General features: G+C 45.8%; 48 protein-coding genes (2 of these 48 cut by a window edge). 21 read left to right on the top strand and 27 right to left on the bottom strand.

Going from position 1 to position 57,671, the window contains the following annotated elements:
• Both ACZ5ZC_RS05535 and ACZ5ZC_RS05530 read left to right on the top strand, forming a co-directional pair.
• Nucleotides 1-11, top strand: partial view of a YjiH family protein gene (locus ACZ5ZC_RS05535; protein WP_041853121.1) — the end only. Its footprint begins 1,354 nt before the window's first position; 11 of the gene's 1,365 nt are visible here — the last part of the coding sequence; its start codon lies beyond the left edge, outside the window; it ends in the stop codon at nt 9-11.
• A gap of 447 nt (nt 12-458) precedes the next feature.
• Nucleotides 459-2,330, top strand: a complete 1,872-nt coding sequence (locus ACZ5ZC_RS05530) for a methyl-accepting chemotaxis protein (RefSeq protein ID WP_048625268.1) — start codon at nt 459-461, stop codon at nt 2,328-2,330.
• A 151-nt stretch (nt 2,331-2,481) separates the two neighbouring features.
• Here ACZ5ZC_RS05530 and ACZ5ZC_RS05525 read toward each other — a convergent pair whose 3' ends face one another.
• From ACZ5ZC_RS05525 to ACZ5ZC_RS05515, 3 genes are all read right to left on the bottom strand, one after another.
• Nucleotides 2,482-2,823, bottom strand: coding sequence for a VPA0510 family protein (locus tag ACZ5ZC_RS05525; protein ID WP_081441257.1), 342 nt, complete (start codon nt 2,821-2,823; stop codon nt 2,482-2,484).
• Between the two features lie 232 nt (nt 2,824-3,055).
• Nucleotides 3,056-4,213 (bottom strand): amino acid permease, encoded by a 1,158-nt coding sequence (locus tag ACZ5ZC_RS05520; RefSeq protein WP_006742085.1) that lies wholly within the window; start codon nt 4,211-4,213, stop codon nt 3,056-3,058.
• Nucleotides 4,214-4,925: 712 nt separating this feature from the next.
• Nucleotides 4,926-5,237: a hypothetical protein gene (locus ACZ5ZC_RS05515; RefSeq protein WP_006742087.1), complete on the bottom strand. Its 312-nt coding sequence runs from the start codon at nt 5,235-5,237 to the stop codon at nt 4,926-4,928.
• Nucleotides 5,238-5,378: 141 nt separating this feature from the next.
• Here ACZ5ZC_RS05515 and ACZ5ZC_RS05510 point away from each other — a divergent pair, with 141 nt between their 5' ends.
• On the top strand, nt 5,379-5,714 hold the full coding sequence (locus ACZ5ZC_RS05510) for a helix-turn-helix domain-containing protein (protein WP_005391220.1): 336 nt from the start codon (nt 5,379-5,381) through the stop codon (nt 5,712-5,714).
• Between the two features lie 215 nt (nt 5,715-5,929).
• On the opposite strand, the gene ACZ5ZC_RS05505 is transcribed toward ACZ5ZC_RS05510, so the two are convergent.
• The 7 genes from ACZ5ZC_RS05505 to ACZ5ZC_RS05475 all read right to left on the bottom strand — a co-directional run bounded on the left by ACZ5ZC_RS05505 (nt 5,930) and on the right by ACZ5ZC_RS05475 (nt 13,412).
• The gene (locus tag ACZ5ZC_RS05505; RefSeq protein WP_464931477.1) at nt 5,930-6,676 is read right to left on the bottom strand and encodes a PHP domain-containing protein; all 747 of its coding nucleotides are present in this window, start codon (nt 6,674-6,676) and stop codon (nt 5,930-5,932) included.
• Nucleotides 6,677-6,701: 25 nt separating this feature from the next.
• Nucleotides 6,702-7,436, bottom strand: a complete 735-nt coding sequence (locus tag ACZ5ZC_RS05500) for a nucleoside/nucleotide kinase family protein (RefSeq protein ID WP_395213555.1) — start codon at nt 7,434-7,436, stop codon at nt 6,702-6,704.
• Between the two features lie 9 nt (nt 7,437-7,445).
• Complete coding sequence (locus tag ACZ5ZC_RS05495; protein ID WP_005435522.1) at nt 7,446-7,964, bottom strand: MltR family transcriptional regulator; 519 nt, start codon at nt 7,962-7,964, stop codon at nt 7,446-7,448.
• Between the two features lie 59 nt (nt 7,965-8,023).
• Nucleotides 8,024-9,295 (bottom strand): zinc-binding dehydrogenase, encoded by a 1,272-nt coding sequence (locus ACZ5ZC_RS05490; protein WP_464931476.1) that lies wholly within the window; start codon nt 9,293-9,295, stop codon nt 8,024-8,026.
• A gap of 47 nt (nt 9,296-9,342) precedes the next feature.
• Complete coding sequence (locus ACZ5ZC_RS05485) at nt 9,343-10,767, bottom strand: PTS mannitol transporter subunit IICB (protein ID WP_464931475.1); 1,425 nt, start codon at nt 10,765-10,767, stop codon at nt 9,343-9,345.
• Nucleotides 10,768-10,779: 12 nt separating this feature from the next.
• On the bottom strand, nt 10,780-11,223 hold the full coding sequence (locus tag ACZ5ZC_RS05480; protein WP_005391226.1) for a PTS sugar transporter subunit IIA: 444 nt from the start codon (nt 11,221-11,223) through the stop codon (nt 10,780-10,782).
• A gap of 431 nt (nt 11,224-11,654) precedes the next feature.
• Entirely contained in the window at nt 11,655-13,412 is a 1,758-nt protein-coding gene (locus tag ACZ5ZC_RS05475; RefSeq protein WP_464931474.1) for an SgrR family transcriptional regulator, read from the bottom strand.
• 394 nt (nt 13,413-13,806) lie between these two features.
• On the opposite strand from ACZ5ZC_RS05475, the gene ACZ5ZC_RS05470 reads away from it, so the two are divergent.
• Nucleotides 13,807-14,148, top strand: a complete 342-nt coding sequence (locus ACZ5ZC_RS05470) for an ArsR/SmtB family transcription factor (protein ID WP_054867543.1) — start codon at nt 13,807-13,809, stop codon at nt 14,146-14,148.
• An 84-nt stretch (nt 14,149-14,232) separates the two neighbouring features.
• A complete protein-coding gene (gene arsB, locus ACZ5ZC_RS05465) occupies nt 14,233-15,288 on the top strand; it encodes an ACR3 family arsenite efflux transporter (protein WP_464931473.1) in 1,056 nt (351 codons plus the stop codon).
• Nucleotides 15,289-15,331: 43 nt separating this feature from the next.
• Here arsB and ACZ5ZC_RS05460 read toward each other — a convergent pair whose 3' ends face one another.
• Both ACZ5ZC_RS05460 and ACZ5ZC_RS05455 read right to left on the bottom strand, forming a co-directional pair.
• Nucleotides 15,332-16,111 (bottom strand): helix-turn-helix transcriptional regulator, encoded by a 780-nt coding sequence (locus ACZ5ZC_RS05460; RefSeq protein WP_464931472.1) that lies wholly within the window; start codon nt 16,109-16,111, stop codon nt 15,332-15,334.
• A gap of 21 nt (nt 16,112-16,132) precedes the next feature.
• Nucleotides 16,133-16,666: a YbhB/YbcL family Raf kinase inhibitor-like protein gene (locus ACZ5ZC_RS05455; protein ID WP_005391235.1), complete on the bottom strand. Its 534-nt coding sequence runs from the start codon at nt 16,664-16,666 to the stop codon at nt 16,133-16,135.
• Between the two features lie 188 nt (nt 16,667-16,854).
• On the opposite strand from ACZ5ZC_RS05455, the gene ACZ5ZC_RS05450 reads away from it, so the two are divergent.
• Nucleotides 16,855-17,646 carry a PhzF family phenazine biosynthesis protein gene (locus ACZ5ZC_RS05450; protein ID WP_464931471.1) on the top strand — a complete coding sequence of 264 codons (792 nt, stop codon included), beginning with the start codon at nt 16,855-16,857 and terminating at the stop codon, nt 17,644-17,646.
• Nucleotides 17,647-17,739: 93 nt separating this feature from the next.
• Here ACZ5ZC_RS05450 and ACZ5ZC_RS05445 read toward each other — a convergent pair whose 3' ends face one another.
• A complete protein-coding gene (locus tag ACZ5ZC_RS05445; RefSeq protein ID WP_464931470.1) occupies nt 17,740-18,768 on the bottom strand; it encodes a lactonase family protein in 1,029 nt (342 codons plus the stop codon).
• Nucleotides 18,769-19,174: 406 nt separating this feature from the next.
• Between ACZ5ZC_RS05445 and ACZ5ZC_RS05440 the strand changes: the two genes are divergently transcribed.
• The 3 genes from ACZ5ZC_RS05440 to ACZ5ZC_RS05430 are packed head-to-tail and all read left to right on the top strand — an operon-like array spanning nt 19,175 to nt 22,150.
• Nucleotides 19,175-20,122, top strand: coding sequence for an HlyD family secretion protein (locus ACZ5ZC_RS05440; protein WP_029825615.1), 948 nt, complete (start codon nt 19,175-19,177; stop codon nt 20,120-20,122).
• A 4-nt stretch (nt 20,123-20,126) separates the two neighbouring features.
• On the top strand, nt 20,127-21,053 hold the full coding sequence (locus ACZ5ZC_RS05435; RefSeq protein ID WP_005487744.1) for an ABC transporter ATP-binding protein: 927 nt from the start codon (nt 20,127-20,129) through the stop codon (nt 21,051-21,053).
• Nucleotides 21,053-22,150 (top strand): ABC transporter permease, encoded by a 1,098-nt coding sequence (locus tag ACZ5ZC_RS05430; RefSeq protein WP_005498311.1) that lies wholly within the window; start codon nt 21,053-21,055, stop codon nt 22,148-22,150. The genes ACZ5ZC_RS05435 and ACZ5ZC_RS05430 overlap by 1 nt, the downstream gene beginning before the upstream one ends.
• A 109-nt stretch (nt 22,151-22,259) precedes the next feature.
• On the opposite strand, the gene ACZ5ZC_RS05425 is transcribed toward ACZ5ZC_RS05430, so the two are convergent.
• The 3 genes from ACZ5ZC_RS05425 to fdhF form a co-directional block, all read right to left on the bottom strand.
• Nucleotides 22,260-22,631, bottom strand: a complete 372-nt coding sequence (locus tag ACZ5ZC_RS05425) for a hypothetical protein (protein ID WP_005487881.1) — start codon at nt 22,629-22,631, stop codon at nt 22,260-22,262.
• Between the two features lie 176 nt (nt 22,632-22,807).
• Complete coding sequence (locus ACZ5ZC_RS05420) at nt 22,808-23,755, bottom strand: endonuclease/exonuclease/phosphatase family protein (protein ID WP_464931469.1); 948 nt, start codon at nt 23,753-23,755, stop codon at nt 22,808-22,810.
• A gap of 72 nt (nt 23,756-23,827) precedes the next feature.
• Nucleotides 23,828-28,096, bottom strand: coding sequence for a formate dehydrogenase subunit alpha (fdhF, locus tag ACZ5ZC_RS05415; protein ID WP_464931468.1), 4,269 nt, complete (start codon nt 28,094-28,096; stop codon nt 23,828-23,830).
• Nucleotides 28,097-28,340: 244 nt separating this feature from the next.
• Here fdhF and ACZ5ZC_RS05410 point away from each other — a divergent pair, with 244 nt between their 5' ends.
• The 5 genes from ACZ5ZC_RS05410 (at nt 28,341) to copI (ending at nt 36,007) form a co-directional block, all read left to right on the top strand.
• Nucleotides 28,341-28,760, top strand: a complete 420-nt coding sequence (locus ACZ5ZC_RS05410) for a hypothetical protein (protein ID WP_182035795.1) — start codon at nt 28,341-28,343, stop codon at nt 28,758-28,760.
• Between the two features lie 218 nt (nt 28,761-28,978).
• Entirely contained in the window at nt 28,979-30,400 is a 1,422-nt protein-coding gene (locus tag ACZ5ZC_RS05405; protein ID WP_053313547.1) for a TolC family protein, read from the top strand.
• A gap of 102 nt (nt 30,401-30,502) precedes the next feature.
• Complete coding sequence (locus ACZ5ZC_RS05400; RefSeq protein WP_104973859.1) at nt 30,503-32,218, top strand: efflux RND transporter periplasmic adaptor subunit; 1,716 nt, start codon at nt 30,503-30,505, stop codon at nt 32,216-32,218.
• Nucleotides 32,219-32,220: 2 nt separating this feature from the next.
• Nucleotides 32,221-35,361 (top strand): efflux RND transporter permease subunit, encoded by a 3,141-nt coding sequence (locus tag ACZ5ZC_RS05395; protein ID WP_464931467.1) that lies wholly within the window; start codon nt 32,221-32,223, stop codon nt 35,359-35,361.
• Nucleotides 35,362-35,425: 64 nt separating this feature from the next.
• Nucleotides 35,426-36,007: a copper-resistant cuproprotein CopI gene (gene copI / locus ACZ5ZC_RS05390; RefSeq protein WP_464931466.1), complete on the top strand. Its 582-nt coding sequence runs from the start codon at nt 35,426-35,428 to the stop codon at nt 36,005-36,007.
• A gap of 98 nt (nt 36,008-36,105) precedes the next feature.
• Here the strand turns inward: copI and ACZ5ZC_RS05385 are convergent, their stop codons facing one another.
• Nucleotides 36,106-37,455: a ferredoxin reductase family protein gene (locus tag ACZ5ZC_RS05385; protein ID WP_464931465.1), complete on the bottom strand. Its 1,350-nt coding sequence runs from the start codon at nt 37,453-37,455 to the stop codon at nt 36,106-36,108.
• 239 nt (nt 37,456-37,694) lie between these two features.
• On the opposite strand from ACZ5ZC_RS05385, the gene blaCARB reads away from it, so the two are divergent.
• Together blaCARB and ACZ5ZC_RS05375 are read left to right on the top strand one after the other, a co-directional pair.
• Nucleotides 37,695-38,546 (top strand): CARB family carbenicillin-hydrolyzing class A beta-lactamase, encoded by an 852-nt coding sequence (gene blaCARB / locus ACZ5ZC_RS05380; protein WP_054867535.1) that lies wholly within the window; start codon nt 37,695-37,697, stop codon nt 38,544-38,546.
• Between the two features lie 292 nt (nt 38,547-38,838).
• The gene (locus tag ACZ5ZC_RS05375; protein WP_006742172.1) at nt 38,839-39,888 is read left to right on the top strand and encodes a sensor domain-containing diguanylate cyclase; all 1,050 of its coding nucleotides are present in this window, start codon (nt 38,839-38,841) and stop codon (nt 39,886-39,888) included.
• A 118-nt stretch (nt 39,889-40,006) separates the two neighbouring features.
• Here ACZ5ZC_RS05375 and ACZ5ZC_RS05370 read toward each other — a convergent pair whose 3' ends face one another.
• Complete coding sequence (locus tag ACZ5ZC_RS05370; protein ID WP_005375418.1) at nt 40,007-40,159, bottom strand: hypothetical protein; 153 nt, start codon at nt 40,157-40,159, stop codon at nt 40,007-40,009.
• Between the two features lie 245 nt (nt 40,160-40,404).
• On the opposite strand from ACZ5ZC_RS05370, the gene speG reads away from it, so the two are divergent.
• A complete protein-coding gene (gene speG, locus ACZ5ZC_RS05365) occupies nt 40,405-40,944 on the top strand; it encodes a spermidine N1-acetyltransferase (RefSeq protein ID WP_464931812.1) in 540 nt (179 codons plus the stop codon).
• Between the two features lie 48 nt (nt 40,945-40,992).
• On the opposite strand, the gene ACZ5ZC_RS05360 is transcribed toward speG, so the two are convergent.
• From ACZ5ZC_RS05360 to ACZ5ZC_RS05330, 7 genes are all read right to left on the bottom strand, one after another.
• On the bottom strand, nt 40,993-41,790 hold the full coding sequence (locus tag ACZ5ZC_RS05360; RefSeq protein ID WP_046873738.1) for a hypothetical protein: 798 nt from the start codon (nt 41,788-41,790) through the stop codon (nt 40,993-40,995).
• A gap of 175 nt (nt 41,791-41,965) precedes the next feature.
• Complete coding sequence (locus tag ACZ5ZC_RS05355) at nt 41,966-43,072, bottom strand: OmpP1/FadL family transporter (RefSeq protein WP_054867533.1); 1,107 nt, start codon at nt 43,070-43,072, stop codon at nt 41,966-41,968.
• Between the two features lie 120 nt (nt 43,073-43,192).
• Nucleotides 43,193-46,333 carry an efflux RND transporter permease subunit VmeQ gene (vmeQ, locus tag ACZ5ZC_RS05350; protein WP_432595940.1) on the bottom strand — a complete coding sequence of 1,047 codons (3,141 nt, stop codon included), beginning with the start codon at nt 46,331-46,333 and terminating at the stop codon, nt 43,193-43,195.
• Nucleotides 46,334-46,343: 10 nt separating this feature from the next.
• Nucleotides 46,344-47,486, bottom strand: coding sequence for an efflux RND transporter periplasmic adaptor subunit VmeP (gene vmeP, locus ACZ5ZC_RS05345; RefSeq protein ID WP_054867532.1), 1,143 nt, complete (start codon nt 47,484-47,486; stop codon nt 46,344-46,346).
• A gap of 90 nt (nt 47,487-47,576) precedes the next feature.
• On the bottom strand, nt 47,577-48,368 hold the full coding sequence (locus ACZ5ZC_RS05340) for a hypothetical protein (RefSeq protein WP_021450687.1): 792 nt from the start codon (nt 48,366-48,368) through the stop codon (nt 47,577-47,579).
• A 531-nt stretch (nt 48,369-48,899) separates the two neighbouring features.
• Nucleotides 48,900-51,059: a prolyl oligopeptidase family serine peptidase gene (locus ACZ5ZC_RS05335; protein ID WP_464931464.1), complete on the bottom strand. Its 2,160-nt coding sequence runs from the start codon at nt 51,057-51,059 to the stop codon at nt 48,900-48,902.
• A gap of 206 nt (nt 51,060-51,265) precedes the next feature.
• Nucleotides 51,266-52,837, bottom strand: coding sequence for an ATP-binding cassette domain-containing protein (locus ACZ5ZC_RS05330; RefSeq protein WP_464931463.1), 1,572 nt, complete (start codon nt 52,835-52,837; stop codon nt 51,266-51,268).
• Nucleotides 52,838-53,229: 392 nt separating this feature from the next.
• Between ACZ5ZC_RS05330 and ACZ5ZC_RS05325 the strand changes: the two genes are divergently transcribed.
• The 3 genes from ACZ5ZC_RS05325 to ACZ5ZC_RS05315 all read left to right on the top strand — a co-directional run bounded on the left by ACZ5ZC_RS05325 (nt 53,230) and on the right by ACZ5ZC_RS05315 (nt 56,395).
• Nucleotides 53,230-53,655: a universal stress protein gene (locus ACZ5ZC_RS05325; RefSeq protein WP_005392539.1), complete on the top strand. Its 426-nt coding sequence runs from the start codon at nt 53,230-53,232 to the stop codon at nt 53,653-53,655.
• A gap of 167 nt (nt 53,656-53,822) precedes the next feature.
• Nucleotides 53,823-54,440 (top strand): NAD(P)H-dependent oxidoreductase, encoded by a 618-nt coding sequence (locus ACZ5ZC_RS05320; RefSeq protein ID WP_005392538.1) that lies wholly within the window; start codon nt 53,823-53,825, stop codon nt 54,438-54,440.
• Entirely contained in the window at nt 54,437-56,395 is a 1,959-nt protein-coding gene (locus ACZ5ZC_RS05315) for a monovalent cation:proton antiporter-2 (CPA2) family protein (RefSeq protein WP_104972817.1), read from the top strand. Before ACZ5ZC_RS05320 ends, ACZ5ZC_RS05315 begins: the two co-directional genes overlap by 4 nt.
• A gap of 99 nt (nt 56,396-56,494) precedes the next feature.
• Here the strand turns inward: ACZ5ZC_RS05315 and ACZ5ZC_RS05310 are convergent, their stop codons facing one another.
• Complete coding sequence (locus tag ACZ5ZC_RS05310; RefSeq protein WP_054867530.1) at nt 56,495-56,788, bottom strand: hypothetical protein; 294 nt, start codon at nt 56,786-56,788, stop codon at nt 56,495-56,497.
• Between the two features lie 245 nt (nt 56,789-57,033).
• On the opposite strand from ACZ5ZC_RS05310, the gene ACZ5ZC_RS05305 reads away from it, so the two are divergent.
• Entirely contained in the window at nt 57,034-57,327 is a 294-nt protein-coding gene (locus ACZ5ZC_RS05305; protein WP_005375388.1) for an ArsR/SmtB family transcription factor, read from the top strand.
• 108 nt (nt 57,328-57,435) lie between these two features.
• On the opposite strand, the gene ACZ5ZC_RS05300 is transcribed toward ACZ5ZC_RS05305, so the two are convergent.
• On the bottom strand, nt 57,436-57,671 hold the 3' end of the coding sequence (locus ACZ5ZC_RS05300; RefSeq protein WP_301657613.1) for an alpha-amylase family protein. The gene runs 1,114 nt beyond the window's last position; the window shows 236 of its 1,350 coding nt (coding positions 1,115-1,350); the start codon falls outside the window, past its right edge; the stop codon is at nt 57,436-57,438.

Here is a 57,671-nt window from a genome sequence, read left to right as displayed (position 1 = left end):
TGATTTTCTAAAATCAAAGCATCAATCAACAAAGGCTCCGCATTGTCGGGGCCTTTTTTATGTCTAAAACTCTATCTACAGCTCTATTCAGATCACTTAATTAGCAAACGCTCATAACTTACAACGAACAGCTCCAATCACGCCCCCTTTCACGACAGTTAAGTCGCTCTCATCTCACCAATAACGCCAACCTGAAACACTATGCTTTACGCAATTCTTTTCATTATGACGCTTTCATTAACAGAGCGCACAAATCTGATCAAACTCACGGTTTTTGTCGTAACTTACCGTTTTGTTTAAATTTGGTTAAAAAAGACAACAAATAGACTCATGTTTTTGACAAAGATGTCGATAAAAAAGATAACCAAACACAATAGGTTTCTCTTGATGCCGAATTCGCCCGTTTAAAAAGAGGTGAAAGCATAGTGAAGCCAACCGGGAGAATCAGAGGAAAGCTCATGAAATTTAGACATAAGGTTGTCACAGCCTCGTCATTTTTGCTGCTAATTACCGTGTCACTACTGTCGACGCAACAAGTTATGACGATCCGCTCCCAAACGCAGGAGCACATTGACTCGAGTGTGAACGAGATATTGACCAGTGTTGGCAATACCGTGCAATCTGAAATGAATGCTAAAAAGGATCTCGCTCGTTCTATTACTGAAGTTATCGAACTTAATCCAAGTTCACACAACTACGTTCAGAACATTCTTGAGCGACCAACACCAAAAGCCAGCTTTCTTGCGATTGGCTTTGGTTATGAAAGCAATGGCTTCGTGATTGAAAATGACGACGGCTGGGAAGCAGGACCAGACTACGATCCGCGTCAACGTCCTTGGTTCATCGCAGCTAAAAACAAAGGCGATTTGGTCGTAACAGACCCATACGTCGATGCGTCTTCAAAAAACGTCATCATCTCTGTTGGTACACCAGTAAAAGAAAACGGCCAGTTCTTAGCTGGTATGTTTTATGACCTCGAACTAACTACCCTTTCTGACCTCGTCAACCAAGTGAATCTGTTTGACGCTGGTTACTTATTTTTGGTCACCGCTGATGGAACAACCATTGCTCACCCTCAAAGCAAATACAACGGTGAAAAAGTTGGTAGCTACCTACCACAGGTCGATCTTACACAATCAACGCAACACATTGAGATCGATGGCGATCGTTATATGATTAACTTGACTCACATCCCGGGCGAGAACTGGTACGTGGGTTCAGTTATTGATGAAGCTATCGCCTACTCTGCCGTAGGAGAGCTTCGCAACAGCGCTATTATTTATTCAATCATTGCCGTGATTGCTTCTGTTATTGCACTGACTCTGCTCATTCGCACACTCATGCGTCCGCTGGACACTTTAAACAACGCGATTAAAGGTGTTGCGTCTGGGAAAGGCGATCTTACACAGCGCCTTGAAACTGATACTGACCAAGAATTCTCAGAGCTTGCTACAAACTTCAATACGTTCATGGAAAACTTGCAACAGCAAATTATTGAGTCGAAGAGTATTTCTGATCAAATTTTGAATGGCACTCAAATCACCGCTGAGGGTGCAAAAGATTCGGCTGGTGCTATTCAAACTCAGCTACAAGAGCTAGAACAATTAGCCACCGCGATGCACGAAATGTCTGTTACCGCGACTGAAGTTGCCAATAATGCGCAAGGCGCAGCGAGTGCAGCCAAAGAAGCTGATCAAGCAACGGTTGAGGGCTCTTCTGTGGTCGGTGAATCGACACAAACGATCAATATGCTTTCCGATAGCATTGACCTTGCTGTCGAAGAAGTGCAAGTGCTTGAATCTGCAACCGCCAACATCGAAACGATTCTAAAAGTCATCAACGATATTGCGGACCAAACGAACTTACTCGCGTTGAATGCCGCAATTGAGGCTGCACGTGCGGGAGAATCTGGCCGAGGCTTCGCCGTCGTTGCTGATGAAGTTCGTACACTGGCGCAACGAACCCAAGAATCAACAACAGAAATTCGTACTATGATTGAGCAGCTGCAATCTGGCGCATCATCTGTGGCAAATGCTATGCATCAAAGCAAGGGTAGCGCTGTAGAAGCCGTAGAAAAAGCAGACTTGGCAAACAACGCGTTACAACGTATTCGTGATGCAATTCAGCGTATTTCTGATATGAACTTACAAATCGCCTCAGCGGCGGAAGAGCAAAGCTTAGTTGCGGAAGAGATCAACAACAATACGGTGAATATTAAAGACCTATCGACTCAAGTCGCCGAATCTGCGAATCGAACTAACGATGCTATGCAAGCACAGCAAGAAGATGTGCATAAACAAGATCAAATATTAAACCGATTTACAGTCTAGTCTTCACCTAAAAAAACAGCGAGCCAATGCTCGCTGTTTTTGTTTTTAGACCTCTATCGCAGTGGTATCTAGACTTAGAACGCCTAGTTTTTAGTGTTGTTGCCACTCGGCTCAAAACTGTTATCACGCTTGCTATGCTGCCTTTCCCACTCTAATTGAATTCAACATGGATATAGCGGTCATTGGAGCGACGATAATAACGATCATCCACTTTTAAATAGGTGAAATCTCCAATCTTTATGTAGGTACTATTACGAGGAATTCGGTCGTGGTAGTAGTAACTGCGTCTTGGTCGTCGAGACTCCACATAAATAACGTCACGATGTTTATACTTATGTTTATGCTTGTGCTTGCGTTTATGATGATGGTGATGCTCATGATGGTGATCATATCGATGACCATGCCTATGTTTCGGGTCAGCCATCACTTCTGTACTGAACACACCTAAAGACAATATAACGCCAACCATGGCAAAAGATAATTGCTTTGACACAACAGAGCCTCTTATTCATATCAACATCGATATAATAGAAGGGTGAATCACTGTACATGTCAGCCTTTCGCTAAGGAGTTTTACTACAAGGTCAAAGCTTATCGTGATTATCAGAGAAACGTCAAACATCACAAATGCTGATGACTTTGAGTGGCCTGGATTCGGCTATGAATACAAAAAAGCCGCCCGTTATACAACGAGCGGCTCAGTTTTTAAATCAGCTAGCGTGATTTTATACTGCTTGGGCAAACAGCAAGAAACAGCCGAACAGGAAGATCATGCTCATTCCCATTACGCCACCACCAGCTTCATAAATATTGTCATCTTCTACTGGCACTCGACGCACTTTCATTGTCATTGATAATGGGACAAAGACCGCGAGAAACACAAGAATAATCCCCGCGTAGCTAAGAATAGCCAAGAAGTGTTCTGGCGCAAATACAGCACCTAGTAGTGGTAGCACAAAAGTAGTAACAAAAATCACCGGCTTGCTTGCTTTCAGTAGGTCTGCATTTTGATCGTATAGCGCCATTGCCACACCTAAGAACGATGTTAACAGTGCTAACCCAGTGAACATGGATAGGATAAACTCCAAACCCTCGTATTGCTGACCTAATACCGAGATCAACTCCGTTACGTTGGAGTATTGAACAAGCTCATGAGGTGGTAGGTTACCGACAACTGCTAACAACCATAATAAGTAACAAACAAGCGGAATAGTTGAACCCACGATAATCATATTACGCAGTTGTGTTTTGCTCGCTTCTTTGTTGTAAGTTACGAGCGATGGGATCACGACCATAAAACCGAAACTGGTGAAAAGCACCGAGCTTGTCTTAATTAGCGCCATCTTATCGTCACTCACGACTTCATCAAGTCCCTCAAACGAGACGCTTGGTGCAAGCGCAAAAAGTGTCAGAATCAGCGCCACGATCATGCCTAGGAACAAACCGCGATTAAGCTTATCTACAACCCCTGTGCCTGCCGAAACAATGATACCGACTAAAAGAGTAAAACCGACTTGGCTTGCGATCGTAGATGTTGGCAGCCCAATTGAGGCTGTTACTTTTTGTACGAGATCACCCGCACCAATGATATAAGCCATCAATAGACAAACTAACAGGGCGTAAAGCAAGCTGTTGGTTACCAACTGGCCACCTTTACCTAGCGTTTCGCGAGCAATTGCATTCATGCTCGCGCCGCCGCCTACTTTGCAACTGGCCTCAAGAAGGAGCAGCGCAGCGTAAGTCGTCCCAGCCCAGATAAATAACATAAGAAGAGTGCCCCAGAGGAGGCCAAATTGAGCAAGCACCATTGGTATAGCAAGCATACCAGCGCCAAGAGCAGTACCTGCAACGATCAGGGAGCTGCCGACAAGTTTTAGGTTCACGGTTAATACCTCTAAATTCAATCCGTTTATTTCTCGCCAGTTGTGCTACATCCAAAGCACACCCAACAAAACGCTCTACTCAGCCAAAATTTGGTTACAAGAACTCTATGTTACAAGAGCCCTGTATGGCTAAGAAAGCATGCAGCAAAAGGTGGTTAATTCAATTGCACATGAACACTTGAGAGTCGTTTTGGGCGATGTCATCGTTGATGAAATGCGCACAACTTTGGGTTCGAAGCAAAATTGTTCATCTTAATTCATCAACGCCATTCGTTATGAATGGATTTGGTTCGAAAAGATTGTAAGGCATAAGCAGGACGATTGAAAAGCAAAAGGTCAATCTTATAGCGATATATTTTAACAACTCTCCTCATTCACCTAAGATGTGTTGTTATTTTCATCACTAATCAGTCTTTTATCGCCTAATGAGAGTAAGAACGTGCTCAACCGCTCAATTTTGGATGGGTGTACAAATTAATTTACAGTTCAAGTAAAGGTGTTAGATTCCAGGGGCGTAGCCTAGATCGGACAATATCGCTATTATTCGCTGCGTGCCGACACTGTTCGGTTCACATACCTCTAAACACTGATTTACGGTTCGAAACTATAGGTAAATGAGTGTCCGAATGCTGGGTGTGGTTCCCCAGCATTTGCATCCTTTCTTTTTGGTGTTATCCAAACTGTCTAAATCTAAGCTAGCTTGCCCATTCTATTAATACGCTTTATCTAACGCTCCGATGATATAAGTTAATGCTGAAACGCCCATATCCGCGACCTGCTTCTCAGTCACACTCATATTTTCATACGCAATCTGCAACTCTACCTCACCTATCGATTCTTTATGAAGATAAAGCTCTTTGTAGTTCATCAACCTCTGTTGAGACTGTCGAGTCAGAGCGACAACATTTTCTTTAGTGACACGATGCTGCTCATTAAGCTCGCTAAATAATTGATCTAAAATGCGTTGCATTTTGCGAATTGAAGATTTTGTCTCGATTGATTTGTATGATTGATACTTTTCCATTGAGTTTATAACTGACTAAAATATGTACATTTTTATTAGATAGCTATTCTTATACTGATTGCAAAACAGGTAAATATGAGATGGTTAAACTGGTCCACTTCTTGCTTTATTTAGGTCAAAACTGTCCTTTCAGGAGAGCACATGCAGGTCGATCCTATTATTGAAGCACTGATTGCGAGAAGAAAAGCGAGTGGCCTCTCCCGTGAACAAATGGCAAACATCGCAGGGATGAGCGTGAAAACGTATCAACGGATAGAGCGTGGAGAATCCGACCTGAAACTTTCCCAATATCGCTCCATACTGCGCTCTCTGCATTTGACCGATCTCGACATCGCATTGGATATAAGAGACGTTCAACACGTAACAGCAGATGATCTAATGGCCGTTGCACGCTTGCTGTCTCCTGAAGCTCAGTCCCTACTTGTTCGCCTGTTATCGCTCGTTATTGAACAGCGGAACACAAAAAGCGGCTCATAATCTTATGACTGATTAAGAGCAATAAAATTCCCGCTCGTCCTATAATATTCTCGAATTATGGCCTTCGTTCCCTTTTTCATTGATTCTTCTTTTCACGCTTTAAATCACAGTCGCGTTGTTTGTTCTACGCCTCCCCAAAACGAATAAAACCCGCAGCTTGGCGGGTTTTAGGGCTGTATAAGAAAATACTTCATTTAATGTGTTTGGGATTTTACTTAGTAAAAATCCTTAAACTCTGGAATCCTCGCCTTACCTCTCAGCAATAAGAAGTTCAAGAATCGGCTCGTCGACGTAGTGAGTATCTTCTCTTCTTCCACACCGTGTTTTTCCAGCAAAGCAATCGCCAAATCTAACTTAGAGATCTCTTCACAGAAGTGCGCATCAGATCCGGTACTGAAGTAAACGCCAATCTCTTTGCCCAGCTCGACAATGCGATCACAACGAGAATCACTGCCCTTACGGCTTTTGCCTATCAAAGATGTATTGTTAACTTCAACCGCAACATTGTTCTCTTTCGCGCAGCGCAGCACCTGTTCCATATCGAATGGGTAATTTGGGTTACCTAAGTGACCGAGAACATCCACCCTGCCGCTTTTAATAGCACTTATCAGAGCGGCAGTATGCTCAGCTTCGGTCGCGGGCTTGAATACGGGTTCATGGAAACTCGCAATCACCCAGTCAAGATGTTGGTCAGAGGAAGGTGGTAAGTCTATCTCCCCTTTCACATTCAGCGTGTTAGCTTCTACACCGCGGAGAATACCTACATCGTGTAAAAAGCGGGGCAAAATTCTTTGATTATTGAAATGCCAGTAGTGAGGGGCTCCTGGCATTTCGGGAGCATGATCGGTGGTACAAAGAAGTTTTAGCCCCTTATTCTTGGCTGCCAATGCGTTCTCTAAAATGGTGCTGTAGGCATGTCCACTGGCAATAGTATGGGTGTGGCTATCAACGACGATATCCATGGTGACCTCCTAAATTGTGGACGAATTATCGAATTTCGAACGAACCGTTTTGATTGAGAAACAGCGTGAGATCCGCTGGAATTGAGTGATTTAAAACCTTATCTACATTTACGGCATCTGAGTTCAAATAAAACTCCAATGCAGCTTCTGGCTCTGTACCACCACGAATCTTACGGTTTACTAAGCGTTCTTGCAGAAACTCAGGCTGTGTATCGACGAAGACGGTAAAATCTGCCAAACGATGCAGTTCATTCCACACTGGTTCATTAAGCAGTAACCAATTCCCCTCAACGACAACCACATTCCGATTTACCAAAATGGCGTCGTCGACTGGATCATGCAAATTGCGGTCGTAGTATGGCCATTTTGTATCTTTCATTTTGAGCTGTTTGAGCTTGTCGATAAGCTCCGTCAGATTAAATGTTTGATAGGACCCCTTAATACTGCGCAGAGGCACGAGCTCGCCATCTCGTTCAATCGTATTGTTGTCGAGGATCTCATTTGGATAGTGGAAACCATCAAACGGCAGCACTTGTAAAGGCTCTTGGTTTTCATCTTGTTCAGAGAGATGTTCCCAGAACGCAGCAAGGGTTGACTTACCGCTACCCGGAGGGGCACACAAGAACACCACAATGCGTTCCTGCTTCTCATGATAAAGACGGGTAAATTTTTCGATAAGAGGTTGATGGATTCGCTTTACGTCGGCATCAGGAAAGGTAGCTTCGGTTTCAAAACCACTGACGTTTAAATTCACTTTCATGGTGAACCCTTATTGATTGATCTCCCCTTCGATTCTTTCTATCAACATTTCACACGACAGCTTCAACACTGTTTTGATGAGAGATTCGTATCTCATTTGCGAAAAGGACTCAAACGAAGAGAACTTAAGCTGATTGATCGACTCAAGATAAAAGCTGTCTTGCTGAGAAGAGAGTACCGCTTGGTTTTTGATGAAATCGTAAATCACGTCATCCGCGAATTCGACTTTCTCAGGTTGGCTAACCACGTACTCCAAGACCTGATCGTACAATCCGATATCGGCGTAAGTTTCTAAAGAGATTTTGCCCATCGCAAACATCAGCTTAGATACCACATCGGTCGTCACCAACGGACCATCTTCTTTCAATAGAGGATCCACAGCATACTCCTTCACTAGATCGTCTTGGACGAACACGCTCGGAAGTAATGCTTTTAACTTGAGGTTAATTATTTTGTTAGAAACCTGAAGAAACGCAGTGGCATTTTCGCACTCGTCCAGTTTCTCCAGTAATTCGTCTTCACGTGACAACGTATTATGACCTCTCCATTATGTGGCAGCGCAAAGGCTACCACACAAATTCGTTGCAACTAAACCGTTAAGCTCACGTCATAAAACTCAAGTAACGCTTTTTCTGCATGCGCGTTCCACACATAGTTGTTCGCGCACAAAATCGCATCGAGTTCCGCAAAGAACGGGTCTTGATCTGCCAGCGATAAAAAGTCATCAATCGCCGTCAATGGCAGGTCAATATGTGGGTAAATCAACTTCTTACCGCCCGGAATATCCAACTGATTCAGAATCGTATGGGGTGCAGCTTGTAAGCCACCAACATGGGTTATCATGAAAGATGGGTTGATCTTGCCTTGTGAGGAAAGCTCAATAGATTCCACCATGTCACCCTTTGAACCACCGGACGTCCCTACAATATGGGTTGATTCGTAATGCACGTTGTAGAAGTTAAACGGCACTTTGAAGTTCTTATCCGTTGGGCCAGCAAAGAAGTTGAGGCAGCCATCATTGCCAAGTAGCTCATCGGCTTGTTCTAGCACTTGAGCAACCGCCGCGTAGACCATTACATCGTCATAACCATTGCCACCGTTGAGTGCTTTGAGATACGCGACCGGATCGTCGATTTTAGCGGTATTCACGTAGTGCAGTTCTACGCCCTGCTCTTTGGCTTTTGCAATGGGAATGAGGCTTTCAGCTCGGTCTAAACGCGCGGCGTCGATGTCCGTCACCACGATCAGTTTTGGCTTTACAGGGCCGTTGATCGCATAGTCAATCGCACCAATGCCCATTGGGCCAGCACACGCCAAAAGCGCTAACGCACCACCTTCTTTAATGCCCATATCGTGCTCGTACACGTATTGCGTGGTGTGGTAGCTCGCATGGTACGCACCGATAATGCAAGACATTGGCTCAGCCAGCGACGCATCAGCAAAGTAATCGCCGTGGTAAGGCAGCACGCAGCCTAGGTCGATAGCGATTTTAGGAATAATGGAATACGTCGCGTTACCGCCAAATGTCTCATAGCTGTAGCCCGCCGAGTAGCCTGTTGGCAAGCCCATGGCAGGTTGCAAAACAAAGTAGTCACCAGCTTTGAATTGATCTTTTAGATTCTCACCGACTTCAACAATCACACCTGCGTATTCATGACCTGTCATTACTGGCACTTCGTCAATGTTTTCAGGAACGCGTTTGTGTTTGCTACCTAACAATGCTGCTTTGTAAGTGGATAGACAAATGCTGTTTGAAATGTTTTTAACCAGAAGTTCGTCGGCTGAAATGTTTGGTAAATCAAAGGTTCTTAGTTGAACGTTTTCCTCACCACAGATAACCGCTGCCGTTGTTTGTACCATGATTTCTCTCCTAATTGGGGCGATCCCTGCCGCCCCAAACTGCATTGTTAGGCTGGTTGCTCAGTCGCGACCGTTTGTTGCTTAATCTTGTCCATCAGCTCGTCAAGCGCTGGGTCGTTGAGGAAGTTCTTGATCGTTACGACTGGTAAACCTGTCGCGTTGACTGCACGGCTTTCTAAGCTCTCGTGTGTCACGACGATATCGGCTTCACTCGGGACTTTCTCGATGGCGAAGTTCTTCACTTCAATGTCTATCCCAGCTTGTACTAGCTTGCGTTTGAAGGTCGATGCGCCCATTGCACTAGAGCCCATACCCGCATCACATGCGAATGCGACAAATGAAATTGGTTTGCTTAGTTCTTGCGTCGTCGCAGCTGCAACTGGCTTAACTGCGCCTTCCGCTTTCATCTCTTTCATGTCAGAAACTGACTTCTCAAACTCGCTTTCTTTTTCTTCTGATTTGCTCACCTTCAGAATCGCACTTGCTACCAAGAAAGAGACAATCGTTGCACTTGTCACACCGGCGATGGTCGCAATGAAGCTACCTTTCGGAGTAAGAGCAAGGTAAGAGAAGATAGAGCCTGGACTTGGACCCGCGACCAAACCTGCATCGAATAGGTTGAAGGTTGCGATGCCTGTTGCCGCACCAGCAATCATTGCCACAATCATGATTGGTTTCATGAGTACGTATGGGAAGTACAGCTCATGAATACCACCAAAGAAGTGAATGATGATGGCACTTGGCGCAGAGCGTTTAGATAAACCCTGACCAAACTTTGCGTAAGCCAGCAGCATACCAAGACCTGGGCCTGGGTTAGATGCCACCATAAAGAAGATAGATTTACCTGTTTCAGCTGCCGCCTGCAGACCTAGTGGGTAATAAATGCCTTGGTCGATAGCATTGTTTAGGAACAGCACTTTCGCAGGCTCGTTGATAATCGCAAGCAGAGGAAGGAATCCCGTTGCCACCAAGGCTTCGATGCCTGATTTCACAAACAAGTTTGCCGCTGTTACCGCAGGACCAACAATCTCGTAGGCGAACAGACACAGAATCATGCCCACAATACCTAGTGAGAAGTTGTTCACGACCATCTCAAAACCAGAAGGTATGCGGTGTTGAATACGTTTATCCACTTGCACCACAATCCAAGCGCTCAGTGGACCCATGATCATTGCGCCAACAAACATCGGTATATCAGCCCCGACAATCACGCCCATCGTACCGATAGCCCCCGCTACCGCGCCGCGTTTTTCACCAACAATCTGACCACCGGTGTAACCAATCAAAAGTGGCAGCAAGTAAGTGATCATTGGCCCCACGAGTTCGCCAAAGGCTTCGTTTGGCATCCAACCCGTGGGAATAAAGAGTGCAGTAATAAAGCCCCAAGCGATAAAGGCTCCGATATTTGGCAGCACCATGGCGGTCAAATGACCTCCGAAGGCTTGCACATTAGCTCGCATGTTTGCTTTCACGTTATGTTCCTTTTAGTATGCTTTTATTATGTCTAGCACTTGTTCTTTGGAAGAGGCTTGTGCCAGTTTTGCAATGTTCTCTTCATCCACAAACATCTCGCTCAACGCTTGAATCACCTCAATGTGGGTATCAGAGTCTTTCGCAGCTAAGGTAATAAGAATATTGGCCGGACCGAGATCCGATCCAAAATCAACAGGTGACGGGAAAATATGGATGCCTAAGCCTGTTTTTAAAACACCAGTTTCAGGTCGGGCATGAGGCATTGCCAATCCAGGGCATAACACATAGTAAGGACCGTTTTCTTCCGTTGAACGGATGATTGCATCAGCATAATGCTGGGAGACGTAACCTTTATTTTCTAGGTATTGAGTGGTCTTTTTAACCGCATCTTGCCATTGGTAAGCGCGATCATTAATTACATCTACTAGTTCGTGGTCGATTAACTCGTACAACATATTTAACCCTATCAACAGTTCGTCATCTGATGGGTTAATTATCAATAACAGAGTCCCAACCGCGCAACCGAGCTACTTTTGCGCTTCGAGTCACACTTTAAAGCCTGTCAATTTGTTTAAATGGACAGAGCTCAAAAATCCCACACGTAAAAAATCTACAAATTTTATTTGAGCAACAAGTCAATAGACGAATTTTGAATACAATCACCTTCTCGAAAATATTCTTAAAGTTACATTATTTAAATCAGATCACATTAGACCTATTGACTCGATATAATTCGTGATTAATTTCAAAGTTCATTTCGGGCTGTTTCTTGATCACTCGCGCTCAAACGTAGATAAGCATCACACTTGTTGGCTAGAAAAAATAAAAACGTCACTGGCTTTCACCAAATTGCAGACACAAAAAACCGCCATTCAGGCGGTTTTGATCAGTCCGCAGACCAAACGGATCGTATGTCTGGCCATCCCCAGTTTGTGAGTGCGACATCTTCCAAGACCCCTTGAAAACGTAGCGTCTGAGTATGGTGAAACATCGGTGCAATCCAATATTCGCTAATCAATGTGGACGCAATCGGCTCTAACGCGCTCAGATAATCTTCAAGCGGTGAGAATGCGCGGACATTTTCCATTTGAGCATCCAACCACGCCGCATTTTGCGCCCCTAAGGTGTGGTAAAGCACGGCATTGCTAAAGAAGTTGCTAAACGCAGACGCATGACGGTTATCGTCCAAGTTAATATTGGTGACAACCAGAGTCTCATCTAGCGTGCCGTTTTTGGCTTTCTCGCTCAGTTCACGGTAGGAGTACATAACGATCTCCACTCGGCTGCCCGCACGCTCTAAACGCGAAGAAATCGCTCGTGCGCACCGGCGTAGCGCCGTGTAATTGTACCCTGCGATGGTGATCAGCTTTGGCAACTTGACCGCATCTCCAAAGGGGCGCAACACTGGCTTCCAGTTAGGCAATAAGTTATAAGCAGGTATGCTCCCAAATATAATGTTTTCACTACGCATCACGTCAGCTAGCAGTTCAGGTTGAATCAATTCACTGATGTATCGGCGCTGGGCCTGAGACAAAGCGTGCTTTGCATGATGGTTAAACAGTGCGAACAAACAACCGTCTTCCGTTCGACTGCGTTTACTCGCTGGTGATACTTCACTGTTTGGCGTCGACATATAGTGGCTGCACATGTCATCAGCAGAATCAGGTTCTGGTTGCAATGTGTTTGCGGCAAGCGATGGATTTTCCATCTGTTCATCGTTGACGATCCATATCGTCACAAAATCCGTTAATACTCGACACGCGTAATAGCCATCAAACGCTTGCAGTTTCAAACGGTTTTCACTGTGCTCAACGACGGAAAATGGGCCACTCCCCACCACCAACTTGTTGCTAGCAACGTTCACCTGACTCACGGGCTGAATGCCATATTTCACGCCAGAAATAAGTCCAGCAAAACCCAAGTCAGGTCGATTAAGCTTAAAAACAACCTTCAACGGATTAAGTGCCGTAATGTTGGCAACATGCTCCAGCTCTTTTTCGTAGTATTCCAAAGAGCTTAATTTGGCGAACAAACTGACAACCGTTTCAGCATCAATTGGGTTGCCATTATGAAAAGTCAGACCCGGACGAAGATAAAATGTCCATTCGTACAAGCTGTCATCATAACGCCAATGATGAGCCAACTCTGGCTGCACCTGTCCGTTGTAATCGCTCGAAACCAAACAACAATAAATTTGGCGAAGCAAAAAACGTTCACTACTTCGCTGCAGTTGATGCGGAACAACACGCTCGAACATGCGTTTGTAGGTCAGTTGAATGTTGAGCTGACCTTCTTGAACCGATGCACCTGACGTTGTTTTTAATAAACGTCCAAACGCAATTTCATCTTCATCTAATATCGCGAGCGCTTTCTCATACTTACCTCGCTTAATACGCGCGAGAGCTAAGCTTTCTTTTAAAGCCTCTAACTCGATATTGAGTACGAGGGTCGAACGCTGATTTCTTCCTGCTTTCGGATACCAACTCAACCACATTTTATCCTGCATTTGCGACAACAGGCTGCGCGCATGCCGAGGAGAGGTAAACAATAAATCGGCGATTTCTTGCAGCGTGGTTTTTGCTTCATTACCAACACCAAAAGAGAGCAAGCGTTGGTAATAACGAAATAAGTTGAGATCAGACACCGCACGCACCTTAACTCTAGGAGGCCATTCAATAGGCGTATTTTACTGAACTTGGCGGCAATAAAATAAGAAAACTTCCAAACACTTTGTTCCCCTTTTACTAACATTTCGTGCTTATATTGTAGGAAAACCCCACCAATTCGGTTTTATCAGGAATAAAGCGAAGAAATCTACTCTCTTTTTCGCCTCCCCTTTTTTCACCATACTGATTTAGCGAGCAGGAAATATAGAGAATTGCTCATGACCTAACCCCCAAGCAGAACTTAGCTCCTGATACCACACCCCCAATTCGTCGTATCTTTAAGTTCTGCTTTTTTACTGCCAACAGTTGCGCCTTAGAAAAAGCACACGTACACTTAATCGCAATTCGACGATTAACTATAAAGGTCTACTCATGAGCAACCAATGCAACGAAACGTGCCAAATTGCTTTTGAAACCACGCAACAACAACTCGATAAAGAACAAGCACTCGCCGCTCAAGCGAAAGCGCTGTCTCATCCTGCTCGCTTACGCATTCTGCATATTCTTCACACTTTAGACACCATGGGTGGCTGCTTAAATAGCGATTTAGTCTCTGAGTTATGTTTAGCGCAATCGACTGTATCAGAACACTTACGCATTCTAAAACAGGCCGGGTTTATCAGTGCAGAACCTAACCCGCCAAAGGTTTGTTACCGCATTCAACGTGAAAAACTGAACGCGTTTAACGCTCAATTTTCCGGTTTATTTAGCTAAGACACGTTGCGCGCTTTCCATGCGCGCAAAGATAAACTATAACCTTATATATCGCCTTTCGACGATAAACGAATAGAGACCACTATGACGACTGAAGTTTTAAATAGTGCCAGCGAAAAAATGAGCTTTCTTGACCGCTACTTAACGGTTTGGATCTTTGTCGCAATGGCCATCGGCGTGGGGATAGGCGCAGCCTACCCGCAAGTAGCAGAATGGAACGAAGCAATGTCCGTTGGTAGTACGAACGTACCACTCGCCATTGGTTTGATTTTGATGATGTACCCACCACTCGCCAAGGTGAACTACGGTCTATTAGGAACGGTAACGAGAGATAAAAAAGCCATCACGCTGTCTCTGGTTATGAACTGGATCATCGGCCCAATCCTGATGTTCGTTCTTGCTTTAACCTTTCTTGGTGATCATCCAGGTTACATGGTCGGTATTATTTTGATTGGCCTTGCACGCTGCATCGCTATGGTTTTAGTGTGGAATGATATTGGCGGCGGCAACAAAGAATATGGCGCGGCCTTGGTGGCATTAAATAGCGCATTTCAAATTCTGACTTACAGCGTTATGGCTTGGCTATTCATCACCGAACTTCCACCGTTCTTTGGCTACGAAGGTTTTGTGGTTGATATTTCCATGGGTGACATTGCAGAAAGCGTATTGATTTACTTAGGAATTCCTTTCCTCGCTGGTTTTCTCAGTCGTAAATGGTTAGTCGCTGCAAAGGGTGAGAAGTGGTACAACGATGTGTTTATTCCTCGAATTTCACCCATTACTTTGATCGCTTTGCTCGCCACCATAGTGCTGATGTTCAGCCTCAAAGGAGAGATGATTTTACAACTGCCAATGGATGTGTTCCGCGTGGCAGTCCCACTAGCGATCTACTTCGTATTGATGTTTTTTACCAGCTTCTTTATCGGGAAGAGAATGGGCATCCCCTACGATAAAAATGCCTCCATCGCTTTTACGGCGACGGGCAACAACTTCGAGCTGGCGATCGCGGTTTCCATTGCTGTATTTGGCCTGAACTCCGATCAAGCATTCGCTGGCGTGATTGGTCCGCTAATAGAGGTTCCTGTTCTGATTGCTTTGGTTAACGTCGCACTGAGGATGAAAACCAAATACCAGAGCTAAAATTGGAAACATAAAAGATCGAGCCAAACAGCAATATTAAGTACTAACTGACGACAGTTTTTATGTACTCACTGGGCGTTAAACCAAACTTCCCTTTAAATCGTTGGCTAAAACGGCCTTCCGATTGATAGCCACACAACTGCGCGAGTAACGCAACGTTGTATGAACCATTTTGCATCAGGTAGAGTGCGTGATTTAAGCGCACTTCTGCCAGCACTTCGCGATACTGAGTGCCCTCTTGCTTGAGTTTGCGTATCAACGTTGCTCGGCTCATAGCAAAGCGCTCAGCAACAAATTCCAAAGGGTGGTCATCGCCCGGAGAGCGTGACAGATAGCGGCTGAGTTTCTGACTGAACGAGGTATTGGAACTCGAGAAAAGCCGATGCAATAGTCCTCGCTCTGCTAACTGCTGATACAACCCCATCATCCAATAACGTTGCGTCGCTTCACTTAAACTTTCCCGTTCAAAAGAAAACAAGGCATTTAATGTCGCTTGCAGTGCTTTGTCTGTCTCCACCGCTGGGACGTAATTTCCCAATGCATTACTCATACTCAGCTCTAACATTTCATCGCTAGGTACGCAGTGAAAACTGAACATTCGTGAGAGAAAACGCCCTTGTTGAGGAAGGTTTTCAAAATTCAGCGAAGCGTTTGTTTCACAAAGCATGATGTTAGGATGAAGAATATCAAACGCTTCGTCTTTCCAAAACAGACGCTTACTCCCTTTAATGATCTGGATAATACTCGGGGAGTGAATCCTGACGTTACGCAGCTTTTGCTGCTGCTCCGCACGAAACAGCGTCACTTGATATTGATGCCCCATCTTCTCCCCTTAAGCATTTAATTATCGCGTGTAAGTCGCGGTTAACTTCGCGTTGTCCAATGCAACACTATTCAACGTAAATCCTACAACCGCCGCTGGCGTGTTCTCATCCAAGTTCAACTTATCACTCGGCAGCGCCCAAACGGTAAACTGGTAGCGGTGCATACCATCTTTTTCTGGCGGACATGCGCCGCCAAAACCAGTAGTACCGTAATCGATACGAGACTCCTTACCGCCGAGCTTACTGATATCAACGCCACGAGGCAGCTCGTTAACTGAGGCTGGAATATCAAACGCTATCCAATGCCAAAAACCACTGCCTGTTGGTGCATCAGGATCGTACGCGGTAATCGCAAAACTTTTTGTACCCTTTGGAACGTCTTTCCACATCAGTTGTGGAGACTGGTTCGCACCATCACATCCCCAACCTGAATATTCAAATGTCTTCGCCATTGGATGACCTTCTTGAATATCTTTGCTCGTTAGTTCAAAAGCATGGGCAGAGCCGATAACCAAAACGCTAAGGGCCAAAACAGACTTGTGAATCGCTTTCATGTGTTTCTTCCTTTCAATGAGTTCAATTCAAGTCTATTCATCAACCCAAGCCAAGATACATCAATAAGTATCACAAAATATAAAACCATCGTCTATTTTGATACTTTAAGATTCAAACATAAATTTCTTATTCTCTGAGTTGCATCTGGTTTATGCTAACCAACCGCTCAGAGAACAAGGAAGACAAAATGGAACTGGATATCTACGTCGTTGACGCATTTACAGACACGCAATTTAAAGGCAACTCAGCCGCAGTCGTACCCTTGCAAGAATGGTTAGAACCAGAGCGAATGCAAAACATTGCAGCGGAAAACAACCTCTCTGAAACCGCGTTTGTTAAAGCGATTGGTACGAATCAATATGAAGTACGCTGGTTTTCGCCACTCACAGAAATCGACTTTTGTGGACACGCAACGCTCGCCGCTTCCATGGTGTTGTTCGATCAACTCGGCGTTACAGGAAGTATTGAGTTTCACACATTAAAAGTGGGCACCTTAACCGTAATTAAGAACGCACTTGGCAAGATTGAAATGACATTTCCGACAAGAGCGCCACAACCCGTCAACGCCATTCCTACGCAATTAATTGAGGGATTAAACTGCGAAGTAACACACGTACTGCTTAGCCCGCAAGCTTACTTCGTCATCGTGGAAGATGAGCAAACCGTTTTCGATGTTCAATATCGATCCGACCAACTGAAACAACTCGCCCCTTACGATGTCGTCGTCACATCAAAAGGCAGTCAATACGACTTTGTATCTCGCTACTTTTGGCCAGCGAACGGCGGAGATGAAGACCCTGTCACAGGATCAGTCCACGCAGGCTTAGCACCATATTGGGCGCAAGAGCTCGGCAAAGCATCTTTAGTGGCGTATCAAGCATCAGCGCGTGGTGGCGTTCTGTACTGCGAAGTCAAAGAAAATTGCGTCAATGTATCTGGTGATGGTGTGTTGTATATGAAAGGCAAAATTTACGTCTAACTGCGCGTTGAGGATTGGCGTTAACTGTTTTTATCCTTGAGAGCCTAGCCGCCCGCTAGGCTTTTCTATTTCCTGTTGTTTCAGCGTTAATCGTTACAAAGGTTGTTCGACAATACACACTGGAGAGCCTATCTCACAGTCATAACCCGTTGGGGTAATTTCACCGGTTTGAGGGTTGCGACAAAAGCTCACCACATTGTGGGAATGTTGATTGGCAACCAGCAACCACTTTTGATCATGAGACAACACAAAATCTCGTGGAAAAGCCCCTTCACAGTGAATGGCTGCTCGCCTTTTGGGCGTATCGCCAGACACATCAAACACACTGATTTTGTTCTGAGCTCGGCAAGAGACATACAAGAACGTTTCATCTTGCGAAAGACGAATCGCCGCCGCCGCTTGCTGATTCTCTTCCCCTCCTAATAATTCTGTTTGATTCAAGATAAGCCATTTATCTTGATGCTTAACTAGAACAATCAAGGTTTCTGACAGTTCGCAAACCACATACGCTGTCGACTCTTGTTGGTTAAACACCACATGGCGCGGTCCCGAACCTGCGGGCAAATGAATCACTTGCGACAGTGAAAAATCCGGCGGCTGGGCATCGTAATCATAAATAAGGACGCTATCGCTGCCTAAGTCTACGACAACCAATTGATCACTGTGCTTTAAAAACGTGACTTGATGAGCATGAGGAGAAGTTTGGCGTTCTAAATTCGGCCCGCATCCATCAACGTATAAATCCGCCAATAAACCTAGCGGTTTACCATCGCGATCCAATTGAAATACGCTAACATTTCCAGATCCATAATTAGCAACCGCCAAAAACGGTTCTTTGATATCCAAATGACACGGATAATCACCATTAATCGGCAAAGAGACGGATTCACTACCACGAAAAAACGCGAGCTCTGCACCTTCATTTCTATCCATTTCGCTAAACGTATACAGCCCGTGTTCGGTGATCGTGAGATAGGACGGATTACGTTGAACTACAGCATCGTCAAGCCGAGTCAGTTCACCCGTTTCAGTGTTCAGCGATACACGCGCAATGCCCGTGCTCGTACTCGGTGGGTTGGTGTAAGTGCCAATATAAAAATGCACGTGACCAGTTGTTGTCATGGATGGCCTGATATGAGTGATTCGTATTATTCAACACCTTGCCTATTGTCATGGCAGACCGCAATCCATTTTACGAATCAGCCACTTAAAATGTGAAGTGATTTCTAATTCAGAATCAAGTGACAACTTGCAGCCCCAACTAGCCTAGTGTTTATCGCTGGGCATTTAATTTTACTTATCAGGAAAAACCTGACCTCGTTCAAGTTTTTTTCATTCCACCACGCGACAAGCTTGTTCCAACGCTAAGCCTCTCTATTTAAAAAGAATCGCTTGTAGATAAAATGCTAAGCTCTAAAAAGAAATCGTTATGGATGGCAGTTAGCGACGGATTGGCGGGCTCAATCAACACGCTCCTCTCCGCAAGTTATCTATTCATGCATTACTTCTTCAAAGGAAGCACCGCACTATGAAGCGAATCATTTTTGGCACATTGATTATTGCCCTTTTAAGCGCCTGTTCAAAAGATAACACGCACCAAGCGCTTGGCACCTTAGAGCGTGACCGCGTAACGTTTACCGCCACATCTAATGAGATAATTAGAGCCCTTCCCGTCAAAGAAGGCAGCTTGGTCAGTGAAGGGGAAGTGTTGGTTCAGCTCGATACTAAGAATCAACAAGCAGTTCTTGCACACGCCGTTGCCGAGCAAGCCAAAGCGGGAGCGTATTTGCTTAAATTGACCAATGGTGAACGCCCAGAAGACATTGCTGCCGCATCGGCACGCGTAGCCCGAGCGGAAGCGCAGCTCACCGAAGCGCAAAAAAACTATCAACGCAAAGCAGAACTGGTGCGTAAAAAGCTCATCAGCCAATCCGAAAAAGATTCCGCTCTTGCGGCAAGGGACTCTGCGAGAGCGGAATTAGACTCAGCAAAAGAAGAGTTCAGTAAGCTCACCGCAGGTTCTCGCCTAGAAGACATCGAACAAGCTAAAGCCGCTTTAATGGCGGCAAAAGCCGAAGTGGCGTTGCAAGAGCAAAAACTGGCAGAACTCACCATCACGGCTACGCGTGACGGTACGCTCGATAATTTGCCTTACAATCTTGGCGAACGCGTACCAGTGAACGGTGTGGTTGCCGTGATTCAAGCCAACCGCGTGCCGTATGCGCGAGTGTATGTTCCTGCCGATTATCGAATCGGGTTTATTCCTGGGAAAACCGTGACGGTAAATGTCGATGGCCTTGAGAATCCATTACAAGGCACCGTTCGTTGGGTGGCTAGTGAACCTTCATTCACGCCCTACTTTGCACTAACCGAAGAAGAACGTTCACGATTGATGTATCTAGCAGAAGTTGATTTACCTGAGTCTGCCAAAATGTTGCCGTCCGGTGTGCCTGCCCAAGTAGATTTGGTGGAGTAAGCCAATGACCGAGTATGCAATTCAAGCTCAAAATGTGGTCAAAAAGTTCGGCGACTTTACTGCTATCAATAACATCACACTCAACGTGCCCAAAGGCAGCATTTACGGATTTTTGGGGCCAAATGGTTGCGGTAAGTCGACCACCATTCGTGTGCTCACCGGCCTTCTTAGCCCAAGTGAAGGCAGTGTGGATGTGCTTGGGTTAGAAATCCCAAAACAATCCGAACAACTGCGGCTCAAAATTGGCTACATGACACAAAAGTTCTCGTTGTACGATGACCTATCCGTTCAAGAGAACCTTGAATTTATTGGGCAAATTTTTGGTTTAAGCAGCAAGTCGCTGAAAGAGCGGATCGAAGAGCAGCTCACCACTTACGGGTTGGATCAATTGCGCAAACAGCGCGTAAGCGGCATGAGTGGCGGTCAAAAGCAGCGCCTTTCACTCGCCGCGGCGACCATGCACAAACCCGAACTGCTATTTTTGGATGAGCCAACATCCGCTGTTGACCCCGAAAATCGACGCGATTTTTGGGAGCAGTTGTTCGACTTGTGCGATCAAGGTACGACGATTTTGGTCACCACGCATTACATGGACGAAGCGGAACGCTGCCACCGTCTGGCGATCATGGAATCGGGCGAAATTCGTGCCGATGGCGAACCCGAACAGTTGATGGAACAGATGGGCGTTAATATCATTGAGGTGAAAGCCGACAAACTTCGTGAACTTAAAGAAAAGCTGATTCAACGTGACGAAGTTCGCTCTGCGGCGCAGTTGGGGATTCGTTTACGCATCCTTATCCACCAGCATGTCGAGCAGCCGATTGAATGGTTAAAGCAGACGTTTCCCGAACTTCAAAACGCTGAAATGAACCACGCTCGCCCAAGCTTAGAAGATGTTTTTGTCAGCGTGACAGGGAAAGGCCGCCAATGATGAAACCTATCGCTCGCATGAAAGCCGTCATGATCAAAGAGATTCGCCAACTTTCCCGTGACCGAATCACATTTGGCATGGTGGTGATGATCCCGCTTATCCAGCTTTTGCTGTTCGGCTTCGCAATCAATACAGACATTCGCAACATTCCGGTAGGTGTTGTCGATCAAAGTGGCAGTACCGCCGGGCGGATCATTACCCAGTCCGTAAAAGTCACTCAAGTGGTGGATATCAAAGAAACCTATGCCACCGCGCAAGAGGCTGAACAAGCGATTCAAGATGGTATTGTGCGCGCCGTGCTGATTTTGCCAAGCGATCTCACACAACGCATGATGCAAGGTCGAGAGCTTGGCCAATGGATTGTGGATGGGTCAGATACCATGATCAGCTCGGCAATATTGTCGTTGCAAACCATGCCATTGACCGATTTTGATTTCGAGATTCGCCCAGCGCCAAGCAAAACATTCGAAGTCGCACTCTACTACAACCCAAGTCGGCGTTCTGCGGTCAATATCGTACCCGGCTTACTCGGTGTGATTCTCACCATGACGATGATTTTGTTCACCAGTGCCGCGATTGTACGAGAACGTGAACGGGGAAATTTGGAGCTATTGATCACCACGCCCATCCACTCGATAGAGCTAATGGTGGCGAAAATCGTGCCATATATCTTTGTCGGCTTAATTCAGGTTTTCATCATTCTAGGGTTGGGACATTGGATTTTCGGCGTACCGATTAACGGTGCAATCAGCCAAATTCTGTTTGGAACCTTGTTGTTTATCGCCGCCAGCTTAACTTTAGGATTGGTCATATCCACCATCGCCACAACACAGCTTCAAGCCATGCAAATGACAGTGTTCATTCTTCTGCCTTCGATTCTGCTGTCTGGATTTATGTTTCCTTACGAGGGCATGCCAGTCGCAGCACAGTGGATTTCAGAAGCCCTGCCCGCCACTCACTTTATGCGCATGATTCGAGGCATAGTGTTACGAGGGGCGGATCTGATGGACTTATGGCGAGATACCCTTTGGTTGCTCGGGTTTACCGTATTTGGATTGGTCGTCGCGTCACTAAGGTTTAAGAAATCGCTCGATTAAAGTTACCCATTTTTCTCTTTCGCAAAAACAAAAATAGCCTCGACAAAGAGGCTATTTTTGTTTGGAAATTTGAATGTCTAACAGGCAATGCTCAATGGCACGATTCGGTTTAGTAATATTCTCCAAAAGAACAATCGCGTAAGTCAGAAATGCTGTAGTTCTTCAACGAGTTAATTTTGAAGTTAAAAACCACTTCTTTACATACCATCCCGTCTCGGTCGGTATAGGTGATGAACCCTTCACTGTAAGCACGCTTGCCATCAGAGGATTTAACATGCGCAGCAAGCTCTAAATGCCCTTTGTGCGCCTCTACGCGGTTCATCATTTCAAACACATCCATCCACTCTTCGCGATTTGCCATTTGTATCAACATGGATTTGGCCTGTGTTTCCAACTGCTGCGGATACACGTAATAACGGTTGTAACCAAAGTATGCGCACATCAGTAATAGAACGAGTGCAAATGAGGTTGTTCTTGTCATGCAAGCTGCCTCTTGTTGTTATAAAAATCCTGCTTCGTTAGTTCAGTATAGGAAGCAAGCAAAGTTTAGGTCATGGAACTTGCTCAAATAACAGAGAACAGTCAGAGACAGTCAATTCTATGAAAAGCTCAGTACCGGTTTTACTTATGAAACATGACAAACTCTAAGGGCTTGAACTATGGGATATGCACACCGATCTGGGTTGTCACCATGCGGTGATCTGAGCCTTGAGGAAAAGCAGAGGATTCACGAGAGCAGATGATTCGCTGTCCTTGCTCAGATTTTAGCCACAAATGATCAATACCTATCATCATCGGCTCTGGCACGTTTATGCCTTTGATGTTAGTTGGCCAGCTCGTCACTGGCGCGGTTTGAAAACTCGGGAACAGCGCAGAAAAACGAGGGCTAACCGAGGAGAGATTGAAATCCCCCACAACCAACACCTCTGGCTCAGGATAAAGCGCGGTCAGCGTTTCTATGGTTCGCACCAGCGCATTTCTTTGATGCCAAAGCTCGCTGGTTCTTGGTGACGGTGGATGAGCCGCAAACAAAGTGATCGGTGCTTGACCTTTAGGCAACCAAACCGCTCTGATGACTTCTTGTCCATTTGGCGCACGATAAACCGAAACCTCCGTGATCGGGTGTCGGCTAAGAATCATCAAATTTGATGGGTACCCTACGTCACGTTGGCCACCATGATAATGCGGATAGACATCATCCAACATGTGCAAGAGGCTACCAACTCGCGGCGTCAGCTCTTGCATCACCACCAAATCAGCAGGATGCCTCAACAGATAGTTGATGAACTGATTGATGTCTGAGTTTTCGTAAAAAAGATTAAATTGAATGACGCTCAACGAGTGCGAGCAAGACGCCACATGACTGCGCTGCGGCGGAACAAGTAACGAGACAAACAAAATAGCGACAAAGGCAGAAAATGCACTTTGCAACCATCTGCGAGCGATAAAAAACGCCGAGGCTAAAATAACGTAAGTGAACACAATGAGGGCGGGAATCGAGGTAAGATTCTCCGCCCACCAAATATGTTCAATTTGCCTGACCGCCAGCCAAATAAGAGCGGGTAGAAGCAATAGGATCCACTTAAAAACGCTCGACACACGCACTGCTCGTTTCGCTATTACATATCATAAGCTTAAATGCAATTTCTCAACTCGCCAGTGCGTGAAGCGTTGATGTTAGACGTGGTGTACCGCCTCCTCGACAGGCTCTGGTTGAGCGGCCGTTTCACTGATTTCAATCTTAACCGCTGCGACTTTGAATTCAGGAATTTTCGCATGCGGGTCCGTTGCCGTGGTCGTCAAGCGGTTAACTGGCGACTCAACGAAATGGAAAGGAATAAACACGACGCCTTTTTGCATTCGCTTGGTCACAAACGCATCAATTTCGATGCTGCCACGACGAGTCGACACTTTTAGGCGCTGACCATTGTGGATACCAATTACTTCGGCATCTTCAACACTGATCATCGCTCTTGGCCCAGCAAGGTTATCCAACCCTTTCGTTTTGCGTGTCATCGTACCGGTGTGGAATTGTTCTAGCACACGCCCTGTTGTAAGCACCAAAGGATACTCTTCATCAGGCAACTCAGCTGCATAACGGAACGGCACGCCCACCATTTGCCCTTTCCCTCGGGTAAATTGGGTTTGGTGCATGATACGAGTACCGTTTGGATTGTTCTTGTTACTTGGCCATTGAACACCGTTCGGCGTGATCGCGTCCCAACGCAACCCTGCATATTGCGGCGTTACACGCGCGATCTCGCTAGTGATTTCAGAAACGCACTGGTAATGCCAATCGCTGCCCATCGCGTTTGCGATCGCTTGAATAATCCACCAATCTTCTTTCGCCTCACCCGGCGCTTTCACTGCCGCATTAACGCGCTGCACGCGGCGCTCAGTATTGGTGAAGTGACCGGATTTTTCCGCAAATGAACAAGAAGGCAATACCACATCTGCGTACTGCGCTGTCTCGGTGAGGAAGATGTCTTGCACGACCAAGAAGTCGAGTGCTTCCAACCCTTCAATCACGTGCGCTTGGTTTGGATCGCTCAGTACTGGGTTTTCGCCCATGATGTACATCCCGCGAACTTCTCGTTTGCACGCCGCATCGATGATTTCCGTTAGGGTAAGCCCTTGCTCAGAAGGTAAGTTCGGCGCATCCCACTCAATCGCGAATTTCTGACGAACAATCGGGTTATACACTTTTTGGTATCCCGGATAACAGTTCGGCAATGCGCCCATATCACACGCACCTTGTACGTTTGATTGACCGCGCAGTGGGTTAATACCACCACCCTCAATACCGATGTTGCCACACAACAATTGCAGGTTTGCAATCGAACGAACGTTGTCGTGCCCTGTTGTATGCTGGGTAATACCCATTGAGTAATACACCGCCGTGCGTTTTGCCGTACCAATCATTCGTGCCATCGCGAAAATATCGTCCGCTTTTACGCCCGTCACTAACTCAACTTTGTCGAGGTTGTACGCTGGCGACATCACCTCTTGAAGCAAGGTATCAAAGCCGTCGACGCGCTCTTCGATGTATTCTTGATCGTACCAACCATTTTTGATGATTTGCTGCATCACGCCGTTGAGCAACATAACATCCGTGCCCGGACGATGCGCTAAGTACAGCTCTGCATGTTCAGCCATGTCCACTCGTTTCGGGTCTGCCACAATCAAGCGCGCCCCGTGATGACGAATCGCCTGTTTGATGTGCGAAGCGATGATCGGGTGCGCAGATGTGGTGTCAGAACCGATAATAAAGATCACATCGGAATGCTTAATGCTCGGAATGTCGTTGGTCATCGCACCACTCCCCAACGATGCTTCAAGCCCTGTCACACTTGATGCGTGACACAAACGTGCGCAGTGATCAACGTTGTTCGTACCAAGTTCACGACGGATGAATTTTTGAAACGCGTAGTTATCTTCGTTAGTGGTTTTCGCTGAAGAGAATCCGGCCAGTGCGTTGTTACCAAAATCTTGCTTGATGGTCGAAAGCTTCGAAGCCACTAGCTGAATCGCTTCGTCCCAACTTGCTGGCTGCAACCAACCATCTTTACGAATCAGTGGTGTCGTTAAACGCTCTTCGCTGCTAATGAAATCAAAACCGAAACGGCCTTTCACGCACAGCATACCTTGGTTAACTGGCGAATCCGCCCCTTTTACATAGCGGATTTTGTTTTGTTGCTCATCGACAAACATGGTCAACTTACAACCCACACCACAATAGGTACAAATGGTATCGACGGCTTTTAGCTGTTCGGTTCTGCCTTGAGAGCGGTCACGGCTGTCCACCATCGCGCCCGTTGGACATGCCTGAACACACGCCCCACATTGCACGCATGTTGAATCGCCCATGAGCGTCAAACCGCTGCAACTTGCGCCTTTTTCATCGGAGCGGAATCGTGGACGATCATCTGGTCGTAAAGCTGGTCGGCCATTTTTATCCGACACAAAACTCAACACACCATGTACCGCTTGCTCACGGCATGCTTGAATACACTGACCACAACTGATGCAGCGGTTAGCATCAAATTCAATGAACTCAGAACTGCGGTCTACTTCGTATTTGTGACGAAGATCTTTCGCACGTAAATCGAGCCAATCTTGATGACCAATCACGTTAGCAGAGGAAACGTCCACGGAAACATCGAAATGTTGCTCGGCATGATATTCCGTTGAGTAATCTCGCAAGGCACAGTCGGTATTCGCTTGGCAACCACACTCTAAGCAGCGCGCCGCTTCTTTCATGGCCTCTTCGTTATCAAAGCCCAGTTCCACTTCAGCAAAACTCTGCTCACGCTGTGCTGGCGTCAATTCCGGCATGATTGAACGAGCAACTTTTTGGATATTTTCGAAATGAAGTGGGTCAACCTGCGCCAGTTTTTTCTCTTTACGAGAGTTGAACGCTGGTTTCGGCATGTCCGCCATATCGCCATCGAGGAACAGATCAATCGCTTTTGCCGCAACTCGCCCATCTCCCACTGCTTCAACCGCTGTTGCAGGACCACGACGAAAATCACCGATACTGAAGATATTGCCCGTACCCGTGTGCATGGTTTGCGCATCGGATTCAGATGTGTTCCAACGCGTTAGAGGAATGGACAGCTCATCGTTTTCTAAGAAGCTGAGATCCGGCTTTTGCGATACCGCTGCAATCACGGTATCAAATGCTTCAGTAAAGAACTCACCCGTTGGTTTCGGGCTACGACGACCAGACGCATCTGGCTCACCTAACGCCATTCGTTCTAATCGAATTGCCTTCACGCGGCCGTTTTCATCCGCGATGTTTTCCGCCGGATTCGTTAAGAAATGGAACTTCACACCCTCATGTTCAGCTTCGACGATTTCGTAGTCTTCGGCTGGCATTTCGTCGCGAGTTCGACGATAGATCAAAGTGGTATCGGCACCCGCACGACGCGCCGTACGCGCACAGTCGATCGCAGTGTTACCACCACCAATCACGGCAACTTTTTTGCCCGTAACGTAGTTTTGCTCTGTAACGTAATCTTTCAGGTAATCAACACCGAGGTAGCAACCGTCCAACTCGCTACCAGGATAATTCATTTCTACCGCTTGAGACGCCCCTACTGCCAAACAGACAGCATCGTAGTCTTCACTCAATTGAGACAGCGTGAAATCAACACCAAGCTTTTTGTTGGTTTCAACTTGCATACCGTTGCGGCACATCAGTTCGATTTCTTTGTCTAGAATATCTTTGGGTAGGCGATATTCAGGAATGCCGTAGCGTAGCCAACCGCCTGCTTTTGGCATGGACTCAAATATGGTGACGTCATAACCTTCATTCGACAAGTAATAACCTGCCGTTAAGCCACCGGGGCCACTACCAACAACGGCGATCTTGCGATGCTTCGCTGGTTTTTTCTCTGGGACATACGCTTCATGCGCCGCTAAATCTGCGTCTGCGGCATGGCGTTTGAGTTGGCGAATGGCAATCGGCTCATCCACCAAAGAACGGCGACACTCACTTTCGCAGAATGCCGGACACACGCGCCCAATCGACAACGGCATTGGCAGTGTGCGTTTAATAACTTCAATCGCTTTTTGATGATCGTTTTGCGAGATATGGTAGAGATAAGATTGGATGTCTACTCCAGCAGGACACGCCGTTTTACAAGGAGCTTCACAGTCGGCGTAGTGGTCCGTCATGATTCGGTTGAGCGCTTTTCTGCGGTGCTCACTCAGTTGTTCTGATTGTGTGACGACATTGAGACCGCGGTACACTTTGAGATCACAGGCGCGCTTAGTTCCGCCACTTTCCACTTCGACCACACACAAATCACACGGAATTTTCTCGTTACTTTTGTTCATTCCGCACAGTGAAGGGATTTCGACCCCACACACTTTGGCTGCTTCCAGAAGAGTTAGCCCCTCTTCTACAATTCTATATTTTCCATCGATGACAATTTCTATCATACAACCCCCGAAGCAGGCACACTAAACCTTACATTCTATAAGGATAAACCCTACCATGGAAAGTTCGTGTGACAAAAAACTCACTAGCGAGATATTTCTTAGCGATTAATATGTCCAATTGACTTTAAGATGTAGAACTCATTATCTCGAAGTGGGTTCGGTATAATCCTTGACTTTACCCCTAGGGTAACCTTTATTATTTAAGGGTTACTCGATATATAAGCTCATTTTGACTGGAAACCGTATGCGTCTGAAATCATTGCATACAATTTGGCTAACGTTATGTACAACGCTGATACTGCTGGTATCTAGCGTGGTTAACAGCGCGCCTTTAATGAGTATCAAAATGATGTCGAGTGATGCCATGATGTCAGCTCACATGACGGAAATGGCAAGCGAGAACGATCACTGCGGCTCACCGAGTATGAGCATGGAGATGGCCTCATCGTTGAGCTCCGACTCTGTAGAGATGACCATGAGCTGTATTGATGGCTCCGGTATGATCCACAATTGCTGTACAGCATCTTGCTCATTCGTTTTTGTCCCATTACCAGTCACTGACAGCCAGCTCTCCCCATTGGCTTGTCGCGCATCCATTGCCTCAGAAATTACCGCACCAGTGGTACAAGTCACCCATGATTTGTATCGGCCTCCGATAGTTTAATCCATACAAAGCATTCGACCCTGCATCGCTTTGCAGGCAGTTTCTTTGCGCCCAACTGATAGCGTGCTCACCTCAGCTATTCGCTCGTAACTCCATTTGTTACCTGCTATTTAGCGATAAAAAAGTGCGTCATCCGTTTGGCAAATACCAACGCTCTCCCGCGCGGTTCAATCGATCCCGAAACGCAAAAGAGCTTGGTATCAATTTGGATGTAAATTATGGAATTCAACCCAAATCGCTTAGTGGCACCAGTATGCTCACTGGCTCTGGTTGCCCTACCTGCTTTCAATGTGGTGGCACAATCGCCAGCCAATACGAAAGCACAACAAGAAGCGCAAGCTCAATCAATCCAAGCTCAGTCAACCAATGAGCTAGCAAACCTCATTAGCGTTGCGTTGAGTAACGATGGCAACCGTAAGCAGTTCTATGCTCAATCGGAAGCAATGCGTGAAACAGGCGTAGCCAGCGCAACCTTGATGGACCCGAAATTGAAAGTCGGTTTTGGTGGTTTGCCTGTCGATAGCTTCAAATTTGACGAGGATCCGATGACCAATATCTCCGTCGGTTTGATGCAACAGTTCGAACGAGGCTCGACGCTCGACCTTCAACAAAAGAAAGCCAATCAACAAGCCGATGGTTTGTCGTTGCAAGTTCACGCACGGGAGCTTGAAGTGGCAAACAGCATGACTCAGCTTTGGTTGGAGCTGGGCTATCAGCAGAAAGCAGAGCAAATTTTGCTAGAAAACCGTCGGCTCATGACGGAAATGGAAAACTTCATTCAAACCAATTACTCAATCGGCAAAAGCGAAGCGCAAGATTTACTGAATGCACAGCTTCAAGTGAGTAAGTTGGATGAAAAGCTGCAAGCCAACGCACAAATGCAGCGCCGTTTGGTCTCGCAACTCTCAGAATGGTTGGGCTCGGACTGGCTCAATACCTATACCCAAAACGGACGCTCAACACTTCAAGCCAGCAATACACTGACTTGGGCGTCATTAAACCAAAAGTTGTCTGCTAATAACGAAACGACCAAGCACTACCAACAGTTGAGTGAGCACCCGATGGTGAAAATGGCAGACGTAAGTATTTCTGCCAATGAAACTCAAGTGGACATTGCAGAGCAAGCTTACACGCCTCAATTTGGTGTGGAAGTGATGTACGCCTATCGTCAAGCCAACAATATGAAAGGCGAACCTGCATCGGATTTGGTGAGCGCGTATCTAACAATGGACATTCCCCTGTTCACTGGCAATCGCCAAGACCGCAACTTAGCCGCCGCTCAGTATCAAGTGGGTGCTGCTCGCTCACAAAAAGATACGTTACTGACTCAGATGAACGCGAAGGTCAACACATTGCTGGTTGATCGCGCCAACTTGAGTCAGCGTTTAGAGCGTTATCAATCCACCTTACTTCCCCAAGTTCAAGCTCGTATTCACGCGGTAGAAAGGGGTTATCAAAACAACACCGCACAGTTTAACGACGTGATCATGGCAAGCACAGACGAGCTGGCGCTAAAGCTCGAACAGCAACGTCTTATTACCGATTTAAACATCGTAAACAGCAACTTAGCGGCTTTATTGGGTGGTTTCGAATATCAAGTATCCGCACCCAACATCACGACTGAAGCAAGCGCGAACTAAAACAAAACATGAGAGAACCCAAGTTTGGGGACGATGGCGAATGCACACCAATAAACAATCAACATCGCTGTCATGCCTCATGGGGAAAATAAGGAATTAGGAATGAGTTCAAATTCAATCAAGATAGCAACCATCGCTCTGCTTGTTGGCGGGGCACTAGGGTTTGGCGTTAATCAGTACCTATCTGGTGCAAACCACGACATGAGTGGCTCAGGCGCTAACGCTGCAAGCAGCTCAAACGAGCCACTCTATTGGGTTGCTCCAATGGATCCAAATTATAAGCGCGACAAACCGGGCAAATCGCCAATGGGCATGGACTTGATCCCAGTGTACGCTGAAGATCTCGCGGGTGAACAAGACAAACCCGGCACGGTAAAAATTGACCCATCAGTTGAAAACAACTTAGGTGTAAAAACCGCTCAAGTCTCTTTAGAGCAACTTTCACCTCGGATTGAAACTGTCGGCTATATCGCGTTTGACGAAAGTCATTTGTGGCAAACCAACGTTCGCGTGGCCGGCTGGGTTGAAAAGCTTTACATCAATGCCGTGGGTGAAAAGGTCAAAAAAGGCGATGTGCTGTTCACGCTGTACTCGCCTGAGCTAGTCAAAGCACAAGAAGAGCTGCTGAACGCCTACCGAACTGGGCGTAATGGCCTGGTGAAAGGCGCGACAGAACGTTTAGTGACACTGGGTGTTGATCGTTCTCAAATCAGAGCCATCACTCAACGCGGGAAAGCATCGCAAACTATTGAAATTAAAGCTCCGGAAGATGGCGTCATCGCGAGTTTGAACGTTCGCGAAGGTGGTTACCTATCCCCTGCTCAAGCGGTAATCAGCGCGGGCCCACTTGAAAACGTATGGGTGGATGCCGAAGTATTTGAGCGCCAAGCTCACTGGATGAAAGCAGGAAGTAGCGCCACTATGACGCTTGATGCTATTCCAGGCAATGAATGGAAAGGGGTTGTCGACTACGTATACCCTATTCTGGATCCTAAAACTCGTACCTTGCGTGTACGCCTCAAGTTCCCTAACCCGAATGGCGATCTTAAACCTAATATGTTTGCCAACATTGCCCTTCAACCAGTCACTGATAACGCAGTTATGACGATTCCTAAGTCTTCCGTTATTCGATCCGGCGGTATGACCCGAGTCGTGTTGTCTGAAGGCGATGGTAAATACCGCTCAACGCGCATCAAAGTTGGGCGTGAAGCCGACGACAAAATCGAGGTGCTACAAGGTCTGTCTCAAGATGATCGCATCGTAACCTCTGCACACTTTATGTTGGATTCGGAATCGAGCCAAACGGCTGATCTATCCCGTATTTCATCACCTACTGAAGCCAAAGTAGAAACAGTTTGGGCTAAGGGTGAAATCACCGATGTGATGAAAGATCACCGTATGTTGACCATTAATCATCAACCCGTAGCAGAGTGGGATTGGCCGGGTATGGTCATGAACTTTACCCTCGCAGATGACGTTGATGTGGGCACTCTGCAAAAAGGCCAAGCTATCGAGTTTGAAATTCAGAAAACAGAGTCCGGTCAATATGAAGTCGTTGACTACAAAACCGATGACAGCGTTGTCGTGACTGACGTATGGATTACCGGAGATATCAGCATGTTGATGGCGGATTTTGGGATGATAACTCTCAACCACCTCCCAGTTGCAGAATGGAACTGGGAGGCAGGAGAGATGAACTTCTCTGTGGGTGATGAAGTGGATCTATCCGGATTCAAAGAAGGTCAGAAAGTCCGATTTCTAGTTGAAAAACAAGGAGCTGACTACGTATTGAAGCAACTTGAAGCGGTTGAGGGCTAACTATGATTGGAGCAATAATCCGCTGGTCGATCAAAAACCGTTTCATGGTTTTGATCGCAACCTTAGCGCTTGTTTTAACCGGACTTTACAGTGTAAAGAATACACCTGTAGACGCCATTCCGGATCTTTCTGATGTTCAGGTGATCATCAAAACAAGCTACCCAGGCCAAGCACCTCAAGTAGTTGAAGATCAAGTTACTTACCCGCTAACCACCGCCATGCTCGCCGTACCAGGAGCGGAAACCGTTCGTGGTTATTCATTCTTTGGTGACTCATATGTTTATATCATTTTTAACGATGATACCGACATGTATTGGGCACGTTCGCGCGTTTTAGAGTACCTAAGCCAAGTAGCACCTAAATTACCACCGAGTGCAAAACCGACATTAGGACCAGATGCAACGGGTGTGGGCTGGGTCTACAGCTATGTACTGCAAGATAAAGCTGGCAACCATGATCTTGCTGATCTACGCAGTATGCAAGACTGGTTCTTGAAATATGAGCTGCAAACCGTCGATGGCGTCTCTGAAGTCGCAACCGTTGGCGGTATGGTGAAGCAATATCAAGTTCAGATTGACCCAGCTAAGCTACGTGCTTACAACCTGACACTGCAACAAGTGAACATGGCGATCCAAAACGGCAATCAGGAAACGGGCGCCTCTGTTGTTGAAGTAGCAGAAGCGGAACACATGGTTCGCACTACAGGTTACCTAACGAGTATTGAGGATATTGAATCACTCCCGCTCAAAGTGACAGAGAAAGGTACACCGCTCTTATTGGGCGACATTGCTGACATCAACTTAGGTCCGCAAATGCGTCGCGGCATCTCTGAGCTTAACGGCGAAGGTGAAGCGGTTGGTGGCGTTATTGTCATGCGATTCGGCGAAAACGCGAGTGAAGTCATCAGCAAAGTAAAAGACAAACTTGAAGATTTACAGCGTAGCTTACCGGATGGTGTAGAAATCGTGCCTACTTACGATCGCTCCACGCTGATTAACGCTGCCGTAGAAAACTTGTGGAAGAAATTGGCGGAAGAATTCATCGTCGTGGCGATTGTTTGTGCCCTCTTCCTATTTCACATCCGTTCGTCTTTGGTTATCGCGCTGAGCTTGCCCGTCGGTATTTTATCCGCGTTTATCGTCATGCATTCTCAAGGCATTAACGCCAACATCATGTCGCTCGGGGGGATTGCCATCGCCATCGGTGCAATGGTGGATGGTGCCATCGTAATGATAGAAAACGTCCACAAGCATATTGAACGAACGCCTCTCACGGATAAGAACCGCTGGCAAGTGATTGGCAAAGCCGCTGAAGAAGTGGGCGCGCCCCTGTTCTTCTCACTGCTTATCATCACGTTAAGCTTTGTGCCAGTATTTGCACTGGAAGGTCAAGAAGGCAAGATGTTCTCCCCTCTCGCCTTTACTAAAACTTATGCAATGGCCGCAGCGGCAGGTTTGGCAATTACCCTCGTACCTGTGCTCATGGGTTATTTCATCCGTGGCAACGTATTACCAGAGCATAAGAATCCAGTAAATAGAGGCTTAATTGCGCTGTATCGCCCGTTGCTGAATACCAGCCTCAAGTATCCTAAGAGTATGATCGTTATCGCTTTAGGTCTAATGGCGTCAGCTTACTATCCAACCAGTCAACTGGGTAGCGAGTTCATCCCACCATTGGATGAAGGCGACTTGATGTACATGCCGACTACGTATCCGGGAATCTCGATTGGTAAAGCACGTGAACTAGTTCAGCAAACCAACAAGCTGATCAAAACCGTACCGGAAGTCAAAACGGTTTGGGGCAAGATTGGCCGTGCGGAAACGGCCACCGATCCTGCACCACTTACCATGATTGAAACAGTTATTCAGCTAAAACCTCACGATCAATGGCGTGAAGGCGTGACGACAGAATCGTTACGCAAAGAGTTCGATGAACTGATTCAGTTCCCGGGACTCACCAACGCTTGGGTAATGCCAATCAAAACGCGTATCGACATGCTTGCGACGGGCATTAAAACGCCAATTGGGATCAAAATCGCAGGCCCAGACCTGAAAGAGATCGAAAAAATTGGTGCTCAGCTGGAACCTATTCTTAATAGCGTTCATGGCACCTCATCTGTATATGCGGAACGTGTCGCGGGTGGCCGTTACGTAACGATTGATATCAAACGCCGCGCAGCTGCGAGATATGGATTGAGCATCAAAGACGTTCAGCAAGTTATCTCAACCGCGGTCGGTGGTATGAATGTTGGAGAAACCATTGAAGGGCTAGAGCGCTACCCTATCAACGTCCGCTATCCGCAAGATTACCGTGACTCGGTTGTTAAACTGCAAAACCTACCACTGGTAACCCCCAACGGCGCACGCATCGCACTCGCAGACGTGGCAGATATTCGTTATGAAGATGGTCCACCGATGATCAAAACCGAAAACGCGCGTCCAAACGGTTGGGTTTTCGTGGATATCGAAGGTCGTGACCTAGGCTCATACGTCGTGGAAGCACAACAAGTAGTAGCAGATCAACTTGAATTACCTGTGGGTTATTCGCTGGCTTGGTCAGGTCAGTACGAATACATGGAACGCGCCAAAGACCGCTTAAGTGTCGTAGTACCAATCACTATTGCGATCATCATGATGCTACTTTACTTCAGCTTCCGCCGTGTGGGTGAGGTGCTGATCATCATGCTAACGCTGCCTTTAGCAATGGTTGGTGGCTTATGGCTGATGCATTATCTGAACTACAACTTCTCTATTGCCGTGGGGGTTGGGTTTATCGCCCTCGCCGGCGTTGCGGTGGAGATAGGCGTCATCATGCTGGTGTATCTCAACCAAGCGTGGCACCACCGAAAACTGGATGCAGAAGAGAAACAACGACCGCTTCAAGCACGGGATCTTACAGACGCAATTCGCGAAGGCGCTGGCTTGCGTGTGCGGCCTGTCATGATGACCGTATTAACGGTAATCATTGGTCTTATTCCAATCATGTACGGCGAGGGGACAGGCTCTGAAGTGATGCAACGCATCGCTGCACCGATGATTGGTGGCATGGCCTCTGCCCTGCTGTTAACGCTGCTTGTGTTACCTGCCATCTTCAAGCTGTGGAAACAGCGTGAAGTGAAATCAACTCAACACCAAGATAAATAACAACGAGCGCCATTATTCAGAAGAATAATGGCGCGATATCTAATTGATAGTAAAGGAAATCAACATGAAAAAGACTCTTATCACTCTTGCTCTAACCATGGTATCGAGTGGCGTATTTGCTCAAATGGATAACTCAAACATGAACCACGAAAATATGGAGCATGGTCAAATGGATCACGGTTCCATGAACATGGATAAAATGCCGATGGATCATGGAAAAATGAACCACGGTAAAATGGATCATTCTGGTATGAGCGGCATGCCAGGCATGTCAGCGGTTGGTATGCCTGCAAATGGCGCAAAACCAGACAAAGTCGTTCATGTACTCTTAACGGATGATATGAAAATTACATTCAAAAAAGACGTGACAATAGAACCGGATGATGTGGTTCAATTTGTGGTAATGAATACAGGCAAAATCAATCACGAATTTACCATTGGCTCAACAGAAGAACAGCTTAAACACCGTGAAATGATGAAAACCATGTCTGGCGATCACATGCATGACTCCGGCAATGCTGTCACTGTTGAACCAGGCAAAGCGAAACAACTCCTGTGGCACTTCCATGGCGATAAAAATGTAGAGTTCGCGTGTAATATCCCCGGACATGCAGAAGCCGGCATGGTCAAAAAAGTGGAACTGTAGTGAGACCGGATTAACGCATTCATACGGTTCATAGACGTTAAATGTAAATACAAAAGGAGCTAATATCAGCTCCTTTTTATTTCGCCCCAAATACTAGATTATCGCATCACAAACAGCTCTTCATGATAGTGGTGTTCTGTATCAAAACGATATGCCTCTAACTCTTTTTTCAGGGTTCGAGAGAATACCTCCGGCCCACAGAAATAAAGCTCATAACGCGATAAGTCGCCGCATTCCTTCGCAATTCGTTCAACATTAAGTCGAGGTGAAACCGCAGTATCTATCACGTTTAGTTTCACTTGTGCCTGATGCGCGGCATTCCACAGTTCATCCACTAAATGACTATCTAAGCCACGTGTGCAATAAAACAAATGCACTGGCGGATGTATTTTTAACGCTTTCAGTGAAGATAAGATGGCAAAGAACGACGCTATCCCGACACCACCAGCAATCCAAACTTGCGGCTTGTTGACATCAAACTCTAAACGTCCATACGGCCCTTCAACAACAACCTCATCGCCCGCTTTCACGCGCTGGTACAAATTGGTCGTGAAATCGCCTAGCTCTTTGATCAAAAAACGGACCTCTGGATCCTGCTCACCTGAAACAATCGTAAACGGATGTGGATCTTCATTACCAAAACGAACGTAAGCAAACTGTCCTGCTTTGTGCCCTTGCCAAGTTTTTCCTTGACCGTTATTGCTTGGCGCCAAAACCAGCTCCATCACGCGCGCTTGAGGGAAGTAGCGAGTCGACACCACTTTGGCGGGATAGCGATTCGCTCGTCCGACAAAGCCAAACAAGCTATAAACGGCAGCCGCAGAGCCCATCAATGCAAAACCTAAAGCGACAAAATGAATGGGATCGCCCCAGTACGCGTGCTTGATCAGCAAAACGGAGTGAACAGCAACCATCAGATACACCACCGCCATTAAACGATGGGACAACTTAAACGGTTTGTATTTAACAACAGTCCAGAGTGACACTGCCAGCAATGCCAATAGCAAATAAAAGCCCCACTCACCTAAATCCAAGCCTACATCACGCAGTTCTTTAACCCATAACTCCAAACCAACGAAGTTATTGCCCGATGGCCCTGCTCCAGTGTGTTTTAGTGGTTTTTCCAACCAACCAGCAGCAACGAGCCACTTTGGAACTTTATACATAAGCCAATGGATCACACCCAAACTGACACCTGCTATGCCTAGCCACTTGTGCACTCGATATGCCTTGTCCATACCATGAACCCATTTCTCTATTACAGGTAAGCGCAGCGCCAGCACCATCGCAATAGACATCAAAGCTAACGACAAAACACCAGAATATTGAATAAGCGCGGAGCGCCATTGGAAGAATTGGGTCGAGGAAAGCAGTTGCGGTTCACTCATCCACCACAACACAGACACGGCGGCAATTATCATCCATACAAAATTTCGTACAGTTTTCATGAACATCACTCTCAAATTGACGACAACTCTAGTTTAGTTTTTCTAGCGTAATGCAACGTCAATATTCGTAAAGTTGAGTAAACCCACAATATACTTAAGGTCAATAACAAACTTGGAGGTATTGCGCAGAATCCTACAAAAAATCGACATGGATTTAACAGTGGTTAGAGTATTCGCTCGTTATAGTTTGCGTAACATCGCCACAGTGCGAACCAAAACCAAAATGAAGAACACGACGCATGAAAAAGTTATTTTTGTTGGCTGGGCTAATGGTTTGCTCAACCCTAAGTTACGCTTCCCAACTGAATGAAGACATTTCTCTCATCGAACAACAAACCTCAAGCAGAATTGGAGTCTCGGTTTGGGATACGCAAACCGATGAGCGCTGGGATTACCGTGGCGATGAACGCTTCCCACTCATGAGCACATTCAAAACCTTGGCTTGCGCCACAATGCTAAGTGATATGGACAGCGGTAAGCTAAGTAAAAATGCGACCGCGAAAGTCGATGAGCGCAGCATCGTTGTGTGGTCTCCAGTGATGGACAAACTCGCAGGCCAAAACACACGCGTAGAACACGCTTGTGAAGCTGCGATGTTGATGAGTGATAATACTGCTGCCAACTTAGTATTGAATGAAATCGGCGGCCCTAAGGCCGTGACAATGTTTCTGCGAACTATTGGTGATAAAGCGACGCGCCTAGATAGATTAGAACCACGTTTGAACGAAGCGACACCGGGAGACAACCGCGACACAACCACACCTAACGCCATGGTAAACACTCTGCGAACCTTGATTGAAGGAGAAACGTTGTCTTACGAGTCTCGCGTGCAATTAAAAATCTGGATGCAGGACAACAAGGTTTCAGACTCGTTAATGCGTTCAGTATTACCAACAGGTTGGTCTATCGCCGACCGCTCTGGTGCGGGTGGTCACGGTTCGCGTGGTATTAACGCAATCATATGGAAGGAAAACCATCGTCCTGTTTACATTAGTATCTATGTCACAGAAACCGAGCTATCACTGCAAGCCAGAGACCAGGTCATCGCGCAAATCAGTCAGTTGATTTTACAGAAATACAAAGATAATTAATTCACTGCGTACATATTTACTTTCCTAAGTTTACCCTCTTTGCCCTTCTCTTCCCTGAAGGGCTTTCCTATTCTTTGGTTCTACCTCAAAAACACCCCTTATTGAGTAATGACTTACTTATAAATAGGTATAACATTTATTCATTTAGGCGTGAGTTAACGCCCACATTAAGCAATTGAACACACATAGATGGCGATAAATAAACCATAATCTTACGTAGAAACGCATTTTTCTTGAAAATAGCTTCGTGTAACTTATTGTTGGTATTTGCAACATCGCAAGGAGATGTCTATTGAGACTTGAAAGAACTTTTAACCCTGATGACTTATCGATGCAGAACATGGAAAGTCCGATCTGTATGCCGATAGGGTTTGTTCACTTTTTAGCTCAATCGGAAACATTGCAGCAGGTGCTTGATACGGTCGCAGAATGGATAAATCGTATATTCAATTCCGACCGCGCGAGTATCACGCTTTATGAAAATGATGATCATCTAAAGGTCTACTCTTTCTCTGGTAATAAAGCGATTCCGGCTGAATTCTTGGTACCTATTCACCGAGCTTTTGTTGGCCGAGTGTTCAAAAAACAACAACTGATGATCTGTGACGATGTCACTCAATCTGATGAGGTCGATTGTGTGATGCTGGCATCCAATGGCATGGGGACGTGTATGGATGCGCCTTTAATGCACGGTAAAGTCTGTTTGGGCACGCTTAATGTTGCACATCATCAAACGCACACTTATACAAACGAACAAGCGGCACAGCTTCAGTGCATCGCTAACTGGATTGCTTTAAACATTGCTCTTCATATACAAATTATGAAAATGGAGCATCTCGCCACAACGGATGATCTGACTGGCATTCCAAACCGCAGAGAATTCATGCGACAAATCGAAAGCCGCTTGACTGAATACCGCACCCAAGGCATTGACTTCCATGTTGCTATTCTAGATTTAGACAACTTTAAGAGCCTTAATGATCGGTTTGGTCATGATGCTGGCGATAAATCGCTGATCCATGCAGTCAACACCATTCAAAGTCATCTACTTGACTGTGACTTACTTGCCAGAGTTGGCGGTGAAGAGTTTGCCATCGTACTAAGAAGCCGGTCATCGCAAGAAGCCCTAAACACATTAGAAACGATTCGCAATGCGCTAGAAACTACGACGATTCAACACTCAGGTCGTGATATGAGCTTTACCGCTAGTATTGGTGTAACTCAAGTCTGTAGCTTGGATGACTCGTTTGAACCACTCGTAAAACGCGCCGACTTAGCCCTTTACAAAGCTAAAGAAACCGGTAGAAACCGTGTTGAGGTTCATAAAACAGAAGAAAACTAGAAAAGAGAGTGATAAAAAAGGTAGCGACTTGTTGCGCTACCTTTTATAAATTCTAACCCGCCTAAAATAAGTAATACGAACTTTAAGCCAGTTTAGAAATAAGAGTGAGCAAATTTAATTATGCTTTCTTAAGATCTTTAGCTGGGTAAGTTAGCGTTTTCTCGCCTGCTTTTACGTGTGTGTAAAAACCGCCACTGCTTAAACCTGTAACAACCATTTCGCCAAGATCGATACCTTTAGTCGCTACTACTACGTCACCGATTGAAAACATATTGAATACCTTGTTTATTTAGATTAAGACACTAAGTCGTTGCGCGGTATTTAATATGATATTAGGCAAACCACCTAATCGAATTTTTTATCGTAAAGATTAATTTTTATTTGGCGTGAGCTCTAAGTTTCCATATTGAAAAAACCACAATATTTCCCAAAAACAGATGCGCTATTCTTGTTAAATACGTTAAGATTTTCTAGCATCAATTGCGGAGGTTTACTCCGCCTCATTGGAGATAAATGATGAAGAAAGGCCTAAAAATGCGTGCACTAGAACGCTCTGATTTGCGCTTTATTCACGAACTAAATAACAACCGAAATATCATGGCCTACTGGTTCGAAGAGCCTTATGAATCTTATGATGAGCTCGAAGAACTGTACCGAAAACATATACATGATGACGCAGAAAGACGCTTTGTGGTTGAAGATGAAGACGGCATAGTGATTGGATTGGTCGAACTTATTGAGATCAACTACATTCACCGAAGCGCTGAGTTTCAGATAATCATCGCCCCAGAGCATCAAGGACGAGGTTATGCGACAGAGATGATTAATCGTGCATTGGATTACTCCTTCTCGATTCTTAATCTACGTAAAATATACTTATTGGTCGCAGTGGATAATGAAGTCGCTATTCATTTATATAAGAAATGTGGTTTTATTGAAGAAGGCCATTTAGTAGAAGAATACTTTATTAACGGAGCCTATAGCGATGTTAAGCGCATGTATATATTAAAACACAAATATCAGAAAAAGATCGAAGAAAAGAACGCGATTCACTAATTTATTCCATCAAAGTAAAAACGCAGCCATCGTTGCTGCGTTTTCAATTTACTCAAATTGATATTGGTAAGATAGTGCGACGCGCCTATCTGCCTCATCTAAATACGTGTTGTTGTCCATGACAAACGTCATTACGTTAAACGAGTGACGTTTATTCACGAGATAACCAAGGCCGATACCACCAAAGAAGCCTTTGTAGTTCTCTCCTTCACTGTTTTCTGAGCCGTAAGTGCCTGCTGCGAAGCTGATTAACGTCAGCTCTTTGGTAAACGATTTCAGCGCAAATGCACCAACGTAACCGCTGCTGCCTGAAGAGCTCATCATATTGAAGCCATTCTCTGCACTTGGAGTGCCCGTAAAGTTAGGCTCGCTACAGTTGCTGCCTGCTGCACCGTCACAAACAGGAACATCACCAGTGTTGTACGTATAGCCTGCCATTGGGAAAATTTGGAAGCCTGCTGGCTCAATCCCGAAATAACTTAGCGGCATAAAGGTACCAACGCTGTAGTTGGTTTGATCCGCGCCGTTTACGTATTCATTTTTACCGAAGTTGAAGTTCACGATACCGACCGGAAACAACCACGAACCACCAATACGCCACTCGCTCGCATCATCATTGATACGCAGGTTGATTTTGCGCGCTTGGTCAAGCGCAAGTGAGCCCGAGAATGAGATGTTTTGATCATCAAAATCGTAGTTGTTTGCGTACGACGCGCCAAATTTCGTGATGACTTTTGTTGGGTCATCCGCCAACTTGTTTTTATTGTCTTTTACTCGATGCTCGGCACCATGAGCCAGCGTACTGACCAACAACGTCGTACACACTAACGCTAGTTTGTTTTTCATTTTTAGTCCTTTGAGATGTTGAATACCCGCACTTAGCCGCGCAGATACTTTTTAAATCATCACTCACTGGGTGTGACAGAAGCGCCCTAACTACCTTAGATGGCGTGACAGCATCCAGTGCAGGTAGTTAGGGTAGAATGGCCTGTAAGGAAGGCGTTTTAGCGATTAGGAATGATTAGTTTTTCCAGTTGTAGCTCATGCTCATGAAGTACAGAGCAGGCTCATCAAAGCCAGCTTGTAAGCGTGGTGTTTCTGACGATTCCATCAAGACCGCTTCAAACGCGAAACCAATTGAGTTTTCTGAATCCAATGTGTAATCAATGCCTGTACCAATGCGGTACGCCTTGCCAGTAGGAACGGTAATGTCACCGTTTGATTGGCTTTCATACATGCTGGTATCGAATGCAAAACCGGCATTCCACATCATTTTTTCATTCAGTTTGTACTGAGTACCCAATGCGATTTGGTAAGTGTCTTGTGTCTCTACGTTCAGCGTGGTTGTGTATTCGCTCCAGTCTTGCCAGTTCACGTTCCACATCACCGCTACGTCATCATTCACTTCGTGGTAAGCACTGAAGATCAGTTGTTGTGGAGCAATGGAGTTACTATTGTCGAATTCAAATTCGGTTTCAGAAGAATAAGACAGACCAAGACGCGTGCCTGGTGTTGCCTCATAAAGCACACCTACTCGGCCGTTGACTTGAGTATCTTGGTCTTCGTCTAAGTATTTTTTATGCATGTCAGAGCTAGCCAACGTCCCTTCAGCTTCAACTTCATACATACCGTACTGAATGCCAAGCGCCGCACCCACAGACCAGTGATCATTGATGCGGTAAGAAGCGGAAGGTTGAATGGTCAAGGCTTGTGTCGTTGCTGTAGGAATATCTAAATGATTATCCAAAAGACCTTCGTACTCGAGACCAAGGCCGTAGTTGCCATATAAACCAATACCCAGCGTCCATTTGTCGTTCACTTGTTGGCTGTAAAATGCCGACGCCATAGGAACAAAACCAATTACGTTGCCAGCATCGCCAGTCATCGTGTCTAGTTGCGCGTCACCGTAAAGGCCAATCAGGTTACCAGAGAAAGATTTACCAGAAACATTCGCCAGACCAGCCGGGTTTGCAGCCATTACTGAGGCATCTTGCGCACGAGCCGCCATACCAGCGGATGCCAAACCAATATCCGATGCTGTTGTTTCGTAAAGGTATAACCCACCCGCTTGCGCAGCAGCACACGTCAGTAGAGAGCTCGCTACGACGATTTTTGAAAGATTTTTCATGCTAAAACCTATTATTGTTTGGGGAACCCACGCTGCGACGGTGGTTGTATATCAATGAAAGGCATTGGCCAATCGCATACAGCGTGGGGGTGTTGTGGAGTCAGTCGGTTGAAATCAGCGTTATTGCTCGCTCACCTCAAGTTCAGTGAGTTTCTTTCGCTTAAACTTCTCGCGCAGAGATTGCATCATCACGAAAAACACTGGCGTCAGCAACGTGCCTACAAACGTAGAAAGAATCATGCCGCCGAATACCGCAAAGCCCAGTGAGTGACGAGATGCCGCACCAGCACCCGATGCAATCACCAACGGGAATACCCCCCAGATGAAGGCGAATGCGGTCATCTGTACTGCACGGAAACGGATTCGAGCAGCTTCTTTGGCAGCATCAATGATGGATAAGCCCTTTTCTTCTCGCAGAACTTTGGCAAATTCCACGATAAGAATCGCCACTTTGGCGGACATACCGATCAAGATGACCACACCAATCTGCACGTACAAATCGAACGGTTGTCCCACCAGTAATAACGTCCCCATTGCGCCGAGAATCGCGACTGGAACCGCCATCATTACCGCAGCAGGAATGGTCCAACTTTCGTACTGAGCCACCAAGAACAAGTAGGTGAACAGCAAAGACAATGCGAACGCGATTGGTGCCATGTTGCCTGCTTTCATCTCTTGGTAAGTCATGCCTGACCACTCGTACGAGTAACCACTTGGCAAAGATTTTGCAGCCAGTTTTTCAATGGCTTTTACGACATCACCCGAGCTGTAGCCTGGCGCTGGCGCACCGTTCACGGTTGCAGAACTGAACATGTTGTAGTTCGACAAGGTATCAGGGCCGAAGATCGGCTTCACTTTCACTAGCGTTGCCAGTGACACCATTTTTCCAGAGCTTGAACGAACAAACAGATGGTTGATGTCGTCGATGTTGTCACGGTATTGCTCTTCTGCTTGCACTTTCACTTGGTACGAACGACCAAACAAGTTGAAGTCAGAAATGTAGGCACCGCCCAACTGTGCTTGCAGTGTGCTGAAGATTTCATTCAACGGTACGCCCATCGAAATCGCTTTATCGCGGTCAATATCGATGTAACGTTGCGGAATGTTCGCACGGAAAATCGAGAACGCACGCGCCACTTCAGGCAGTTGATTGATTTGGGCAACAAAATCAGCGGTTGTTTTTGCCAACTCTTGTGGAGAACGGCCCAAGTTGTCTTGCAGCACAAGGTTGAAACCATCCACCGCACCCATGCCTTTGATTGCCGGCGTCGCGAAAACGAACGAAGCGGCATCTGGCGTTGAGTTCAGCATTTGGTTAACTTTATTCATCAATGCGCGTTGGTGTAGCTCAGGGTCTTTACGTTTGCTCCAGTTATCCAGTTTGATGATCAACATACCCGAGTTTGGAATCGACGCCATGTTAATTACCGAGAAGCCCGCAACCGAAACCACGTTCTCCACACCTTTCATCTGTTTTAGCTCATCAACGTACTTCTTCATTAATGGTGCAGTACGCTGCAATGCTGCTGCGTCTGGCAAACGCATTTCGACCATGAACACGCCTTTATCTTCGTTCGGTACGAAAGAAGAAGGTACGGTCATGAACGCAAACGCCAGCACCGCAATAAGCGCGCCATACACAGCGATACTCAGCACAATGCGGCGGCTCAAGAAGCCAACTAAACCTTGGTATTTGCGCGTTATTGCTTCAAAACCTCGGTTAAACGCACGCAAAGGTGCAATAGGTTGCGAGTGAGTTGATTTCAACATCAACGCACAAAGCGCTGGCGTTAACGTTAATGCGTTGATCGCAGAGATCAGCACCGACACACAGATGGTGACCGCGAACTGGTTGAACATTCGACCAGAAATACCCGGCAATAGCGCAACCGGTACGAATACCGCCAACAAAATAAGCGTTGTTGCCAATACTGGCCCCGTCACTTCTTTCATGGCTTGGATCGTGGCCGGAATCGGGTCTAAATGCTCTTCATGGATAACCCGCTCCACGTTCTCTACCACGATGATCGCATCGTCCACCACGATACCGATGGCGAGGATCAAGCCAAACAACGAGATGGTGTTAATGGTCATGCCCATCACGCCCATGATTGCGAACGTCGCAATGATGGAAACCGGAATCGCTAAGGTTGGAATGATGGTCGCTCGCCAGTTCTGCAAGAAAACGTACACAACGAAGGTGACAAGAAGTACCGCAATCACCAGCGTCTCGTACACTTCATCAATCGATGTCTCTACGTATTCGGTAGAGTCATACGCGATGTCGTAGACCAAATCATCTGGGAACGATTTCTCATACTCTTTCATGGCCTCTTTCACGCGTTCCATCACGTCTAGCGCGTTCGCTGTCGGCAACTGATACAAGGCCAGAACGGCGGCTGGTTCGTTATTCATACGACCATCAGCTTCGTAACCTTGTGCGCCAACTTCCACACGAGCCACATCTTTCAAGCGAATCAAAGAACCTTTCTTGCTCGCGCGGATGATGATGTTCTCGAACTCTTCTGCAGAAGTAAGGCGGCCTTTGGTTTGCAAAACATATTGATATTGCTGGTCACCCGGAGCTGGCATACCACCGATCTTACCCGCCGCCACTTGGATGTTTTGCGTTTTAATTGCGCCAATAACATCGCTAGCAGAAAGCTTCAAGGTGGCCAGTTTATTTGGGTTCAACCAAATACGCATTGAGTAGTCTTTCTTACCCAGCAGCGTAATGTCACTCATACCTTCGATACGTTTTAGACGCTCAACAATATTGAGATCCGCGTAGTTAGAAAGGTAGATACTATCGTGAGACTGTTTCGGAGAACGCAGTGTAATAACGCCCAGCATGTCGGAAGATTTCTTCTTAACCGTCACACCGATTTGGTTTACTTCTTGTGGTAGAGATGACGTTGCCTGTGCCACCAAGTTGTTCACACGAACCTGCGCCATATCGCCATCTGCGCCCACTCGGAAGTAAATACGCAGTGTGTATGAGCCATCGTTACCAATCACAGAAGACATGTAAATCATGTCTTCAACGCCGTTGACTTTGGCTTCTATCGGTTGTGCTACCGTCTTTTTAACCACGTCCGCGTTTGCACCCGGATACATGGTGCTCACCGTAATTACCGTTGGAGAGATTTGAGGATACTCAGAAATTGGCAAGACTTTCAGGGCGATCATACCCATCAATGTCATCGCCAGTGAGATCACCAAAGCAAACTTCGGCCGATGAATGAAAAATTTACTTAACATCAGTACTCACTCAGCCTTGTTCACTCTGTAGTTCAACGTCTTTCACCGTTGCACCCGGACGCACTTTTTGTAGACCATTGACGATGACTTTTTCGTTAGCCGCCAAGCCAGTCAGCACAGCACGTTTCACACCGTAGGTCTGACCAAGTTCAACGTTACGACGTGACACCACGTGATCATCACCAACCACCATGACGTAGTCACCCGCTTGGTCTTGCTGAACAGCCGCCGATGGGATAAGCAAACCATCAATGGTTTTGTTGCGCAGCTTGATGGTCAAGTTGCCATATTCACCCGGCATAAGCGCGTAAGTTGGGTTATCAAATTGTGCTTCTGCTCGAATTGAGCCTGTTTCTAAATCGATCTTGTTGCCAACGGCGTAGATCTTGCCATCAAGCGGATACAATGAACCGTCTGAAAGCGTCAGTGTTAAATCAACATCCAGTTTGTCATCGTTACGATGAGCCAGATCAATCGCGCTTCTTACGCGGCGGTAGAGCTTCTCATCCACATCAAAGCCAAAGCGAATTGGGTCGATTTGAGTGATCGAAACAAGAGGAACGAGTTGAATTTTCGAAATACGGTCACCCACTCGGAAGTTGCTGAAACCCACGCGGCCAGAGAAAGGAGCACGCACAGAGCTAAATTCAAGATCGAGCCTTGCTGAAACCAGCGTCGCTTTCGCCTCTTCTACCGAAGCAATCGCTGCGGCGTGCGCAGCAATGGCGTCATCGTATTGCTGCTCACTGATGCTTTTATCTTTGATGAGTTTCTTCACTCGTTCTGCATCACGCGTAGTTTGAACGAGTTGTGCTTTTGCTTTTTGCAACGACGCTTTTGCATACGCCAGTGCCGCTTTGTAAGGACGGTCGTCGATTTCAAACAGCAATTGGCCTTTTTCGACCATATCGCCATCTTTAAAATGAATCGCGGTTAATTCGCCACCGACTCGAGGCATAATATCAACGTCATTTACCGCTTCAGTTCGACCGATAAAAGTATGATAAGGAGTGATTTTTGTTTCGGTTAGGGTAACGGTTTCAACAGAGGGTGCTTGGGCAGTTTTCGTTGCGATATCGCCAGTTTTGCATCCTGATAGTAATGCAGAAGATATAGCAATAGATACCAACGCAAATTTATATTTGGCTTTCATGATAAACCTACTTTATGTAGAAAGTGCCCTAGCCTAAATATTTAAATATATGGATAAACACACTTTCTATTCTGGAAATAAACGAGGGAGTTAGAATTGGTAGTTAAATTCGATACGGTGATCACCATCACCGAAATTGACGTGCTCATTCCAGTTTGCAAAGTAACGAATATTTGCGCGAGGATTAATTTGATAAGACAACGCAAACTCATGAGTTAAGATATTATCTTCACCCGCGTAATAAGTATCTTTATATTGACTAGACCCTGACAATGTATGCATATACATTGGGTTGTAGTTAATCCAGATTTTGTCGGTTAATTCAATTTTTGAGTACATACCGACAACGGTGAAAGTACCTGGAATTTCATAACCTTTGTCATCACCACTAAAACCATTAGCAATAGTGACACCCGCACCAGCTAAAGGAAATAACTGCAACATACCAAACTTAGGTAGGCCTTGAATAAAGCTATAAGATGCATCTAATTTATCGTTATCAACGTCGTAGTTTACATCCAATTGACGGCCTAGACCTTTTGCGACTTCTACTTGGAAATTACGTAGTCGGAACGAGTCAATGCTGTCATCAACATTGGCATACATTGGATCGTCATTGTCGCGAATGCCAAATAGCTCACCACCAATGCCTTTCATTTCGATGATGTTCATCGCCATGGTGCCAGGCTGGCTAGATTGGTAAGTTTGACCGATTTTGATGTTTGCGCCTTTGTCAGTAATACCAAAGCCCGCTTGGGTGTAAACCGCAAGTGGGTCAGACATATCTTGTAGTTCTTCGTCATTATTTGTCTGAGCATAAGCAGAAGACGCGAGTTGAAGGGCTGCTGCCATGATAACAACAGACGGTTTCACTAAATTCATAAAACTGTATCCATTTTAATGATTATAAAAATTATTCACGTCATGAGGTCATCATAAATAGCAAGCAACACAACTCGCTTTGGATAATATAAATTATCAAAGCAAATTTAATAATGACGAAACATTAGACGTTTTAATTAAAATAAAATAAAGCGTCGTAAAAGTTCAATCACTGCTACTTATATCTTATATAACTTGAAATTTGGTAAGCTTTACGAAGAAGGGAATATTAAAACTTATGAAAATTCAATTATCATTAGAACAAATGATTAATTAAATTTACCATATAAATAAGGAGTGCAATGGTGTTAGGTGATCGCGATCAAGTTTTATTTTTATCGTATATTACTCTTCAGGTAAAGAAGATAGATGTAATAAATTGCAAATACCTTAATTTAATTAGCCTTGCGGTCAATTTAGAATAGTTACTCCACAATAAATTAAAAGGAAATCACACTCTGTGATTCCCTTTTATTTTCGAGTGCAAAAGCACCAATGCATTTCGTTAACTAAAAACACAAACGATTCGCACTATTGCAGTTTCTCTATCCCCATATTGAACAGTGCAAAGCTATAAATATCTGCATTTGTCTCAATTATTTTACGAGTTGGTGTGCCAGCACCATGCCCTGCATTGGTTTCGATGCGAATCAAGGTCGGATTTGAACCCGCCTGTTTTGACTGCAACTCAGCAGCAAATTTGTAAGAGTGAGCAGGAACAACACGATCATCATGATCACCCGTTGTAATCAATGTTGCTGGGTATTCCACCCCCGCTTTTACATTGTGCACTGGCGAATAACCTTTCAGATATTGGAACATCTCTTTACTTTGCTCTGCCGTACCGTAGTCATACGCCCAACCAGCACCTGCGGTAAAAGTATGATAACGCAGCATGTCCAGTACACCGACTGCTGGCAGCGCCACTTTAAACAGCTCTGGACGTTGCGTCATAACTGCCCCCACTAACAAGCCACCATTCGATCCACCGTTAATGGCTAACTTGTTTGATGACGTTACCTTTTCATCGATTAGGAATTCAGCCGCCGCAATAAAGTCATCAAACACATTTTGCTTTTGCATTTGAATGCCAGCGTTGTGCCACTCTTTACCATACTCCCCACCGCCACGAATGTTCGCTACCGCGTAAACACCACCAAGCTCCAACCAAGCCGCACGTGTCGGGTTAAAAGATGGTGTGAGGCTGATGTTGAAACCACCATAACCATATAGGATGGTTGGTGCACTGCCGTCCATCGGTGTCCCTTTTTTATAGGTGATGATCATCGGCACTTTTGTTCCGTCTTTTGAGGTGTAAAACACCTGGCGAGAGTCATACAAAGCTGGATCAAATGGCGCTTTAGATTTGTAGTACACCTCGCTATCACCATCTTTGATGTTCAGACGATACGTAGTGCTTGGCATCTTGTAGTTGGTGAAAGAATAGTAGACTTCGGTTTCATCTTTTTTACCCGAGAAACCGTATGCGCTGCCAATATCAGGCAATTTGATTTCTCGGATGAGTTTGCCGTTCATGTCGTATTGCTTCACCATCGAGATCGCATCAACAATATAACTCGCAAACAAATTGCCACCCGCGGTAGAAACGCGTAACACATTCTTTGTTTCAGGGATCAAATCTTTCCAGTTTTTGGACTGCGGCTGACTCGCATCCACCGTCACGACGCGTTTGTTCGGCGCGTTAAGGTTCGTAACCAAGTACAGCTTCGTGCCTTGGTTGTCTATTACCCAAGTATCAGAACTGGTGTTATCTAAAATGGTTTTAAGTGGGCTGTTTGGCTTACTCAGATCTTTAAAGAACAGTTTGTTACCCGATGTCGATACGCTGGCTGAGATAAACAAGTAGCGTTCATCATCCGACGTATAGCCGCCAACATAACGGTATTTCTCTTCCTCAAACCCGCCGAAAATCAGCTGGTCTTCACTTTGTTTCGTCCCAAGCTTATGAAAGTAGAGCTTGTGTTGATCTGTCTTCGCGGAGAGTTCACTCCCCTGTGGCTTGTCATAACTTGAGTAATAGAAACCTTGATTGCCGAGCCAACTGATGCCGCTGAACTTAATATCCACCAGCGTTTCACCGACGGGCTTTTTGGTTTCTGTGTCTACCACAATGACTTTGCGCCAATCGCTACCGCCTTCCGAAATGCTGTATGCGACCAAAGAACCGTCCCGTGAAAAGCTCACTCCCGCTAACGATGTGGTGCCATCCTCACTAAAAGTATTTGGATCGAGAAAAATTTCTGCGTCACCATCACCTAACTGCCGATAAAGCACGTCTTGGTTTTGTAACCCGTCATTTTTGTAGAAATAAGTGAACTTACCCTCTTTGAACGGTTGGCTTTGCTTTTCGTAGTCCATGAGCTTAGTGATGCGCTCTTCAATCTGCTCGCGGTAAGGGATTTTCGACAGATAATCAAACGTCACTGCATTTTGTGCCTTCACCCATTCTGCGGTTTCTGGGCTGAGATCGTCTTCCAACCAGCGATAAGGATCACTCACTTTTGTACCAAAGTAGTCATCGACAACATCCACTTTTTGTGTGGTTGGATACGTGATGGCTTTCGGGGTTACCTGTTCAACCGACGATTGCGCCGCTTCATTTGCATGCGCCACAGACAACACACTTCCGAGTGCGAGAGCCGTTGCGAACGCTAGGGTGTTCTTTTTCATGAAATTCCTTTTTATTTTTCTGTTGTCTTTTTGTGCAATACATCAGAACTCTACTATATATCGACAAAATGAATCTAATTTCATTAAACGAGTTGTGAAAGCCATCCTAACTCCCTCATTTCCTGCCAGTTCTACAAACTAGTAAGTGGAAGTGTAGAACTTGGGAACAACACTGAAGAGCTACGATGGCGTTTACTCTCTTTCGTCTAAGTCAGCTCGATTTGGCGCAAAACCCCAGACTCAGAAGCGAAATCTTGGTCGTGACTAATCAGAACAAATCCACCTTTGTATACATTTAACGCCTGACTAAGCATTATTTTTGACTCGAGATCGAGATGATTATCTGGTTCATCAAGCAGCAGCAAAGGCTGGGAGTGTTGATGGCTGACGATCAGCATTGCGAGCTTCATCTTCTCGCCACCGCTTAGTACGCACCCCAACCGAAACACAGCGTCTCGACGAAAACCGATCCCCGCCAGTAAGGTTCTCGCTTCACTTTCCGTCATCTCTTGGCAGGTCTCCATTACGTTCTCAAGTAACGAAAGATTTGGATTCACTGCGCCAAAGTGTTGGTCGAGATAATACAAGGGTGTATTCACTTGCAGCTCACCACTCAGCAACGATAACTCGCCAAGCAACGTCTTTAACAAGGTTGACTTTCCGCAGCCATTTTTCCCTTTGAGATGGACTTTATCGTTCGCAAAAATCTGCAAAGTGATAGGAGTAGAATCTCCAAAAGGCAATATACCTTCTTGTATCGACAATACTTTTCGCGAACGGTTCGGATTATCTGCAAGATAAAGCTTTTGCGCTTTGAACTGCTCATGTCGCGATTGCAACGCCCGCTCTTTGGCTTGTAAATGCGCTTGTCTGGGTTGCTCATTCTTATTGCGACTTGAGGTGCTGGCGGTCGCGCTATCCTTTTTGCCATCAAGCAAAATTTTGGGCTGACTGCCGTCTTTGCGCAGTTTGTTCCCTTGCGCGGCGCGTTGGTCTGCTTTTTCACGATTTTTCTGGGCTTGCTCAGCTAACCGTTTTTTGTGTTTATCGACCTGCACTAACTGCCTTTCGACCGCTTGCAGCTCAGTGCGTTTTTGCTCGGCATACACATCGTAATTTCCACCAAAAACCTGTAAACCTAGGCCCGATAGTTCCCAAATTTCCTCCATTGATCGCAGCAGCTCACGATCGTGACTGATGAGTAAAATCGCGCCGCCGAAATGCGTCATAGACTCTATCAGCCATTGTTTCGCCTCGGTATCGAGGTGATTGGATGGCTCATCGAGAATCAAAAGCTCCGCTTCGTTTTCAAACAATTGCCATAACTGCAAACGCGCCAACTGACCACCACTGAGCCGAGCACATGAGAAATCAGGGTCTTGCGGCAAGCCCATCGCAGCAAGCTGCTGTTTGAGTTTCGGTTCAATATCCCACTGTTCGCCAACCAGTTCGAACCAATGCTCAGAAACATCACCTTGTTCAATCTGCTTTAAAGCATGCAAGACCGAGTCTGTTCCCAGAAACTGGGCGATCGATTGCTGACCTGAAAGCAAATCAGACGGCTGCTGGCGATACATCATGAAAGAAGAGGGAAAAGTCACTACACCGCTGGAAGGCTGAGTTTCGCCCGCCAAAATGGAAGCCAAAAGCGACTTACCGATTCCATTGCGCCCAACCAAACCAACACGTCGTTTAGTCATGGAACAAGAAATAGACTGGAATAGCGCCTCGCCATTATCAAACTGATGGCTAACATTAAAAGCTTGTAAAACTGGCATAATTTGCCTCCTGTATGACAGGGACAACAGCCGTAGCTATGATTTGAGATTGCAACAAAACGCGTGCACAAACGCATTAAGCTTTATGTAAAGCTCGACGATAAACGTCAAATCAAAAATTTGTCTTGTTGCAAAGAAATATCGGAAAGTGAGCTACGCCTACTAACCCTGCAGATCCAAAAAATAAGTAAAAAATATGGATGACAGGTTTAGTTCTTCATGTTGGCGTAATCTCCTAGAGAAATGATTTGCGAAGTTTAGCGGGTTTTCTGACTAAAAAGCAAGCAGCATTATTTATCAAAACTTTGAACGATTTCGAGATCTTATCTACACAAATTTTGCCCAAGCCATACTATGCTTAAAGTAAAGCTAATCCACATAAGGGCGTGGTAATGAAATACAAACATATCCTTGTTGCACTCGAACTGTCCGATGAAAGCACAGTTCTGATCGACAGAGCCGTAGCGATGGCTAACTATCTCGACTCCGATATTTCATTCATCCATATTGATGGAACTCACGGGGAAATTTATCGTGAGCTCGTAGACATTAAAGAGAACCCAGACCAAAGGCCGCTGAATGAGCACTCTATGGAATGTTTGAGAACATTCAGTGAGTACATGGATTATCCACTCAAACACTTCTTCGTGGGTACTGGTGATTTAGCCGATAAGCTCGAAATTACCATCAAAGAGCAAGAAGTGGACTTGCTGATTTGTGGCCATCACCAAGATTTCTGGAGCAAAATCATTTCCTACTCAAGACATCTAATCAACAAGTCACCAGTCGATATTTTAGTCGTTCCTATTCATGATTAATTAAAATTTGACGCTTGCCAAAACCACCAACTTATTTGGTGGTTTTTTATTGATATTGAAACAGCTTAAGCACTTTTCCAAGCTAGCTTGACGGCCATTTATGAGTTACATTTTCTAACCAACCTGCGCTCCTACCGGGCATGGTTATTTAGATAGCAAGGATCCTTATGGCGAATAAAAAAGTATTAATTCTCTTTGCTCATCCTTCCCAGCATCGTTCAGAAGTGAATACTCCACTTTTCAAAGAAGCTCAAAAAATTGAAGGCGTGACATGTGTTGATCTCTATGGTGAATACCCTCGTTTCGATATCAATATCGACCGTGAACAACAACGCTTGCGCGAGCATGATGTGGTGGTTTTTCAATTCCCACTATATTGGTATTCAACCCCAGCAATTTTAAAAGAGTGGCAAGATCTGGTTTTGGAGTATGGCTTTGCTTACGGCACTGAAGGAACCGAACTACAAGGTAAAACCATGCTGTGCGTGCTTTCTGCCGGCGGCAAAGAAGAAGCTTATAAAGCCGAGGGCTACAACCATTTTACGATTCGGGAACTGCTCGCTCCTATTGAGCAAATGTCAGCGCTCACGGGTATGCACTACATTGCGCCTCTTGCTTTGTTCGGCGCACGTACAGCCGAAGAGGAAGGACGAATTCCCCGTCATGTCGAACGGTACAAAAGCCTGCTAACAGCATTAGTCGAAGATAGACTGGATGTAGAAGCAGCTGCGTCATTAATCAAACTCAACAGCGCACTTCCGAAGCTCATCAAGGAGGCTTCATGACAGGGATATTCTTACAAGCCTTCGTGTATTTGATTGCCGCTGTGATCGCGGTACCACTTGCCAAGCGTTTAGGGCTCGGTTCCGTTTTAGGTTACCTCATCGCTGGTGTGGTAATTGGTCCAATTATCGGTTTAGTTGGTGAAGAAACAACGACAATTCAGCATTTTGCCGAATTTGGCGTGGTTATGATGCTATTCCTAGTGGGGTTAGAGCTAGAGCCTAAAATGCTCTGGTCAATGCGAAATCGTTTAATGGGCTTAGGCGGTCTTCAAGTTGGCGGTACCATCGCGGCGATTATGGGTATTGCCCTGTACTTTGAGCAGCCTTGGACCATTGCCTTAGCCATCGGTTTGATTTTCGCCCTCTCTTCTACCGCGATTGTTTTGCAAACTTTTAGCGAAAAAGGGTTAACGAAGACAGAAGGTGGGCAAAACGCTTTCTCTGTTTTGCTTTTCCAAGATATCGCTGTTATCCCGATGTTGGCCTTCATTCCATTGTTGGCCCTGCCGGAGTTAGTCGAACAAGCACAAAATGCCGTTCAAACGGCTGCGCAGCATCATGACGATTTAAACCTCGTGGCCGATTTACCGGGCTGGGCGTACGGAATAGTCATCACAGCATCGATTGCGATTGTTGTCGTTGGTGGTCACTTTTTAAGTCGACCTCTGCTGAGCTATGTTGCTAGCTCTGGGCTGCGTGAGATTTTTACCGCCACCGCATTGATGCTGGTGATCGGCATCGCAGCACTGATGAGTTTGGTTGGCTTATCTCCTGCCTTAGGAACGTTCTTGGCTGGCGTTGTATTGGCGAACAGCGAATTTCGCCACGAGTTAGAGTCCAATATCGAACCATTTAAAGGGTTGTTGCTGGGTCTGTTCTTCATCACCGTCGGCGCAGGGATCAATTTCTCAGTTCTATTTGGTGACTTCTGGTTGATCATGGCACTGACCATTGGCGTGATGGTATTGAAAGCCTTGGTGCTATTTATTCTCGCGCTGATATTTAGAGTGAAAGGCAGCAACCGCTGGCTGTTTACCTTAAGCTTGGCTCAAGCGGGTGAATTTGGTTTTGTGTTGCTAAGCTTCTCTGTGCAAAACCACGTCATTCCGTTTGAACTCTCGCAAACTCTTGCGCTGGTTGTTGCGATTTCAATGTTCTTAACGCCAGGCTTGTTCATTCTATTTGACAAATTAATACTGCCGCGTTTTGAAACTCAATCAAACGAAAGGGAAAGCGATACGATTGAAGAAAAAGGCACAGTAATCATCGCTGGTATCGGCCGTTTTGGTCAGATTGTTAACCGCTTGCTTGTTTCTAATGGTGTAACAACAGTGGTGCTCGATCACCAAGCCAACCAAGTTGATAACATGCGCCAGATTGGCACTCGTGCTTATTTTGGCGATGCGACTCGACCAGATATGCTGCACACTGCAGGCATCGAGCATGCGGCTGCGTTGGTCGTCGCAATTGATAACCAAGAATCGAGTGTGGAACTGGTGAAGTACGTCAAACACACGTACCCCAAAGTAACGGTGATCGCACGCGCCTTTGACCGTGGTCACGGCTATCTTTTGCGTCAAGCTGGGGCTGATATTATTGAATCGGAAACCTACCATTCCGCATTGGAGATGGGTGGTCACACGATGAAAGCACTCGGTATTCATCCCTTCTTTGTTGAGCAGCAAAAAGCGACATACAAGCGTGTTGAAGCACGCAAGTCCGAGATACTCTACAAAGCTTGGGAAGATGATTCTGAAGGCGAACGTTATGACAACAATTTCCGACAACTGTTTATTCAGTTAGAGGAAAAAATGGCGGAAGAGATGCAAAAAGATCGCCATGACAAACTCTCGCGCTCAGAACGTGGTTGGACGCCACCGCCGAAAGGTTACGCCGATGACTTCAATGAAGATAACGTTCAAGAACTAACACCGCCGAGAGAAGAGCCGATCTGACGGTAACTTGCTCAATATTAAAAACCTCCCGCTTGGGAGGTTTTTCTTTTTCAGTACAGAGCCACATGCCGTGCAGGATAAAATGATCTACTCACGAGATTACATAAGATCATTCATTAAAATCTCATACTCTTCGTTTGCTTCTTCCACTAAGTGAGAAAGCTCTAACGCATCAGTAACTGCAAGATTGAACTGCCACGGAGTTGTGTCTTCTTTACCACAGATTCGAGTTTCACACCCACGGCTCTCAAAAGACAAATCATCAAACTCTGTGGTATGGCGCTCTTGAAGTTCTACAATCTCAACTTCTAATTTACCGACAGGGTTAACTTTAACGCGAGCATGTAAATCCGAACTGTTAGACAAACAATAATCTCTATGAACCGCAATCATGGCCGCCTCCTTGGTCTGCCAACTGACAACTCACCCATGAGTGTAGACGAGGGAGTTTGAACGTGGGGTGAAATAATAATGAAGATTGATCTGTCTCATTGGAGTAGACAATTATTGTTGTGCTGGTATGAGCCGGTATGAATCTCATCTGATTTAAATCGTTCCTAGATCACAAGAGTTGGCATTTACCGAGACTTTCCCTATTATCGAAACAAATTTACTGTAGTCATTCTTTAGAGGTCAGTATGGAGCTTGAAGCCGTCGCTAAAGCACTAAAAGAGTTGGGGCATCCTACTCGTTTAAGTATTTACAAAGAAGTTGTCAAAGCGGGATACAAAGGTATCGCGGTAGGCGGCGTACAAGAAAAGCTTGGCATTCCTGCATCCACTCTCTCTCATCATATTTCTAGTCTAGCCTCAGCCGGGCTTCTCACCCAACGTCGTGAGGGGCGAACCCTTTTTTGCGTTGCAGAGTACCAATGTTTAGATGATGTGATCGGCTTTTTAAAGGCTGAATGTTGCGTTAATGAGTGCTCATAACCTCATAGCAGAGGCGAAAGACTTCGGTTTTACATTAGACTTTACCCGTTCTTGAATGACCGCCGACAAACATAAACACCGAGTTCGCTAAGCTCGGTGTTTTATTTTTTAGTTTTCGACGAGCAACATTGAGGCTTTAGGTGGCACAATTAACTTACCGTCAGATGGAACGTCCTGATCCGTCATCAAATCCACCCAGTCGCCATCCATTTTCAATGTCAAAGACTGCTGACGCTGCGATTTATTAAGCACAACAACGCCTTTGCTCCCTCGCTTAAATACCAGCATATCATCGTTACCTTCAAGAACACTCATCGACTCGCCATGCGTCATATTGTGGAACT

The organism is Vibrio sp. JCM 18905 (genome assembly GCF_055393305.1).
Note: the sequence above shows the minus strand (reverse complement) of the source record. Positions and strands in the feature narration are given on the sequence as shown.

What these genes read in the sequence shown, in the direction of transcription:
- ACZ5ZC_RS05510 (WP_005391220.1), top strand. Translation starts at nt 5,379, where the DNA reads ATGCAGGTCGATCCTATTATTGAAGCACTGATTGCGAGAAGAAAAGCG.
- ACZ5ZC_RS05305 (WP_005375388.1), top strand. Translation starts at nt 57,034, where the DNA reads ATGGAGCTTGAAGCCGTCGCTAAAGCACTAAAAGAGTTGGGGCATCCT.
- ACZ5ZC_RS05425 (WP_005487881.1), bottom strand. Translation starts at nt 22,631, where the DNA reads ATGACAAGAACAACCTCATTTGCACTCGTTCTATTACTGATGTGCGCA.
- ACZ5ZC_RS05405 (WP_053313547.1), top strand. Translation starts at nt 28,979, where the DNA reads ATGGAATTCAACCCAAATCGCTTAGTGGCACCAGTATGCTCACTGGCT.
- ACZ5ZC_RS05395 (WP_464931467.1), top strand. Translation starts at nt 32,221, where the DNA reads ATGATTGGAGCAATAATCCGCTGGTCGATCAAAAACCGTTTCATGGTT.
- ACZ5ZC_RS05460 (WP_464931472.1), bottom strand. Translation starts at nt 16,111, where the DNA reads ATGGGGCATCAATATCAAGTGACGCTGTTTCGTGCGGAGCAGCAGCAA.
- ACZ5ZC_RS05490 (WP_464931476.1), bottom strand. Translation starts at nt 9,295, where the DNA reads ATGGTACAAACAACGGCAGCGGTTATCTGTGGTGAGGAAAACGTTCAA.
- ACZ5ZC_RS05450 (WP_464931471.1), top strand. Translation starts at nt 16,855, where the DNA reads ATGGAACTGGATATCTACGTCGTTGACGCATTTACAGACACGCAATTT.
- ACZ5ZC_RS05355 (WP_054867533.1), bottom strand. Translation starts at nt 43,072, where the DNA reads ATGAAAAATCTTTCAAAAATCGTCGTAGCGAGCTCTCTACTGACGTGT.
- ACZ5ZC_RS05335 (WP_464931464.1), bottom strand. Translation starts at nt 51,059, where the DNA reads ATGAAAAAGAACACCCTAGCGTTCGCAACGGCTCTCGCACTCGGAAGT.
- ACZ5ZC_RS05360 (WP_046873738.1), bottom strand. Translation starts at nt 41,790, where the DNA reads ATGAAAAACAAACTAGCGTTAGTGTGTACGACGTTGTTGGTCAGTACG.
- speG (WP_464931812.1), top strand. Translation starts at nt 40,405, where the DNA reads ATGAAGAAAGGCCTAAAAATGCGTGCACTAGAACGCTCTGATTTGCGC.
- ACZ5ZC_RS05410 (WP_182035795.1), top strand. Translation starts at nt 28,341, where the DNA reads ATGCGTCTGAAATCATTGCATACAATTTGGCTAACGTTATGTACAACG.
- vmeP (WP_054867532.1), bottom strand. Translation starts at nt 47,486, where the DNA reads ATGAAAGCCAAATATAAATTTGCGTTGGTATCTATTGCTATATCTTCT.
- ACZ5ZC_RS05480 (WP_005391226.1), bottom strand. Translation starts at nt 11,223, where the DNA reads ATGTTGTACGAGTTAATCGACCACGAACTAGTAGATGTAATTAATGAT.
- ACZ5ZC_RS05505 (WP_464931477.1), bottom strand. Translation starts at nt 6,676, where the DNA reads ATGGATATCGTCGTTGATAGCCACACCCATACTATTGCCAGTGGACAT.
- ACZ5ZC_RS05310 (WP_054867530.1), bottom strand. Translation starts at nt 56,788, where the DNA reads ATGATTGCGGTTCATAGAGATTATTGTTTGTCTAACAGTTCGGATTTA.
- ACZ5ZC_RS05315 (WP_104972817.1), top strand. Translation starts at nt 54,437, where the DNA reads ATGACAGGGATATTCTTACAAGCCTTCGTGTATTTGATTGCCGCTGTG.
- blaCARB (WP_054867535.1), top strand. Translation starts at nt 37,695, where the DNA reads ATGAAAAAGTTATTTTTGTTGGCTGGGCTAATGGTTTGCTCAACCCTA.
- ACZ5ZC_RS05320 (WP_005392538.1), top strand. Translation starts at nt 53,823, where the DNA reads ATGGCGAATAAAAAAGTATTAATTCTCTTTGCTCATCCTTCCCAGCAT.
- ACZ5ZC_RS05530 (WP_048625268.1), top strand. Translation starts at nt 459, where the DNA reads ATGAAATTTAGACATAAGGTTGTCACAGCCTCGTCATTTTTGCTGCTA.
- ACZ5ZC_RS05400 (WP_104973859.1), top strand. Translation starts at nt 30,503, where the DNA reads ATGAGTTCAAATTCAATCAAGATAGCAACCATCGCTCTGCTTGTTGGC.
- ACZ5ZC_RS05470 (WP_054867543.1), top strand. Translation starts at nt 13,807, where the DNA reads ATGAGCAACCAATGCAACGAAACGTGCCAAATTGCTTTTGAAACCACG.
- ACZ5ZC_RS05330 (WP_464931463.1), bottom strand. Translation starts at nt 52,837, where the DNA reads ATGCCAGTTTTACAAGCTTTTAATGTTAGCCATCAGTTTGATAATGGC.
- ACZ5ZC_RS05500 (WP_395213555.1), bottom strand. Translation starts at nt 7,436, where the DNA reads ATGAAAGTGAATTTAAACGTCAGTGGTTTTGAAACCGAAGCTACCTTT.
- ACZ5ZC_RS05435 (WP_005487744.1), top strand. Translation starts at nt 20,127, where the DNA reads ATGACCGAGTATGCAATTCAAGCTCAAAATGTGGTCAAAAAGTTCGGC.
- arsB (WP_464931473.1), top strand. Translation starts at nt 14,233, where the DNA reads ATGACGACTGAAGTTTTAAATAGTGCCAGCGAAAAAATGAGCTTTCTT.
- ACZ5ZC_RS05385 (WP_464931465.1), bottom strand. Translation starts at nt 37,455, where the DNA reads ATGAAAACTGTACGAAATTTTGTATGGATGATAATTGCCGCCGTGTCT.
- ACZ5ZC_RS05455 (WP_005391235.1), bottom strand. Translation starts at nt 16,666, where the DNA reads ATGAAAGCGATTCACAAGTCTGTTTTGGCCCTTAGCGTTTTGGTTATC.
- copI (WP_464931466.1), top strand. Translation starts at nt 35,426, where the DNA reads ATGAAAAAGACTCTTATCACTCTTGCTCTAACCATGGTATCGAGTGGC.
- ACZ5ZC_RS05340 (WP_021450687.1), bottom strand. Translation starts at nt 48,368, where the DNA reads ATGAATTTAGTGAAACCGTCTGTTGTTATCATGGCAGCAGCCCTTCAA.
- vmeQ (WP_432595940.1), bottom strand. Translation starts at nt 46,333, where the DNA reads ATGTTAAGTAAATTTTTCATTCATCGGCCGAAGTTTGCTTTGGTGATC.
- ACZ5ZC_RS05370 (WP_005375418.1), bottom strand. Translation starts at nt 40,159, where the DNA reads ATGTTTTCAATCGGTGACGTAGTAGTAGCGACTAAAGGTATCGATCTT.
- fdhF (WP_464931468.1), bottom strand. Translation starts at nt 28,096, where the DNA reads ATGATAGAAATTGTCATCGATGGAAAATATAGAATTGTAGAAGAGGGG.
- ACZ5ZC_RS05445 (WP_464931470.1), bottom strand. Translation starts at nt 18,768, where the DNA reads ATGACAACAACTGGTCACGTGCATTTTTATATTGGCACTTACACCAAC.
- ACZ5ZC_RS05430 (WP_005498311.1), top strand. Translation starts at nt 21,053, where the DNA reads ATGAAACCTATCGCTCGCATGAAAGCCGTCATGATCAAAGAGATTCGC.
- ACZ5ZC_RS05515 (WP_006742087.1), bottom strand. Translation starts at nt 5,237, where the DNA reads ATGGAAAAGTATCAATCATACAAATCAATCGAGACAAAATCTTCAATT.
- ACZ5ZC_RS05440 (WP_029825615.1), top strand. Translation starts at nt 19,175, where the DNA reads ATGAAGCGAATCATTTTTGGCACATTGATTATTGCCCTTTTAAGCGCC.
- ACZ5ZC_RS05325 (WP_005392539.1), top strand. Translation starts at nt 53,230, where the DNA reads ATGAAATACAAACATATCCTTGTTGCACTCGAACTGTCCGATGAAAGC.